A 57,671-nucleotide genomic window follows, 5' to 3' on the forward strand; every position below is an offset into this window, starting at 1 on the left:
TCATGCAATTTCAGCTGCCCATAATTTACTTTCAGCTATGTTAGATAATCATATACATCAAGGGAATGAACTTCAAATAGACCCAAGGCAAATCCTTTGGAAAAGAGCTGTAGATATGAATGATAGAGCTTTAAGGAATATCGTTGTGGGATTAGGGGGGAAATTAAATGGGATTCCAAGAGAAGATGGGTATATGATTACAGTAGCTTCAGAAGTCATGGCAATTCTCTGTTTATCAGAAGATTTAATGGATTTAAAAAGAAGGCTTGGAGAAATAATAGTTGCTTACAACTTTAATGGAGAACCTGTAAGAGCTAAAGATCTTAAAGCTAATGGAGCTATGGCAGCATTATTAAAAGATGCTATAAAGCCTAATTTAGTTCAAACTTTAGAAAACACTCCAGTTATTATGCATGGTGGCCCTTTTGCTAATATTGCCCATGGCTGTAATAGTATTAGAGCAACTAAGATGGCTTTAAAATTAGGAGATATCGTGGTTACAGAAGCAGGATTTGGAGCAGATTTAGGAGCAGAAAAGTTTTTTGATATCAAATGTAGATTTGCAAAATTAAAACCAGATGCAGTAGTGTTAGTTGCTACAATTAGAGCTTTAAAATATAATGGAGGGGTGGCAAAAGATAAATTAAATATTGAAAATTTAGAAGCTCTTAAAAAAGGTATAGCTAATCTTAAAAAACATATTGAAAATATACAACAATATAAAGTTCCTTTAGTTGTTACTTTAAATGCTTTTGTTTCTGATACAGATGCTGAAATAAATTATGTAAAAGAAGAATGTGAAGCTATGGGGTGTTCTTTTGCAATTTCTGAAGTATGGGAAAAAGGAGGCGAAGGAGGATTAGAATTAGCAAGAAAAACAATAGAAATTTTAGAAACAAAGACTTCTAATTTTGAACCCTTATATGATGTTAATTCTTCAATAGAAGAGAAAATAGAAACTATTGCAAAAAAAATATATGGAGCAAAGGGAGTAGTATTTACTCCAAAAGCAAAAAAAGATATGGAGAAAATTATATCAATGAAACTAGATAAAATACCAATATGTATAGCTAAAAATCAATACTCATTGTCAGATGACCCTAATTTACTTGGAAGACCTGAAAATTTTGATATTACAGTTCGAGAATTAAAAATATCTGCTGGAGCAGGATTTATAGTAGCTTTGACAGGAGACATTATGACTATGCCAGGATTGCCTAAAAAACCAGCAGCCATGAATATAGATATTAATGAACAAGGAAAAATAACAGGATTATTTTAGGAGGTTAAAATGAGTACAATTATAATAGATGGGAAAAAAATATCTCAGGATATAAAAGATGAATTAAAAAAAGAAGTAGAAGAATTAAATAAAAAAGAAATATATCCAGGATTAGCCGTAGTATTAGTTGGGAATAATCCAGCATCTAAAGTATATGTATCAAATAAGAAAAAAGCTTGTGAATACATAGGAATTCGTTCATTTTCTTACGAGTTGCCAGAAGAAACTTCAGAAGAAGAACTTTTAAATCTTATTGATGTATTAAATAAGGATGAAAAAGTAAATGGAATATTAGTACAGCTTCCTTTGCCAAAGCATATTAATGAAAAGAAAATACTTTTAGCAATTAATCCAAAAAAAGATGTAGATTGTTTTCATCCTTATAATGTAGGATTAATTACTATTGGAGATTTAGATGGATTTTTACCTTGTACTCCAGCAGGAATAATTGAATTAATAAAGAGAACCAATATTGATATAGAAGGAAAAAAATGTGTAGTGGTAGGAAGAAGTAATATTGTAGGTAAGCCTGTATCTTTACTTTTATTAAGTAATAATGGAACTGTAGAAATTTGTCATTCTCGTACTAAAAATTTATCGGGAATTTGTAAAGAAGCAGATATATTAGTAGCAGCCATAGGAAAGCCTAAATTTATAACTGCAGATATGATTAAAGAAGGGGCAGTTCTTATAGATGTGGGAATTAATCGTTTAGAAAATGGCAAATTATGTGGAGATATTGATTTTGAAAATTGTAAAGAAAAAGCAAAGGCAATTACTCCAGTTCCCGGAGGAGTAGGGCCTATGACTATTGCTATGTTAATGAAAAATTGTGTAAAGGCAGCATTAATGCAAAATTAGGAAGGAGCTTAAATTTTGAAAATATCGTTTGTATCCCTAGGATGTGACAAAAATTTAGTAGACAGCGAGGTAATGTTAAATTTACTTCAAAAAGCAGGATTTAAATTAATACCAAATGAAGAAGAAGCAGATATTTTAGTTGTTAATACTTGTTGTTTTATACAAGATGCCAAGGAAGAAAGTATTGAAAACATATTAGAACTAGCTCAATATAAGAAAATAGGTAATTGTAAAGTTCTTATTGTAACAGGATGTATGGCAGAAAGATATAAAGATGAAATTTTATCAGAAATTCCTGAAGTTGATGCAATAGTGGGAACTGCTAGTTATGGGAATATAGTTGAAGTAGTAAATGAAGCCATAAAAGGGAAAAAGGTTAAAAATTTTTCTGATATTAATTCAAAATTAGAAGAAAATTATGAAAGAATACTAAGTACTGCTGGGTATTTTGCTTATTTAAAGATTGCTGAAGGCTGTGATAATAGATGCACATATTGTATTATTCCTAAATTAAGAGGAAATTACAGAAGTCGTTCTATTGAAAGTATAGTAAAAGAAGCAGAATCTTTAGTAAATCAAGGGGTTAAAGAAATAATTTTAGTTGCTCAAGACACTACAAGATATGGAATTGATTTATATGGAGAAAAAAAATTACCACAACTTTTAGAGGAATTATGTAAAATAGAGGACTTGCATTGGATTAGACTTTTATATTGTTATCCAGAAGAAATAACAGACGAGCTTATAGAAGTTATTGCTAAAGAAGAAAAAATTTGCAATTATTTAGATATGCCTATACAGCATGCAAATACAAATGTATTAAAAAGAATGGGAAGAAGAAGTACTAAAGAAGAATTAGAAGCTCTTATTAAGAGGTTAAGAGATAAAATACCTGATATTTGTCTTAGGACGACTCTTATTGTAGGTTTTCCTGGAGAAACAGAAGAAGAATATAAAGATTTAGTTGAATTTGTTAAAGAGATGCAATTTAATAGGTTAGGAGTATTTACCTATTCTAAAGAAGAAGGAACTGTTGCAGCTGAAATGAAAGGTCAATTGCCAAAAAAAATAAAAGAGGATAGAAGAAACAAAATTATGGAAATACAACAGTCTATTTGTGAGAATAAATCTAAAGAATTTATAGGTAAGACTTTAGAAGTAATTGTAGATGGGAAATTGCCAGAGGAAAACGTTTATTGCGGGAGAACTTATTTGGATGCTCCTGATGTAGATGGAATGGTATTTATTAAAACTGAGAGAGAAATTCTTTCAGGAGAATTAGTTAAGGTTTTAATAAATGGTGCAAAGGAATATGATTTAATAGGGGAGATTGTAGATGAATTTGGCCAATAAGCTAACTTTTTTAAGAATTTTTATGATACCAATATTTTTGATTATACTTTTAACGAACTGGATACCAGACCCTAATAAAAGAATTTTTGCCTTAGTGATTTTTGCTTTAGCTTCTCTTACAGATATGTTAGATGGATATATTGCAAGAAGTAGAAATATGATTACAACTTTAGGAAAATTTTTAGACCCTTTAGCAGACAAATTACTAGTAACAGCAGCTTTAATTAGTTTAGTAGAATTAAGAGATTTATCAGCATGGGTAGTAATTGTAATTTTAAGTAGAGAATTTATAATTACTGGATTTAGATTAGTAGCAGCTTCTGAAGGTATTGTAATTTCTGCTAGTTGGTGGGGTAAAATAAAAACCATTACTCAAATGTTTATGATTATGCTTATACTATTAAATATTTCTGGCATTGAGATTTTAGAAAATATTTTAATATGGCTTGCAGTTATTTTTACAGTTATATCTGGAGTAGATTATATTGTAAAAAACAAATCAGTTTTAAAAGAAAATTAGATACTTAAAGTTATATAGAATAAATAAAAGAGTGTATCTATATTTAATAAGGGTCGTCTTAATTAGGAGGGGATAGTATGAAATTAACTTTTTTAGGTGCAGCACAAACAGTAACAGGGTCATGTTATTTAATGGAAGCCAATAATAAGAAAGTTCTGATTGATTGTGGGATGTTTCAAGGGCATGACAAAGAAGAAGATTTAAATTTTGAACCATTTCCATTTGATGTAGGTAGTATTGATTACTTATTTCTGACCCATGCACATATAGACCACAGTGGTAAAATTCCTAAACTTTGTAAAGAAGGATTTAAAGGAGAAATTATATGTACTAAAGCTACAGCAGATTTATGTTCTATTATGCTTCCAGATAGTGGATATATCCAAGAATCAGAAATAGAATGGAAAAATAGAAAAAGAAAAAGAGCAGGACGACCTTTATTAGAACCCTTATATACTTATCAGGATGCTTTAAATTCTCTTAAATATTTTAAGCCAGTATCATATCATGAGGTAATAAATTTAGATGGTAATATAACGATTAAATTTTCTGATGCAGGACATATTTTAGGTTCCTCTATTCTAGAAATATGGGTACGAGAAGAAAATAGTGAAATAAAAGTAGTTTTTACAGGAGATTTAGGTAATTATGATATTCCTTTGTTAAGAGATCCAGAATTTATTGAAAGTGCAGATTATTTAATTATTGAATCCACTTATGGAAATAGAATGCATAAAGAAAATGAAAATAAATTAAGAAAACTTATGAATATTATAGAAGAAACTATTCAAAATGGAGGTAATGTAGTTATTCCTTCTTTTGCAGTAGGACGTACTCAAGAAATTATATACGAAATTCATAAGTATAGGCAATTATATCAAAAAGATATGGAATTTTTAAAAACAGTTCCTGTATATGTGGATAGTCCTTTAGCTATATCAGCTACAGAAATTTTCAGAAAAAATTTAGATTGTTATGATGAAGAAGCAAGAACTTATATTGAGAATGGAGATAATCCACTAGATTTTCCTAATTTAATTTTTACAAGAACACCCGATGAATCTAAAATGCTTAATGAAAAGAAAGAGCCTTGTATTATTATTTCTGCTAGTGGAATGTGTGAAGCAGGAAGAATTAGACACCATTTAAAACATAATTTATGGAGAGAAGATAGTACAGTGTTATTTGTAGGATATCAAGCTCCAGGAACTTTAGGAAGAAGAATATTAGATGGGATTAAAAAGGTAAAAATATTAGGAGAAGAAATTTCTATTAAAGCTAGAATAGAAAGTATAGAAGGATATTCAGGACATGCTGATCAAAAAGGACTTGTAAATTGGGTAAGTCATTTAAAAAAAATGCCTAAAAAAACTTTCATTGTTCATGGTGAAATAGAAGCACAAAAAGTTTTTGCTAAGCTTTTAAAAGATAAGTTTGGTATCAAAACGGTAATTCCTCAAAGAGGAGATAGTTATGAACTTACTCCATTCGAAGCTAAATCTAAAGAGTCTATTAAACATCTTAGAGATAATTTCATTCGTTTACAGTTATTAGCTCAATTAGATATGTTAGCAGAAGAAGTTTATTTCTTAACTAATAATGTAGACCAAGAAGCTCTTAATATAAAAGAAGATGAAGAAATAAAAATACTTCAAACAAAAATAGAAGAAATAGGAGCTTCTATTAAAAGGATTAACTCCATAATTAAAGGTTCATTTTAATGAAATTGGTAGAAAACTTTATTAAATTTTCTTTATTTATTGTAGCATCTTCAATATAAATAAATTTGTCTTTTGAATTAAAAGATTTATAAAATATAGGTAAATCAATAGAAGTATCCGAAAAAATTTGCAAAAATAATCCACTTTTTTTAATATAACAATTGGAAGCTTTAGCAGGCTTCCTTTTTTCTTTTGGAAGGAATTTACCTATAGATTTATGTATGGCTTCATCTTTTTCAGGTAAATAATAGTATTCATTATAATTAGAGAAAAAATGAAAGAGTGTATCATTTATCAAAGAAATTTCAAAGTTAATTAAGTTTTCCCCTTTATATATATAACAACTCCATTTTTCTTTTTTTATTACAGAAGAAAAAGGAGATGAATTTAAAGTTTTTAGAGAAAATAAAAGAGTATTATTGCATAATTTGATATTAAATATATCAATAATATAATTAGGTTTTGTAATATTTTTAATGAAAGTAATAATATCATATATGCGTAGTATTTCCATTAATCCATATAAATCTTCTTCATTATGAAGAAGTAAGTTATCTTTAAGATTTTTATTAAAAGTTTTGCAATAATTATAATATTGTTCTATTAATTCGCCACCATTATAAATATCTTTTCTATTTATATTCAAATATTTTTCAACTGTTTTTAACTTACAATTTTCTAAACCTAAGATTTTTTTAAAAGGGCGAATATCCTTTAATATATCTATACTTTTAAGTTTATTAAGAGTATTTTCAATACTTAATAAATTAGATTTTTTTTCTAAATAAGGGATATCAAAGGTATCTCCATTAAAATGAACTATATATTTAAAAGATTTAGTAAGTTTAAAAAATTCACGCAAGACATCCTCTTCTTCTGATGGATTTTCAGCAAAAAATTGATTAAATATCCAATTATCATTTTTAAAATATATACATCCTATAAGATAAAGATGAGAATTTATAGGAGAAAACCCTGTAGTTTCAATATCAAAAAATAAAAAGTCATATATATTTTTGTTTAGAAAAAAAGAAAAGCTATCATATTTGTTTTGAATTTTTTTTAATATTTTATTCATAACATAACTCCTTTTAGTATTTATTTATCTATAATACAAAGATAAAAGATAATATGCAATAGCTTTATAAATTTAAAAAGATAAAGGATATTAAAAATTATTCTTGAAATTGAATAAGTTTAGTTATATAATTTCAATTATGATAATTCACATTAAAAATTTAAACTTTTATAATGTGAAAAAATTAAGGAGGATTATTATGAAAAAAACAAAAAAGATAATATCATTATTATTAATTGTAGGACTTATGATTTCTACATTAGTAGCATGTGGAAATAATGAAGAAAATTCTTCACAAAATTCAGGAGAAACTTCTTCAGAAAGCAGTTCAGGAGAAACTTCTTCAGAAAGTAATTCAGAAGATTCCGATGTAATAAAAATAGGAGGTATTGCACCTTTAACTGGAGGAGTAGCTGTATATGGAGTGGCAGCAGATAATGGTGTTAAATTAGCAGTAAAAGAAATTAATGCCAATGGTGGTATTTTAGGCAAACAAATAGAGTATATTAGTTATGATGATAAAGGAGATACTACAGAAGCAGTTAATGCTTATAAAAAATTAACAAGTAATGATGAAGTAGATGCAATTATAGGAGCTGTAACAAGTAAACCAACTTTAGCTGTTACTCCTTTAGCAGCAAAGGATAAAATTCCTATGATATCCCCTACTGCTACAGCTTTAGATGTTACACAAGCAGGAGATAATATTTTTAGAGCTTGTTTTATTGATCCTTATCAAGGAGAAGTTATGGCAAAGTTTGCTGTAGAAGAATTGAATGTTTCAAAGGTAGCTATTCTTTATAATACAGCTGATGATTATTCAACAGGAGTTGCAGAAGCTTTTAAAGAAGCAGTTGAAAGAAGTGGAGTAGAAGTTGTAAATTTTGAGGGGTATAATGGAGATGATAAAGATTTTAAAGCAATTCTTACAAATGTAAAAAGCCAAAATCCAGAGGCTGTATTTATACCCGATTATTACAAAAATTTAGGAACTATTCTTCCACAGGCAAAAGAATTAGGAATTACAGCAACATTCCTTGGAGCAGATGGTTGGGATGGAGTATTAACTGTTGCTCCTGAAGCTGCAGAAGGCGCATATTTCTGTAGTCATTATTCTCCAGAAGATGAGTCTGAAGAAGTACAAAATTTCTTAAAAATGTATAAAGAAGAATATGGAGAAGATCCTGTAAGTTTTGCAGCTCTTGGATATGATGCAATGAAAATTTTAGCTGCAGCTATAGAAAAGGCAGGGTCAACTGATAAAGAAGCAGTTATAGAGGCTTTAGCTGAAACTAATATTACATCTGTTACAGGTAATATAACTTTTGATGAAAATAGAAATCCAATTAAAGACGCTGCGATTATTAAAATCGAAGGTGGAAAAAATACTTTATTTACAAAAGTAAGCCTTAAAGAAGACCTTGTTCAAGAAGAGGAAGGGGAGAAGTAATTCTCCCTTTTTCTCTATTTTATATAAAGAGGAGGGAAGAAAATGGAAGGTATAATTAAATTTTTACAACAATTAATTAATGGAATTCATGTAGGAAGTATATATGCCTTAATTGCTTTAGGATATACCATGGTATATGGAATAGTACAATTAATAAATTTTGCCCATGGAGATATTATTATGATGGGAGCATTTATTGCATTTATATCTATTACCGTATTAAAATTACCTATAATTTTAGTAATTTTAATTTCAGTCATTTTTTGTATGATTTCTGGAATTTTAATTGAAAAAATAGCTTACAAACCTTTAAGAAATTCTCCTAGAATATCTGCTCTTATAACAGCCATAGGAGTGAGTTTATTTTTAGAAAATCTTTTTATGCTTATTTTTACACCAAATCCTAAACCTTTTCCAAATGTATTAAAAGTTTATCAAATAAATATTGGAAATTTACAAATTAGTAACCTTACTATTATTACAATTGTAGTATCTGTGATTTTAATGATAGGACTAGATTTTTTTGTAAAACACACAAAAACTGGGAAAGCCATGAGGGCAGTATCAGAGGATCAAGGAGCAGCTCAATTAATGGGTATTAATGTAAATACTACTATATCTGTTACTTTTGCTATTGGATCAGCTTTAGGAGCTATTGGAGGAATATTATATAGTATAGCATATCCTGTTATTGACCCTTTTATGGGAATTATGCCAGGATTAAAAGCTTTTATAGCAGCAGTTTTAGGAGGAATAGGAATAATTCCTGGAGCAATGCTTGGAGGATTTATTATGGGAATTGCAGAAAGTTTTACAAAAGGGTATATATCCAGTCAGTTAGCAGATGCAGTTGTTTTTGGTATATTAATACTCGTATTAAGTATAAAACCATCAGGAATATTTGGTAAAAATATTAAAGAGAAAGTGTAGGTGAGCAGGATGAAAAGTAAATTAAAGCCATATATAATAAACACAGTAGCAATAATTTTTACTTATGTTATTTTAATTCTGCTCATGCAGACAGGAATTATTAATAGTTATTACGAAGGAATTGTGATAAGTATTGGTATTAATATTATTTTAGCAACTAGTTTAAATTTGGCTACAGGATATTTAGGACAATTAGCTTTAGGACATGCTGGATTTATGGCTATAGGAGCTTATGCTTCGGCTATTTGTACTTCTATGATGAATTTACCAGATTTACTTCAATTAATAGTTTCAATTTTAATTGGTGGTATTTTCGCTGGAATTTTTGGTATTTTAATTGGAATACCAGCCCTTAGATTAAAAGGAGATTATCTTGCCATTATAACTTTAGGATTTGGAGAAATTATTAGGGTTGTTATATTAAATATGAAAATTACTGGCGGAGCTAGAGGATTTAGAGGAATATTGCCTCTTACTTCTTTTAACTCTGTATTTTGGATTACAGTTATAATAGTTCTTATAATTTATACTTTAATTAATTCAAGGCATGGCAGAGCCATTATTTCTATTAGAGAAGATGAAATTGCATCAGAAGCAGTAGGTATTAATACTACTTATTATAAAATTTTTGCTTTTTCCTTGGCAGCATTTTTTGCAGGAATTGGTGGAGGATTATATGCTCATTATTATACTGTATTAGACCCAGCAAGTTTTGGTTTTATGCGTTCTATAGAAATTCTCATAATTGTTGTATTAGGAGGTATGGGTAGTCTCACAGGATCAATTGTTGCTGCTATTATTCTTACTATATTACCTCAATTATTACTGGATTTTTCAGATTACCGTATGTTAATTTATTCCATTTTGCTTATTATTATGATGATATTTAGGCCACAAGGACTGTTAGGTAAAACAGAATTTTCTTTAACTAAATTGTTTAAGATTACTCCTAATAATAAGGAAAGGAGTGAATAAAATGGCATTATTAGAAACTAAAGATTTAGGAATTAATTTTGGAGGGCTAAGGGCTGTTGGAGATTTTAATATTAAAATAGAAGATAATCAATTAATAGGGCTTATTGGTCCTAATGGAGCAGGAAAAACTACAGTCTTTAATTTGCTTACAGGAGTTTATCTTCCTACAGAAGGGTCGATTTATTTAAATGGAGAAAATATTGTAGGTAAAAAACCTTATGAAATTGTGCAAAAAGGAATTTCTAGGACATTTCAAAATATAAGATTATTTAAAGATTTATCAGTTATTGATAATGTAAAAATGGCTTTTCATCATAAAATGAATTATTCTATTGGAGCAGGAATATTAAGATTACCTTATTATTGGAAAGAAGAAAAAGAAATTCATGAAAAAGCCTTAGATTTATTAAAACTTTTTAATATGGAAAAATTAGCTTATGCTACAGCTAAAAATCTTCCCTATGGAGAACAGAGAAAATTAGAAATAGCAAGAGCTTTAGCTACTAATCCTAAGTTATTATTATTAGATGAACCAGCGGCAGGGATGAATCCACAGGAAACTAATGAGTTAATGAAAACTATTCATTTTATAAGGGATAAATTTCAAATAGCTATTCTTCTTATTGAACATGATATGGGATTAGTAATGGGAATATGTGAAAAAATAGTTGTTATTGATTATGGTATAATTATTGCAACCGGGACTCCTGAAGAAATTAAAAATAATAAAAAAGTTATTGGTGCTTATTTAGGAGAATAGGAGGACTAAAAATGCTTAAAGTAAATGATATAAATGTGTATTATGGAGCTATTCACGCTATTAAAGGAATTAGCTTTGAAGTTAATGAAGGAGAAATTGTGACTTTAATAGGTGCTAATGGGGCAGGGAAAACTACTATTTTGCATACAATTTCAGGACTTATGAAAGCAAAAACTGGAGAAATTTCATTTTTAAATCAAAAAATTGATTCTATAGAAGCTCATAAACTTTTAGAAATGGGAATAGCTCACGTTCCAGAAGGAAGAAGAGTATTTGCTCAAATGACAGTTCAAGAAAATTTAGAAATGGGAGCCTTTACTAGAAAAGATAAAAAAGAAATAGAAGAAAGTTTTGAAAGTATTTTTGCAAAATTTCCAAGATTAAAGGAAAGAAGAAAGCAGTTAGCGGGCACCTTAAGTGGTGGAGAACAACAGATGCTTGCTATTGGAAGAGCATTAATGTCTAAACCTAAACTTTTATTAATGGATGAACCCTCTATGGGATTAGCACCCATTCTTGTACAAGAAATATTTAATATTATAAAAGAGATAAATGCTTCGGGAACGACTGTTTTATTAGTTGAACAAAATGCTAACATGGCATTATCCATTGCCCATAGAGCATATGTATTAGAAACAGGAAAAATTGTTTTATCAGGAAATGCAAAGGATTTGCTTGGAAATGAAAATGTAAAAAAAGCTTATTTAGGATAAAAGGAAGGTTAAACCTTCCTTTAATTTTTCTTAATTACAGATAATATATTATATCCTTTTTCCTTTAAAGAATTTAGCAAATCATCAACGTCAGTTGTATTTAGTCTGATAATAATTTCACTTTGTCCATTTTCAACATGATAATTACTTACATGTTGAATATTTATTCCATATTCTTTAATTATGTTGGATATATCTGCTAAAGTTCCCAGTTCATCTTTTACTTCTAAAGAAATTCTTGTTCCTTTATCATTAGCTCCAAGAAATTCTAAGAACGCATCAAATATATCTGTACGGGTAAGAATTCCAAGCAATGTATTATCTTCTGCAACAACAGGAAGGGAACCTATATCATTACTTCTTAATAATACAGCAGCTTCTTCAATTAACATATCAGGACTTACAGTGTATAAATTTGTAAGCATTATATCCTTTACCTTTGTTTTAGACAAAAGATAATTTATTTCATAAACACTTAAAGAAGTTGCTTTAGAAGGACTTACTTCTGTAAGTAATTTTTCAGTAACAAGACCGATTAATTTTCCATCTTTCACTACAGGAAGTTGTGAATAACCAGATTCCATCATTAAGCGAAAAGCTTTAGAAATAGAATCATCTTCTTTAATAGTAATAACATTAGTATTCATGCGATTTTTTACATACATAGTAATACCCCCAATCGTAGGATTGTAAACCTTTATTTATTAATATTATAACATAAAATAAGTAAATCTAATATAAAACTTATTAAACAAGGAATATATTTTTAAAATTTAGTTATGATAATTATTAAAAAAGGAGATGATTTTTTGCATAATAATTTTGAACAATTAAAGGAAAAATATAAAGAAGGATACCGCTGTATAAAAACAGAAAATGATGAGGATGTTATGAAGATTTATCTTAAAAATTTTTATACAGAAAAAATAGATACTTTAATTTGCAATAACAAAGAAGAAATAAATCTTATTAATAATTATATTAATTCTATTAAAGAAAATAAATATTAAAAAATATAAAAAGTTGCTTTTCCAAAATAATTTTTGGAGCAACTCTTTTTTATATTTAATTGATTATTTTTAGTTATTAATGTATTATAGATTAGAAAACTCAGTTAATGGAGGAAATATGATGGGGAATTTAAAAGTAAAAGATGAAATTTTATTACAAGTAGAAAAACCAGCAAGATATATTGGGAATGAGATTAATTCTATAAAAAAAGATATAAATAATATAGATATAAGATTTGCATTTTGTTTTCCGGATGTATATGAAGTTGGAATGTCTTATCTTGGAATGCAAATACTTTATTATTTTTTAAATAATAGAAAAGATACTTATTGTGAAAGAGTATTTGCTCCATGGATTGATATGGAGAAAAAAATGAGAGAAGAAAAAATTCCACTATTTGCTTTAGAATCTCAAGATGATGTAAAAAAATTTGATTTTTTAGGATTTACATTGCAATATGAAATGTGTTATACAAATATAATTAATATTATAGATTTAGCCGGAATACCTATTAGAAATGAAGATAGGGGAGAAAACGACCCTATTATATGTGCAGGAGGGCCTTGTTCTTATAATCCAGAACCTTTAGCTCCATTTGTAGATTTTTTCTATATTGGAGAAGGAGAAGCATCTTTAGGAAAAGTATTAGACATTTATAAAGAACATAAAAAACAGGGAGGAACAAGGAGAGAATTTTTAGAAAAGCTTTTAGATGTAGAAGGAATATATGTGCCTTGTTTTTATGATGTTAATTATAAAGAAGACGGGACTATAGAAAGCTTTGTTCCTAATCATAAAAAAGCAAAGCCGGTAATAAGAAAACAAATAGTAAAGGATTTAGAAAACACATTTTATCCATCTAAAGTAATAATCCCTTGGATTCAAACAGTTCATGATCGTGCATCTTTAGAAGTTTTTAGAGGATGTATTAGAGGATGTAGATTTTGTAGTGCAGGAATGATATATCGTCCTGTAAGGGAAAAATCAAAAGAAACTCTTTTAAAACAGGCAAAAATGATTTTAGAAAATACAGGTTATGAAGAAATATCTTTATCATCTTTAAGTACCAGTGACTATAGTCAATTAGAAGATTTTTCAAATCAATTATTAGATGTTTGTAGAGAAGGAAAAGTAAATATTTCACTTCCATCTTTAAGAATAGATAAGTTTTCCCTAGATTTAATGAGTAAAGTACAAGAAATAAGAAAAAGTAGTTTAACTTTTGCTCCAGAAGCAGGAACTCAAAGGCTTAGAGATGTAATTAATAAAGGGATTACAGAAGAAAATATTTTAAAAGGATGTAAAATGGCTTTTGAAGGAGGTTGGGATAGGGTTAAACTATATTTTATGATAGGATTACCCACAGAAACTACTAAAGATTTAGATGGCATTGTAGATTTAGCTAATGATATAGTAAATATATTTTATAATGTTAAAAAAAATAAAAAGAATAGAGGAGTTAAAGTGGTCATAGGTTCTTCTTGTTTTGTGCCAAAGCCATTTACTCCGTTTCAATGGGAGCCACAAGATACTTATAAAGATTTTATGGACAAGCAGTACTATATAAAAAAGAAAATAAAAAGAAAACAAATTCAATATAATTATCATGATGCAATGGTAAGCTCCTTAGAAGGAATGATTTCAAGAGGCGATAGAAGAGTGGGAGAAGTTATATATTGTGCATGGAAAAATGGAGCTAGGTTTGATGGCTGGAGTGAACATTTTAATATGGAATATTGGGAAAAAGCATTTAAAGAAACGGGAATAGACCCATGGTTTTATGCTAATAGAAGAAGAAATTATGATGAAATTTTGCCTTGGGACCACATAGATATAGGGGTAAAAAAATCATTTCTAAAACAAGAACACCAAAAAGCCTTAAAAGCAGAAATAACTTTTAATTGCAGACAAAAGTGCAATAATTGTGGTGCAAAAAGCTTTAACGGAGGAATTTGTTATGAGGGCTAGAATTAAATTCACAAAATTAGGAAACTTAAAATTTATAGGGCATTTAGATTTATTAAGATTATTTCAAAGATGTATTAGAAGAGCAAATATACCAATAGAGTATTCGAAAGGTTTTAATCCTCATCAAAATATATCTTTTGCCCTCCCCCTTCCTTTAGGAGCTACTAGTGAAGGGGAATATTTAGATATAAAATTAAATAAGGACAGCGATATTAATGCTTCTCAAATTAAAAACAATTTAAATAAATTTTTACCAGAAGGAATTGAAGTTAAAGAAGTTTGGTTACTTGACAATAGTATACCGGTAGGCGGTTCTATTGTTGATGCTTGTAAATATCAAATTTTTATTAATAAAAAAGATATTTTGGATGATTTTAAAACAATAGTAAATAATTTTTTTAATCAAGAAGAAATTATAGTTGAAAAGAAAAGTAAAAAAGGGATAAAGGAAGTAAACATAAAAAATATGATTTATGATTATTCTATTGATGAAGAAAAAGAAAAATGGGTTTTAAATTTATTTTTAGCTGCTGGAAGTAAAATTAATTTAAAACCTGAATTAGTTATAAAAGGTCTTTATGAAAATAACAATTTGGATTTTAAAAATTATAAAATACAAATTCATAGATTAGATATATTTTATAAAAAAGATGATAAATTTTTTCCTTTATCTTATTTTATCATGGAGTGAAAAAAATGAATACAGATATTATAGTAGAAGTTGATGTTAATAGAACTCGAATAGGAGTTGTAGAAGACCAAAAATTAGTTGAAATTTATATTGATGAAAATAATATTCAAAAAACTGTAGGGAATATATATAGGGGAGTTGTTAAAAAGATTTTACCAGGAATAGAAGCAGCTTTTATTGATATAGGACAAAAAAAGAATGGATATTTATCTTTAAAAGAACTAGGAGATACTAAATTAAAACAAGGAGATAATATTACTGTTCAAGTTGAAAAAGAAGCTATGGGAACTAAAGGCCCTAAGTTAACTTTAGATATTGGTATTCCAGGTAAATATATGGTTCTTACTCCTAAAAACAATACTATTGGTATTTCTAAAAAAATAGAAGATGAAAAAGAAAGATATAGATTAAAACAAATTTTTGAAAAATATAAGCCAGAAGATTGTGGTGTTATAATTCGTACAGATAGTATTAATAAAACAGAAGAAGAATTAATAAAAGAAATAAATTATTTAAAACAAATATGGATTAATATACACAAAAAAGAACCATATGTTATAGCTCCCACCTTATTATATAAAGAAGCTTCTTTGGCTATAAAAATTGCTAGAGATTTATTATCCTTTAAAATAAGAAATTATATAGTAAATAATAAAAAAACATATAAAGAAGTATATGATTTTGTTAATATATTTGCTCCAAATTTGAAAGATAAAATTATATATAAAGAAGAAGAACATTTATTTCAACATTTTTTTTTAGAAAGTCAAATAGAAAAAGCTTTATCTAAACATGTATGGTTAAAAAGTGGAGGAATGATTATAATAGAGCATACAGAAGCTCTAACAGTTATCGATGTAAATACTGCAAAGTATGTAGGGAAAAAAGATATAGAAAAAACAATTTTAAATACTAATATAGAAGCAGCTAAAGAAATTGCAAAACAACTTCGTCTTCGAAATATTGGTGGAATAATTATTATTGATTTCATTGATATGAAAAGCAAAGAAAATAAAAAGAAAGTTATAGAAATTTTAAAGCAAGAATTAAAAAAAGATAGAGTTAAATCTTCAGTATTGGGCATTACAAGATTAGGATTAGTAGAACTTACTCGTAAAAAAACGGGCCCTTCTCTTACTTCTCTTTTATTTAGTAAATGTAATATTTGTAATGGAAGAGGAATGATACCTTCTGTTAAATATATAGGAAGTAAAATAGAAAAAGAAATAGATTTTATATTTACACATACCATTTATAATAATATAATAATTGAGGCTAATAAAGAGATAATTAATTGGTTTAATTCAAAAGAATATTCTTATAAAAAAGCTATAGAAAAAAAATATAAAAAAAATCTAGTTTTTGTAGAAAACAATTCACTTTTAAATGAAGAATATAAAATAATAAAAAAATAAAATAGTTTTTATTAAAAATATGTAGATTTATAAGGAAACTTTGATGATATTGGATATCAATTGACAAAAGTAATGTTTAATTGTATACTATTGGTAAAACAATCCTTTTCATTGGAGGGAGATTATGAACGTGAATGGCATGGATTTTAAAGAACTTTTGAAAGAAAAGGGATGTAAACTAACAACTCAAAGAAGAGCTGTTTTAGATGTTTTAAATGAACATAGTGGAGAACACTTGAGTACAGAGGAAATTTATGGGTATGTAAAAGAGAAATGTCCAGAAATAGGGTTAGCTACTGTATATAGAACAGTTCAATTATTTGAAGAAATAAAAATAATAGATAAGTTAAATTTTGATGATGGATGCAGCAGATATGAATTGAGTTCCAATGAAGAGGATCATCATCATCATCATTTAATTTGTGAAGTTTGTAACAAAGTAATGGAAGTGGAAGAGGATCTTTTAGAAGGATTAGAAGAACAAATAGAAAATAAATATAATTTTAAAATTACTAATCATAAAGTTAAGTTTTATGGAATTTGTTCAAAATGTATGGAATCTTAATATTGGTAAAGAATATATATATATTTTAATGAAGATAAAGGTATTTTACATAAATTAATTGGAGGTGTAGCTTTGGCAATTAGAAAATCAAAACTAAAGATTATCCCTTTAGGAGGCTTGGGAGAGATAGGGAAGAATATTACTGTTTTAGAATATAACAATAGTATTATAATTATAGACTGTGGATTAGCATTTCCTGCTGATGAAATGTTAGGAATAGATTTAGTAATACCGGATATAACTTATTTAAAAAAGAATATTCAAAAGGTAAAAGCAATTATTTTAACTCATGGTCATGAAGATCATATAGGTGCATTACCATACTTTTTAAAAGAAATAAATGTTCCTTTATATGGGACTAAACTTACTATAGGTTTAGTTGAAAATAAATTAAAAGAACATAATTTGCTTAGGGAAGTAAAAAGAAATTGCGTAGAAGCTGGAGATACTATTAATATAGAACCTTTTAAAATAGAATTCATTAGAACTAATCATAGTATATCTGATGCGGTAGCTTTAGCTATATATACTCCTGTAGGGATAGTAATTCATTCTGGGGATTTTAAAGTGGATTATACTCCTATAAAAGGAGACCCTATAGATTTGCAACGTTTTGCATATTTGGGAAGCAAAGGAGTATTAGCTTTATTAGCTGATAGTACTAATGCTGAAAGAAAAGGTTATACTATGTCTGAAAAAACGGTTGGGAATGCCTTTGAAGAAATTTTTGCTGAATCTACTACTCAGAGAATTATGGTAGCTACTTTTGCTTCGAATATAGATAAAGTTCAGCAAATTATAGATGCAGCTTATAAATATAAGAGAAAAGTTACAGTTGTAGGAAGAAGTATGGTTAATGTAGTTAAAACAGCTAGTGAATTAGGATACTTAGATATCCCTAAAAATACTCTTATAGAATTATCTGAAATAAAAAAATATAATGATGATCAATTAGTTATTATAATGACAGGAAGCCAAGGAGAACCTATGGCAGCATTATCTAGAGTAGCTTCTTCTGACCATAAGCATCTTGAAGTAAAGCCAGGAGACAAGATTATTTTCAGTTCTTCTCCTATTCCAGGAAATGAAAAAACTATTTCAAAAGTAATAAATGAATTATTCCGGAAAGGAGCAGATGTAATATATGAAGATGCTCATGTTTCAGGACATGCATGTCAGGAAGAACTGAAATTACTTCATAGTCTAGTAAAACCTAAATATTTTATTCCAGTACATGGAGAATATAGACATCTAAAGCATCATGCAGAATTAGCTATGAGTTTAGGAATGCCCAAGCAAAATATTTTTATTTTATCTAATGGAGAAACCTTAGAACTTACTAGAAATTCTTGTAGAGTGGCAGGAAGTGTTCCATCTGGTCAAATATTAGTAGATGGTTTAGGGGTAGGAGATGTAGGAAATATTGTACTTAGGGATAGAAGACATTTATCGCAAGATGGTCTTTTAGTTGTAGTAGTAACTATAGAAAAGGCATCTAATATGGTTATTGCGGGACCAGACATTATTTCAAGAGGATTTGTATATGTAAGAGAATCCGAAAATCTAATAGATGAAGCGAAAAAAGTAGTTAGAAAAGCCTTAGATCAATGTGAACAAAAACAAATCACAGAATGGTCTCAAATAAAGGGATTAATAAGAGATACTTTAAAAGATTTTTTATGGCAACAAACAAAAAGAAGTCCTATGATATTACCTATAATTATGGAAGTTTAAATTTTTAGAAATATGGAAATAATAAATATAGGTAAATTATTTAATACAAAATACTAAATAATTTAGAGTGTAAAATAATTAATTAAGATTTCATACAAAATATAAAGGATACATGAAACCATGTATCCTTTTTAAAATTATTTAAGTTGAATAATGTTATAAATCCCTGTATAATTAGAATAGATTTTAAAAGAATAGGGTGAAAAAATGAAAAACCAAGCCTTAAAAATTTTAAAAATGACGATTAATATTGCTATTTTGATAGTAGTAATTTTTGTTTGCGTTTTTATAGGGAAAAAGGCTTTTAATTATGCTTATAATATTGCTAATCAATCTTCGTCTAAAAACGAAAATATTAAAGAGATAGAAATAAATATTGAAAAAGGTGCTACTACTAAAGAGATAGCAGAAATTCTTAAAGAAAAAGGACTTATAAAAAATTCATGGTGGTTTATACTTAAAAGTAAATATTTTAAATATGATGGGAAATATAGAGAAGGAAATTATACATTATCAACTGATATGACTGAAGAAGAGATAATGGATATTCTTACTACTCAAGGAGCTCAAATAGAAGTTGTAAGATTTACAATACCAGAAGGATACACAATTGAACAAATTGCTAATAGATTAGAAGAAGAAAATATAGTAGAAAAAGATGAATTTATGAAAGCACTAGAGGAAGTTAATTATGATTATGATTTTTTAAATAAAATTTCAGGAAGAGATAATTATTTAGAAGGATATCTTTTCCCAGATACTTATGAAGTTAGAAAAGATGCAGAAGCTTCTGAGATCATAAATAAAATGCTAACAAGATTTGATGAAATCGTAAAGCCAGAATATTATGATAGAGCTGAAGAATTAGGATATACTATGGATGAAATTATTACTATTGCTTCAATTATAGAACAAGAAGCTAAATTAGATGAAGAAAGACCTAAAATAGCAGGAGTTATATATAATCGTATAAATATTAATATGAAGTTGCAAATGTGTTCTACAGTAATGTATGCTTTGGATGAAAGAAAAGATAAATTGTATGATAAGGATTTAGAGATCGACTCTCCTTATAATACTTATTTATATTCAGGATTGCCTATAGGACCTATATGTAATCCTGGAGAAGTATCTATAAAAGCAGCTTTGTATCCAGAAGAACATGATTATTTATTTTTTGTTTTAAAAGATGAAGAAACAGGAGAACATATTTTTACAAAAACTTTAGAAGAACATAATGCAGCAAAAATCAAATATAATCAGAAATTTTAAAAACATGAAGACGAAAGAAATTTCTTTCGTCTTTAATGATGATAAAAAGGTGGAAGAAAATGAGTGAAATTAATTATGATTATATCAATTCGTTTATTAGAGATATGATACCTAAAGATTTAAGTATCGTAGGGAAAATAGAGGATGAAGCAAGAAAAAATAATATGCCTATTATTCAAAAGGAAGTAGCAAGATTAATTTCTGTTTTATTATCTATTAAAAAACCTAAAAAAATATTAGAAATAGGAACAGCAGTTGGATATTCGTCAATTTTAATGAGTAAATATTTACAGCCTGGAGGGAAAATTATTACTATAGAAAGATATGATATTATGCAAAAAGCAGCTAAAGAAAATATAAAAAGAGCAGGATTAGAAAATATAATAAATATAATAGAAAATGATGCAGAAGAGGTATTACCTAATTTAGAAGAATCCTTTGATGTTATATTTATAGATGCGGCTAAGGGACAATATAATACTTTTTTACCTCATTGTATCAGATTATTAAATGAAGAAGGATTAATAATTGCTGATAATGTTTTGCATAAAGGAATGATTGCAAAATCAAGATATGATATTCCTAGAAGACAGAGAACGATTCATAAAAGAATGAGAAATTTTTTATGGGAAATAATGAATAATCCTAGTTTAGAATCTTGTGTACTTCCTATGGGAGATGGAGTGGCATTATGTCATAAGATAAATAGAAAGGAAGAAATTAATGATTAATATAGAAAAAAAACCAGAATTATTAGCACCTGCAGGAAGTTTAGATGTTTTAAAGACAGCTATATTCTATGGAGCAGATGCAGTTTATATTGGAGGTAATCAATACGGACTTAGAGCAAAAGCTAAAAATTTTTCTATGGAAGAAATAAAAGAAGGAATCAAATATGCCCATGCTAATAATGTAAAAGTATATGTAACAGCAAATATAATTGCTCATAATCAAGATTTAATTGGTCTTGAAGATTACTTTAAAAAATTAGAAGATATGGGAGCAGATGCTCTTATAATAGCTGACCCAGGAGTTTTATATATTGCAAAAGAAACAGTTCCTAATATGCCAATTCATTTAAGTACACAAGCTAATAATACTAACTATAAAAGCGCACTATTTTGGCATAAACAAGGTGTAGAAAGAATTGTTGTAGCTAGGGAGCTATCTTTAAAAGAAATATCAGAAATTAGAAAAAAAACTCCACAATCTTTAACCTTAGAAGCCTTTGTTCATGGAGCAATGTGTATTTCTTATTCCGGACGTTGTCTTCTTAGTAATTATATGACTGGAAGAGATGCTAATAAAGGAGATTGTGCTCAATCTTGTAGATGGAAATATTATCTAGTAGAAGAAACAAGACCAGGGGAATATATGCCAATAGAAGAAAATGAAAGAGGAACATATATATATAATTCTAAAGATTTATGTATGATAGATCATATTCCGGATTTAATTAAATCTGGAATTGATAGTTTTAAAATAGAAGGTAGAATGAAAACTTCTTTTTATGTTGGGTCTGTTGTTAAAATTTATAGAGAAGCAATAGATGATTATTTTAAAGATTCAAGTTTATATGAAACTAAAAAAGAATATTATTTAGAAGAAGTTAAAAAAATCAGTCATAGAGATTATACTAAAGGATTTTATTTTGAAAAGCCAAAAGGAAGTGAACAAATATATACTCATAATACTTATATTAGAGGATACAGTTTTGCAGGAATAGTTAAAGATTATAATCCTGAAACTAAAATAGCTACACTAGAGCAAAGAACAAAATTTTCTGTAGGAGAAGAAATAGAATTTATTCCTTTTAAAGATTCAACTTTTAAACAGATAATAGATAAGCTTTGGGATGAAGAAGGAAACGAAATAAAATCAGCTCCCCATCCTAAACAAATTGTCAAATTAAAAGTATCTAAACCAGTTGAAAAAAATACACTTGTAAGAAAAAAAGATTTTTAAGTAAAATAATTATGAATATTAACTAAGACACGCACATCTTTGATACAAGGTTCATAAAATAGAAAAGAACCTTTTATCGGAGGTGTGTTTTTTGTTTTTAGGAATTTTACAATTCATATGTTCCTTTTCATATTTTACTGGTAATACATCTTTCCCACAGCCTTTAAGTCCTGAAGAAGAAAGATATTATTTAGAACAATATAAAAAAGGAGATATGGAAGCAAAAAATATTTTAATAGAAAGGAATTTAAGATTAGTTGCCCACATTGTAAAAAAATATACCGGTATAAATAAAGAAGTAGATGACCTTATTTCTATTGGGACAATAGGACTTATTAAAGCCATATCCTCTTATGATTTAGATAAAGGAACTAGATTGGCAACTTATGCAGCAAGATGCATTGAAAATGAAATATTAATGAGTATTAGATCGTCGAAAAAACAGAAAAATGAAGTTTCATTACAAGCGCCTATAGGAACAGATAAAGAGGGTAATGAAATAGCTCTTATAGATATTTTATATAGTGATACAGAATCTATAGTAGATCAAGTAGATTTTAAAATTCGTTTAAAAAAACTGTATCAAAGAATGAAGGGAGTTTTAAAAGCAAGGGAAAAAAATGTTATAGAAATGAGATATGGATTAGAAAATGGGAAAGAAAAAACACAAAGAGAAATTGCAAATATATTGGGTATTTCAAGATCATATGTATCAAGGATAGAAAAAAAAGCTATAAAAAAATTAAGTGAGGAATTAACAAAATAATTTATTATAAATTTTATTAATTAATGATGATAAATTGTAAATATTAAAAATAGATTAAATAGTTAATATTGCTTTATTCATTATTCTTTTTAGTAATTTTAAAATATTTTATAACAATTGATTATAGAAAAAAGGTAGTGTAAAAAATTTGTGCTTAAACGAAAATAATCACTCCTTTCTGGCAATAATTACAAAAAATAATAAAATCAGAAAGGAGCTTTTCTATGTCAACATTACTAAAAAATTCTTAAGACAAATGATTAAAGATGGGAATTTAGAAACAGCAGGAAAGCTTCATAATATATTTAAGATACTCTACAAGAAATGTTATAACTAGATATAAAATTAGAATATGAAAGTGTAGATGGGTTAACAAGATTAAAAGAGAAGTAGAATTTATTATTTAACCAACTAATGATTTTTTTCGAAGGTAGAATTAATCCTTATATTTTATAAAAATATTTTAAAAAATTTATATATTTTATAAAGTATTAAATAAAGGCTATTTTTACTACAATTATTTTACACTAAGGAAAATATATTTTAGCTTTATAATTTTTACTATATATGTTATAATATTTGTCGTAAATAAGTGCTAAACATTTACTAGATAAATCGTTTGTATCACTTCTTAGTATGGCATAATATTGCTATTATACTTAGAATAGGATATAAACGATTTTTCTATTTGAAATTAAAATATTTTCTTTAAATTAGTTTTTAAATAGTATGAGAAAGAAATTTTAAAGTAAAAATTTTTAAGTGAAAGAGGGTTAAGTTATGTATATTTAAATGAACAGAAGAATATTACATATATTAGTAAAAAATAACAATAAAACACATTTATGTTATTATATAATTATTCTAAATATTAATAATAATATAATTTTAAAATTTATATAAAAAAAAATGCTAAAAATATTTGCAAGAATATGTTAATTTATATATAATATATTACAAATAGGATAAAAATGGTGATATATATGAAGAGAAGACATAAAAAGAAACTAGGAGATTTACTTCTTCAAGCGGATATGATTACTCGTGCTCAACTTGAAGAAGCTTTAAAAGAACAAATAAAGTCAGGTAAAAAAATAGGTGAAATTTTAGTAGAAAAGGGTTATGTAACAGAGGAAGATATTATAGAAGTTTTAGAATTTCAATTAGGAATTCCTCATGTGGATTTAAATAAATATATAATAGACCCTAATGCTGCATTAAAAATTGGAGAGAACTTAGCAAAAAGATATATGTTGATTCCAATAAAAATTGAAAACAATAATCTTATAGTTGCAATGAGTGACCCTTTAAATGTATTTGCTTTAGATGATGTTCGTATCACATCTAAAATGGAAGTAATTCCCGTAATTGCAAATACAAAAGATATAAAACAAGCAATTGATAGAATGTATGGAGCAAATAAGACAGCAGACATAGCAGCAGAATTTGAAAAAGAAATACAAGAAAAGTTAAAAAAACAAGCTATACGTAATAATGATGATAAATCAGAAGAAGATGTTATGAATTCTCCGGCAGTTAAATTAGTAAATAGTATTATTGAACAAGCTATAGCAAAAAATGCCAGTGATATTCATATAGAACCTTTTGAAGATTATGTGAGAATTAGATTAAGAATTGATGGACAACTGCAGGAATTTTTAAGAACTGAAAAATCAGCTTTAAATTCCATAGTAAGTAGAATAAAAATACTTGGCAAAATGAATATTGCAGAAAAAAGAATACCACAGGATGGAAGAATAGGAGTTGATTTAGATGATAACCAGTTAGATTTAAGGGTCAGTGTATTGCCTACTATATATGGGGAAAAAGTAGTTATTCGTTTAATTTATAGAAAAGGTATGCAATTAAAGAAAGAACAATTAGGATTTTTCCCGGAAGATTTAGAAAAATTCTCTAATCTTTTAAAAATTCCTCATGGTATAATATTACTTACAGGACCAACAGGGAGTGGAAAATCTACTACTTTAGCAACAGCATTAAGAGAATTAAATAGGCCTAATGTGAATATTATAACTGTAGAAGATCCTGTGGAAAATATGATAGAGGGTATAAATCAGGTTAATGTAAATGTAAAGGCAGGATTAACTTTTGCTAATGCTTTAAGAGCTATTCTTCGTCAAGACCCAGATATAATTATGATAGGAGAAATGAGGGATAGTGAAACTTGTAGCATTGCAGTAAGAGCTGCCATAACAGGTCATCTAGTATTTAGTACTCTTCATACTAATGATGCACCAAGTTCAGTTACTCGTATGATAGATATGGGTATAGAACCATATATGGTGGCTACAGCTGTTAAAGGAATTATTGCTCAAAGATTAGTAAGAAAAATTTGTGAGCATTGTAAAACCCCAGTTACTCTTACTGAAGAAGAAGCACGAGCTTTAAAAGTTTCAAAGGATACAGTGGTATATAAAGGAGAGGGGTGTCCATTATGTTCTAATACAGGGTATAAAGGTAGGATGGCAATTCATGAAATAATGGTTCTTGATTCGACTCTTAGAGCACTAATTGCCAAAGGAACTAATGATGAAGAATTAAAAGAAGTAGCCATTAATAATGGAATGAATACTCTTTGGGATAATGCTAGAAGGAATGTATTAGAAGGTAAAACTACTGTAGAAGAGATGATTAGAGTGGCTTATAGCCAAGAATAGGGGGCATAAAATGGATATTAAAGAACTACTAGCTTTAGCAACACAACTTAAAGCATCAGATATACATATAACTGTAGGGATCCCCCCGGTATTTAGAATTAATGGAAAATTAAAACCTGCTGATATGCCAAAACTAACGCCTAAGGATACAGAAGATTTAGTAATGCAATTATTAAAGGATGAAAATAAAAAACAAGCTTTTTTAAGAGATGGGGAAATAGATTTTTCTTATGGGTTGTCGTCAATAGGAAGATTTAGGATAAATGTATATAGGCAAAGGGGAACTTGTGCTGCAGCTTTAAGATTGGTATCGTTTAATATTCCTTCTATAGAAGAATTAGGCCTCCCTGTTGCAGTCAAAGAATTAGTTAAAAATACTAGAGGTTTAGTATTAGTAACTGGACCAACAGGAAGTGGAAAATCAACCACTTTAGCGGCTATGATAGATCAGATTAATCGTGAAAGAGCATGTCATATACTTACTTTAGAAGATCCAATAGAATATTTACATAAACATAATAAAAGTATTGTAAATCAGAGGGAAATAGGACCGGACACTAAGTCTTATGGGGTAGCTCTAAGAGCAGCTCTTAGAGAAGACCCAGATGTAATTTTAGTTGGAGAAATGAGAGATTTAGAAACTATATCTATTGCTATTACTGCAGCGGAAACCGGGCATCTAGTTTTATCGACATTACATACTATAGGAGCTGCTCAAACAATTGATAGGATAATAGATGTTTTTTCTCCTTATCAACAACAGCAAATAAAAGTTCAATTATCAAATGTATTAAAAGGAGTAATATCACAGCAGCTTATAAGGTCTAAAGATGGGAAAAGGAGAGTCTTAGCTACTGAAATAATGATTACCACTCCTGCTATATCCAATTTAATTAGAGAAGGAAAAACCCATCAGATAAATTCTATGATCCAAACAGGGAATAAATATGGTATGCATTCTATGGATATGGATTTAGCTAATCTTTATAAAAGAGGGATAATAGATAAGCAAGAAGCATTAACTTATGCTCAAGATCAAGAAACAATAAAAAGACTTTTAATAAGTTTTTAAAGGGAGATGAATTATGCCAGTTTATACATATAAAGCAAGAGATTTTAGAGGAAATCTTATAAAAGGAGAATTAGAACTTGATTCAGAAATAGATATAAGACACTATTTAGTAAAAAAACAACTAATTCCCATAGAAATAAAAGAAAAAACGGCATGGAATACAGATTTAGAACAATTACCTATTTTTAAACCTAAAGTAAAAATAAAAGATATTGCTATATTTTGTCGTCAATTTGCAGTTATGATAGAATCAGGGATATCAATAGGAGGAGCCTTAGATATATTAAGAAAACAAATACAAAATAGAAGTTTAAAAGAAATTATTCAAAAAGTTTATGAAGAAGTTCAAAAGGGAAGAAGTTTATCTGAAGCAATGAAAGAATATAAAGAATTTCCTTCTATACTTATTAATATGATAGAAGCAGGAGAAGTTAGTGGTAATTTAGATTTTTCCATGAAGCAAATGGCAGAACATTTTGAAAAACAAGTTAAAATACAATCTCAAGTAAAAAAAGCTATGACATATCCTGTAATAGTTATGACATTAATGGTTGCTGTAGTTATAGGATTGATTGTTTTTGTTGTACCAAGGTATATTAGTATGTTTCAAGATGCAGAGGCACAGTTGCCCGGTATTACTTTAGCATTGATTGATATTAGTAATTTTATAAAAGAAAAATGGTACATATTAATAGGAATAATTATTTTACTAATATTTGGGTTTAAATATGCTAACCAAAATAAAAATATTAAATATGTTTTTGATAAATACGCTCTTAATATGCCGATATTTGGAAATGTAAATAGAAAAATAATAGCTGCTAATTTTTCTCAAACTCTAAATATTTTATTAAAAGCAGGGATACCTATTATACAAACTATGGAAGTAGTTAAAAAAGTAGTTCAAAATTTAATAGCACAAGAAATAATAGATGACTGTATTAATGAAATAAAGCAGGGAGGAAGTCTTGCTGTAGCATTGCAGCAAAGAGGCTTATTTCCCCTTATGATGATTAGTATGATTCGTATAGGAGAAGAATCAGGAGCATTAGATTCCATGATGGAAAAAGCAGCTCAATTTTATCAAGATGAAGTAGAAGTAGCCATAGATCAAATGACAACTATGATATCACCTATTATAACCTTAATAATGGGAGCTGCTGTAGGTTTTATAATGTTAGCTATTATGATGCCAATGTTTAGTTTGGCTACTCAAATATAATTAATAATGATATATATGTTTTTTACATATATATAATCTTACAATAAGGAGGTGAAAAAAATGGAACAAGAAAATAATCAATACTTAAAATCAAAAACAAAAAACAAAATAAATAAAAGGGGAGATGATAATATGATAAAAAAATTATTTAAACAAGAAAAAGGTTTTACAATGATAGAGTTAATCATTGTTATTGCTATAATTGCAATATTAGGAGCTATTATTGCACCTAACTTTGCAAAAGCTACAACAAAATCAAAAGTAAAATCAGATGTTGCTTCTATTAGAGAAATTAACAAACAAATCGCCTTATATATGGCAGAACATGGTGAATATCCAGGAGAGAATGAAGACATTAATTACACTACTGAGTATGCTGCAGGTAAAAATGGTGGATTAACAGTATTATATGAAAAAGAATACTTAGATTCTTTCCCTAAACCTCAAACAAACGGATTAACATTTTCCTATGATGCTACTAATGGAAAAGCTATTATTTCTGGAGGAGACAGTGTAAGTGAAAATGTAAAAGCTATTATTAGCGACTTATCAGATTCAGATAAAGAATTTATAGCTGATAGTTTAATTGAAGAAGATTAATCATTTGAATTATAATTATTGTATCAATCCTTATCAAATATCTATTTAGATATTTGATAAGGATTTGTAAAAAAGAAAGGACAAATATAATGTATCTTTTAATTTTCTTTTTAGGATTAATTATTGGTAGTTTTTTAAATGTATGTATTTTTCGTATTCCCCTGAAACAATCCATAGCTTTTCCACCATCCCACTGCTTTCATTGTAATCATAAATTAAAACCCTTAGATTTAATACCTATATTTAGTTTTTTATTTTTAAAAGGAAAGTGCAGATATTGTGGTAAAAAAATTAGCATCCAGTATCCCTTAGTAGAATTTATTAATGGAATAATTTATTTATTATTATTTTATAAATTTAGTATTAGTCATTATTTTATTTTTTATGCTATATTTTCTTCTTTATTATTAGTTATTGCAGTGATAGATTATAAAGAAAAAATTATTCCAAACTCCCTTATTATTTTCGGCTTAGTATTAGGAACACTTTATAATTTTGTCGAATTTTTTATAAAAAAGTCGACAAGCCCTATTTTAAATGGAACTTTAGGCTTAGTTTGTGGTGTTGTAATTATTCTTATTATAATACTAATTTCCCGTGGAGGAATGGGAGCTGGAGATATGAAATTAATGGGAGTTATTGGTTTGTTTTTAGAAATGAAAGGGATTTTTTTAACTTTATTTTTAGGATGCGTTATAGGGGGAGTTATAGGCATTATTCTTTTAATTACCAAAAAAAAGGATAGAAAATCTACTATTCCTTTTGGTCCTTTTTTAACGCTAGGAAGTTTTACTTATATATATTGGGGAGAACAAATTATCAATTGGTATTTATCTTTGTTGTAATTTTTGGCTCCGTGGAGGAATTATTTTATGGGAAAATATATAAAAAATCAAAAGGGTATAACTATTACAGAAATCCTTATTGTATTAGCTGTTATTGGTATAGCAGGAGCTATTATAATGCCATCTTTTGGTATTGTTCATAGACATAGACTTAAAAATATATCTTCTCAACTTTCCATGGATATTCAAAAGGTGCGTTTTTTTGCTCAAACTCATTTTAATACAAAAGATGAAAAGGGAGGATATAAATATAAAATAATATTTGAAAATGAAGAAAATATAGATGGAGAGATTTATTATAAAAATTATCAAATAGAACCTGAAGATATATTTAAAAATACCAATTCTATTGGAGATGATATTGTTAAAATTAGACCAGTTGTAAAATATGAAGATGGAGATAAGTTAATTAAAGAAATTCAGTTTGATAATAGAGGAAGAATTCAAATAGTATTAGCAGAAGATGGAACAATAATTGATTTTTCAGAACTTATTATAGAAGGAGAGCATCAAAAAGAAAAAATTAATATTATGTTACAAGCGGATGATAAATTTAAAAAGGAAGTTACTGTAAATGCGTTAACTGGCAAAATATTTATTATTGATTAGAGCAGGTGTAGGTATGAAAAAGATTAAAAGTATTTTATATAAACAAAAAGGATATACCTTAGTGGAAGTATTAATAGCTCTAACTCTATTTAGCATACTTTCTATTAGTGTTGGGAGTTTAATGTATAGTACTACTAAGAATGCAACAAAAGTTCAAAGTGATATAGAAGCTCTTAAAAATTCAAGAATTACTTTAGATTTTATGATAGAAGAAATAAGAAGATCAAAAGGAATTATTATCTTTTCTAGAACTGATGCTTTTAGAACTTTAAAATTAGATATAGATGGGGATGGTAAAGTTAGTATTGGTGAAGGAAAGTATGATGGTGATGTAATGTTTACACTTGATGAAGATAAAGTAAAATATAATATTTATCAAGTGTTAGCGGAGAATATAACAGATATTCAATTTAAAGTATCTGATGATGATATACTTAAAATAATAATTACGGCTAAAAAAAATGATAAAGAAACTTATGATATAACAGGGGAAGTTTCTATTAAATATAAAAATAAAATATATAAGGAGTAGAGGACGGGATTAATATGGGACAAACTTTTTTTAGAATGGAAAAAACTTTATTAGGAATAGAGATAGGAAATACAAATATAAAAATTGTTCAAGGGACAAAAAAGGGGAAAAATATAAGTTTATCTAATTATAAAATAATACCAACACCCAAAGATTCTGTTAGAGATGGTTTTATTGTAGATATTAATTCTATAAAAAAATCTATAGAAGAATTTATTATAACTAAAAAACTTTTAAAACAAAATACTGCAATTATAGTTCAAGGGACAGGTATTATAACTAGAGACGTATTAATGCCTGCTCTTCCAGAAAAAGAGTTAAAAACAGTTTTGGAATACCAAAAAGATGAATATTTCCCCATAGATGTATCAGATTATCAAACTGATTTTAAGATATTAGATGAAGTAGAAACAGAAGAAGGGAAAAGATTAAATGTATTATTAGTAGCAGCTCCTAATTCTATAATAAATAGTTCTATAGATTTAGTTCAAAAACTTAATTTAAAACCTAAATTTATAGATATTATTCCTAATTGCATTTCAAGAGTATTTAAAACAAAATCTATGATTTCTCAAGAGGAAGAACCTAATTCTATTATGATATTAGACCTAGGTGGACAGACTACGACTGCTACTATTCTTTCGGAAGGGAATATTTTATTTAGTCGTTCTATACTTTATGGTTTAGATTATATAAATTCATTGATTGAAGAAGAATTAGGAGTAAAAGATATAGTAAAAATTGAAGAATTTAAAAGAAAAATTTCTTTAGATTATGATTATAAAGAAGATTCTATGACCGATGATTTGTATCAAAATAATATTAATGATTCTGTTAGAGAAGATATTGAAAATAATATTATTCAAGAAATCATGCGCTTTTTAGAATTTTATAATTCAAGAAAAAATGCAAAAAAAATTAATAAAATTTATCTGATAGGAGGAGGAGCTTATTTAAAAAATATTGATAAATATATACAAAGAATTCTTAATATTGATACTTCTATAGCAAATTATTCAGATTTAGATGGTATTGATATAGAAAATTCAGTCGATTTTAAAAAAGACTTTTTATATTTAGTTAATGCTTTAGGCCTAATTAGTCGTATGTAATGGAGGGATAATTTTGAAAGATATAAACTTAATGCCAAAGGAGCATGTTGTAAAAGAAAAGAAAAAAATACTTCGAAACGTATATATGGGCATAGGCTTCTTTATTATATTAGGAATAATTATAGGAATTTCAACTCCTTATGGTATGATAAAAAATAGAAAAGAAAAGTTAACTCAGCTAAATATGCAATTAACTGATGCTAAATATAAAGTTATCGATGAGGTAAAAGAAGAATTAATGCAAAAACAAAAACAGCTTAATTCTTTAAATCAATTATTAAATGAAATAGAAGAAGAATCAATAGTTAGTGGAGCTAATTTAGATTTACTTATAGGCTTTCTTCCTACAGATATGTATATAGAAAATTTAAATATGGATGATGAAATAAAATCAATACAAATGGAAGGCAGTACTACTGAAGAAGAAAAAGTTTCAGAATATGTAGTTCAACTTACTAATTTACCTTTTGTAGAAAAAGTAGATATGGAAACTAATAGGGAAGTATTAAATAATAAAACAATAGTAAAATACCAATTAACTCTGCAAATGGAAGGTGCAGAAGTGGAAGGGGCAGAAGAAAACGATGAAATTGAAGAAGAGTAATAAAGAATTATTTATTTTAATATTTTTACTTATTATAGGAAGTGGAATTCTTTATTATAAGTTTATATTATCTAGCCAAATAGAACAGATAAAACAATTAGATGAAGATATAAAAGCAGTAAGTGAAGAAATAGAAATAAAAGAAAAAGAACTTGAAAATATAGATGTTATAAAAGAAAGAATAGAACAGACAGAAGCAGAATTAAATAAATCTAGAATAAAGATACTACCATATTCTGAAACAGCTAAAAAATTAATTTCTATTCAAGACTATATAAAATTAAATGCATTAGGTTTAGAAAAAATTGAATTGAACGAACCAGTAGAAAAAATTATAGAAGAAGAAAGTCAATATAAATATGGGGAAGTTGCTATTACTTTAGAAGTTTTTGGAAACTATGAAGATTTAAAAACTTTTGTTGAACAACTTAAAAGTTCTATAAAATTCTTTACAATTAGGAAAATAGAAATAAGTCCTAAAGAAGATAGTGAATATGTTCAAGCTAATATAGATTTATATACTTATACTGTATTAAATAATGATAACAAAGAAAATAATATTTCAAACTATAATTTTATGGAATATGATTATGAATATAAAAATCCTTTTAAAACTATATCATCTTTAGGAGAAGAACAAGAAAATGTATCATATGTAGAAGGAATTTTAGAAAAAGATATATATGCAGAAAATTCAGATAATACAGAAGAGAATAATTTGATAGAGGCTAGTTTTAAAATAGCTATTAAAGATGCTTATGCTTCAGGAGATAATTTTTATATAGTAGGTCCAGGAGATGTAGGTGAATATACTACGGTTCAAACGAAGACTACAAAGCCTGTAGATTTTTATTTAAAAGTAAATCCTACAGGTTATGAATATGCTATAGAAGCAGAAGATGAAGCCCGGAAAAGTTATAAAAAAGAAATGTTTATAGATAAAGGTAGATTAGTAGTAGATTCTACAGTTGTGTCTATTAAGAAAAATCAAGAATTAAAGACAAATATTTACATACAAAATAATACAGAAAACATTTTGCCTGTTGAGATTAAAGGAAATTTCAAAGACAGAATATATATATATACTTATAATGGCTCTCCTATAAAGCCTGGGGAGACTAAAGAAAATATTAAAGTAATGATATCTTAAATTTAGGAGTTTGGATATGAATAAAATAAGCCAGTTTTTAAAAAAAGAAAATCAATCTGGTTTTTCATATATAGAAGTATTAATAGCGATGGCTATTTTCGCTATATGTATTATCCCTATTTTATCAATAGCGTTTAGTTCAACTAAAAATTCCATAAAAGGAAAAAAATATTATGAAGCAGTTATAATGGCACAAAATTTATCAGAAAGGATAAAAAAAGAAGTAGGAGAAAAGTTAAAAAACGGAGAAAATTTAGGAAAAAAAAGAGAAATAAAACAATTATACGATTTTTTAAATGAAGAAAAGGAGACATTTAATAGAGAGTTTAAAGGTGATGACTATAATTATGAAGTTTATATCAAAGAAACAGAAGAAGGAATTGATAAGTATGAATTAAAAAAAGATATAGATGAGTTGTATAAATTTATATATATTGATGGTGGAGATACAAATACCCTCCCTGAATCTTTAAATATAGAGCAGATAATTGAATTAAATTTAAGTAATATAGATTCTAAATATTTTGGAAATGAATTTGAGTCTTTGTCAGCATTAAAAATAGAATATGATGAAGAAGAGTGGGTTGATGATATTAGTGAGAAATATGAAGAAAATATAACTTTCTATAAAAAAAGTAACAAGATAGTAGTTGATAATAAACCAGAATTAGAAGATGAAAATATAAAAATAGAAGTAGATGTTTCAAAATTAAACAAAAGTGAAAGCATCACTATTGAAAATAACACTAGTTCTACCATAATTTTAACTATTTATCCTGCCAATAAAAATATAGAAATATTTCCTATACAGACAGAAGCAGAAGGTAATATTTTTATAGAAAGACAGAATAAATTAACTGCTAAAAAGAATTATGTAATAAGAATTATTGTTAGAGATAGAAAAACTTCAGATATTCTTAAAGAAATGATAGATATTTATTCCTATAGTATGGGAGGGAGTGAAGGTTGAAAAAAAGTATAAAAAGATTGTATAAGAACCAGGGAGGAAATGCTCTTATACTAGTTATTCTTTTAACATTATGTATGTTTTTAATAGTAGGAGCAATTATGGCGGTATCATTCTCCCATTTTGAAATAAGTCAGGCTTATAAAAATACGTCTAATCTTTATTATGCTGCACAATCAGGAGCAGAAAAAATGGTAGATAATCTAAATAAAATTCTTATAGAAAAAAGGTTTGAAATAATAAAGGAAGTAGCTGATGAATACAAAGAAAAGATAGAGTCTGGAGAATATGGTGTCTTAGATTATGAATTAGATTATGAAAATGGTTTTAATTCATATGATGGAGAATTTTTATTAAAAGATGTATATGAGAGTATAAAAGAAGAAGCATTTGATAAAATAGAAGAAAATATGGAAGATGATAAGATAGAGTTTCAATATGAATTAACAGATGAAAAAAACAAATCAGAAGTTACAGTAGTATTAACTTCTAAAAAAGATGAAGAAAATAAAACAGTTGGATTTGAAGTTCTTTCAACAGCTGTTTTAAAAAATAAAGAAGAAGAAGAGATATCCAAAATAACTTTAGAAGGGAATATAGATCTTTCTAATATTGATTATAAAGGACTTTTATTAGAAGAATATAATTGGAAAGATGGTAATATCCCGAATACCTTTAGAAGTCCTATATTAACCTTTGGAGATTTAGTTGTAACAAATGAAGCAAAGGTTGCAATTAATGGAGATGTAAGGGCTAGAGGTTATCTACCTCCAGATAAAAATGACGATGGTTCATATCCAGAGTTAGAAGAGTATGGAGGTATATATGCATCCCATGGAGGTGATTTAACCATTGATGGAAATGCTATAACTTTAGCAAACCTTCATACTATAAAAGAATATAATGATGATAGAGAGACTAAGATTGAGGTAAAAAATGATGTTTTTGCTAATTCTGTAGTTATAGAAGATGACTATCCTTATTTTAATCAATATGGGACTCCTAATAATAGAAGTATATCTGCTAGGGTTACAGGACAGAAGATATTAATTGACGGAGATGTATATGTGGACAATGATATAGCTATTGATAGATATGTTAAAAATGATCAAATATATATTAAAGGAAATGTGTTTGGGATAACTAATATAGATGTAAAAGAAATAGAAGATCCAAATCCTAATAAAGCTAGTGGGATTTATGCCATGGGAGAAAATACAAAAATCAAAATAGATGGTAATGCTTTTGTCCATGGCCAAGCTTTTATAAGTTTTGATGGAGGTAAAAATTTTAGTAAATTATATGAAAGTATGGGAGAACCTTTTGAGGATGTAAGTTTTTTAGATGCATACTCTCCAGAAAATTATAAAGCTGAAGGAGATTCAAGATATTTAGATTTAAGAAAAGATGCTATTAATAAGGATAAAATAAAATTAAATATAAATAATTATTTTTATGCTCCAGCTAAAATTAGTGCCAATGGAATATTATATGATGGATATCCATATGAAAGTGCTAAAAATCCAATAAAAACCCATGATGAATTTGATGAAAGTGAAGAATTATCAGCATTATTTAATATGGGGAATGATAATAAAAATAATAGTAAATCTCTAACAGAAGAAGGTCTTTATACTATTAATTCTAATTGGAATGCTAAAATTATTGATAAAAGTGATTATAATATAATAGACATTATTAAAGATGCTTATGATTATTTAAATGGAGAAGAAGAAAATATTAATCCTTTTAAAAGAAATTATTTTATATCTGGAGAAGATAAGTATGATTCAGCTTATAATTATAGAGGAATAGAAGGTTATATGTTTATTAAAAGAGATATCTTTTATAAAGGTTTAAAAGGAGGTCCCACATTTGAACCAGAGGAAATGGAATTTGATAAAGATATTATTAATTCAGATATAACCATTGATAATACAGAATGGGATAAGGATAATCCCTTATATGTATTAGAGACCTCATTGGGAAATAATATTCCAATAAATGTTAGTGAATTTTATGATGAAGAGGGACCTATAAATACAATAATAATAGATAAAGGTAATGGAAGTATAACTCTTTATGCAAGCGATGAAAGTAAAGCTACTTTTAACGGTATAGTTGTATCCAGTGGTAAAGTTGTAATAGATGGAGTAGAAAATTTTAATGGAATTATTATTTCTAAAGGACAGCAAGAAGAAAAAGGGAAGATTTACACTCAAGACTTAGCAGAAGGTAAATATGCAGGAGTACTTATAGAAAGTGATGTAACTATTAATTATGATAAAGATATACTTTTTAACACTATATTTAAGGATAAATCTTTAAAAAGATTAGTTTTTGATTATTTAGGGCTTACAAGTTATTATGTAGCAAATGATGATGATATAGAAAAAAACATTGTAGAAGAAATTTTAAAGCCTAGCATAGATTTTGAACAAGTACAAAAAGTAGGCTTTGATTCTAAATCAGTTATAGAAATTAATCAAACTAGTGATGATAATAAATTACTTCAGTTTGAATTAACCAGTTTATATCAGACAGATTAATAAAATAAAATGGAGTGATAACATTGATAAAAATACAGTATAAGATATGTGTAAGTATAATTGTAATGATATTATTTTTTGTAGGATGTTCTACAGAAGTTAGTAATCTAACTGATTTTGAGAGTTCTAATAATCTTCAACAAAATGTTCAAGAACAAAAAGAAGATACTTTAAAAGTTGAATTAACTAGATTTTTTAGGCAGTATTTTACTCCTGATGAAAAGACTATTTTAACTCTTAATACTTATCCGATAAAAGTAGATGAAAGTTATTGGGAAGAATATGAAGATTTTAAAGAGGCTTCTCTAGAACTTTTACAAGGATTTATATCTCCTAATTTGGAGGAAAAGATTCAAAAACAATTTTTAACAACTAATGTTCATTTTCCTCGTTTTGTAGAAATCAATGGAAATGTTATAATAGGATATGGAGATGTAGAAGATGTAAGTTATGATCTTATAGAAAAAAATGAAAATAATATTATTTTAACTGCTTATGTAAATGTAAAAGGCACAGTAATAACGAAAGAAAGATTTAATCAAATATATAGTTATGATAGTAGCAAAAACTACTATACTATAAAAAATAATGATATAATAGAAGATGAAAAAGATGAAATCAAAGTACAATGTTCTTACATTGTAGAATTAGAACAAATTAATGATAATAAAATATATATATCTAGTATAAAGGAAAATAGTGAATTATCTGTGCCAGAAAAGAACAGAAGGAGTATAATAAATAATGAATTTGTAAAAAGAATAGATTATTTAGATGCTCCTAATACTTCAGACGAACAATTAATAAAATTATTTTTTAATCAATTTATGAATCAGGATAAAGATGCTTATAATTATTATCAATATGCTTATGATATGAATTATAATACATATGTTGAAATGTTAAATGATTTAGGGTTAAAAGATTATATGTTATTAGAAAAAGCAGATTATAAAAATCAATTCCCTAAAACGATAATTCCAACTAAGGATGATATTTTATCTTTAAATATATCAAAAGAAGATATAAATATTTTTGTTCACATTGATACATCTAAAAAATTAAGAAAATATATTGTAGAAATTCCTGCTGAGGTCGAATTATCAGATTATAATATGGATAATATGATGTATCAATATTTAGTAACAATAAAAAATAATGGAGAACAAGGACCGAAAATTAAAAATATAAAATATGTTTTTATAAAGTCTATAGAAGATGAAGAAAAACAAGAAAATAGTTAGTATGTTATTAGCTATATATAGAGGTGCAGCATGTTAAGACGATTATTTCCTACGGATTATATTGATTCAGTATTTGATTTAGACATTAAAGATTTAAAAGAAAAAAAAATAAAAGGATTAATTTTTGATATTGATAATACTCTAGCTCCTTTTGATATAGAATATCCAAATAAAAAATTAATAAATTTTTTTAAAAAATTAAAAGAAGAAGGGTTTAAAATTTGTCTGATGTCCAATAATACAGAAGAAAGGGTTATCAAATTCAATGAAAAATTAAAAGTATATACTATTCATAAAGCTGCAAAGCCAAGAAGAAGAAGTTTTAAAAAGGCTATGCAGCTTATGAATACAAACAAAGATAGTACCGTTATTATTGGAGACCAGATATTTACTGATGTATGGGGAGGAAATAGAGTAGGGATTATGACTATTCTAGTTGTTCCTATTAGTGAAAGAGATGAATGGATTACTAAAATCAAAAGGGGACTAGAGAAAATCATAATAAATATATATTTGGCAACAAGGAAGGTAGAAAGATGAGCATTATTAATATTGTTAATGGAAAAACTAAAGTTTATGGTTTAATAGGATATCCTATAAGTCATACCTTATCTCCAATCATTCATAATAGTATAGGAAATTTAATGAAAAATAATATGGTTTATCTCCCTTTTGAAGTTTCCCCTGAGGGACTAAAAAAAGCCATACAAGGAGCTTATGAGTTAAACATTAAAGGATTAAATGTTACTGTCCCTCATAAACAAAAAGTAATTCCTTTTCTTTCTAAGGTAGAAGGATATGCAAAACAAATTGGAGCTGTTAATACATTAAAATGGTCAAAAGATGGTTATATAGGATATAACACAGATGCCGAAGGACTGCTTATATCTCTTAAAGAAAATAATATTTCTATAAAAGATAAAAGTATACTTATTATAGGAGCAGGAGGAGCAGCTAGAGCTACTTCTATGATGATAGCTTCCCAATCTCCAAAAGAAATAGTAATTGCTAATCGTACATTAGAAAAAGCGGAAAAATTAGCTAAAGATGTTTCTTTATTTTACAATATACCTGTTAAATCTATTTCCTTAGATACTATTGATAAAAATATGTATTTTGATTTATGTTTTCAAACAACTTCTGTGGGAATGACTCCTAAAGAAGATGAGTCTCCAATAAAAAACGATGACTTTTTTAATCAAATAAAAATTGCAGTGGATTTGATATATACCCCTTCAGAAACTTTATTTTTAAAAAAAGCAAGAAAAGCAGGATGTAAAACTTTAAATGGATTTGGTATGTTGTTTTATCAAGCCGCAAGAGCTTATGAAATTTGGAATGAAACAGTCATTCCTAAAGAAGCTTTAGAGCAATTATTTAGAAAGATCAAAAATGAATTAGAGTTTTAATCTTGCTTTTGCTATAATAAGGAAGGATATTATTGAAAAGAGAAAATGGATTCACTGTAATAGAATTATTAGTTGTACTTACTATTGTTGCGATTGTAGGTTGTATAGTAGCACCTTCTTTTGATATATTAGAAAAGATCTCTCTTAAAAACGCTGCTAATGAACTAAAAATGAATATAATTCATACTCAACATCAAGCAATTAAAAATAATAAAAGATATTTTATTAAATTTTTAAATGAAAATAATGTATATACTATTTCCCATGGATTACTTGATTCTATTGATAAAAAGATACAATTACATTCAGATATAAAAATGGGGCAAATGGCTTTTACATATCCTAAACAAATTATATTTACACCTAAGGGGACAGTAGCTTCTTCAGGACATATTTGGCTAGAAACCGAAAAGTTTAAAGTTAAAATAACAGTAGCTGTAGGCACAGGAAAAGTTAATATTTATCCGATTGAGACTATAAAAGAGTAATATTTTATTAATTTAAGGGGGTTTTTATGTTAGAAATTAAAAATTATATGGAAGATTTAGTATTTCTTCAAATAGATAATGTAATAAAAGAACTAAAAGTTTGTGATTGTCATAAATGTAAAATGGATATTGCAGCCATAGCTTTAAATTCGTTAAAGCCTCATTATATTGTAACTCAAAAAGGAAGATTATATACTAAACTTAATACTCTTCAACAGCAATTTGATGTAGATATACTTTCGGCACTCATAAAGGCAGCAATTATAGTAAAAAGGAATCCGAGACATGAGGAATATGAAAAATAAATCAAATATTGTTTTAATAGGATTTATGGGATGTGGTAAATCTACCATTGGAAAAGAACTTGCAAAAAAAATTAAATATTCTTTTATTGATTCTGATGAAGAAATAGAAAAATCCATTGGGATTAGTATATCAGATTTTTTTGCAAAATATGGAGAGGTTAAGTTTAGAAAGTTAGAAGAAAAAGTAATTTCTCAAATTGCTGCGAAAAATAATCTAGTAATTGCTACAGGAGGAGGAGTCATAAAAAATTTTAATAATATTTTTTCTTTAAAAAGTGGAGGAATTATAATTTATTTAAAAGCAGCTCCTATGACTATTTTTAAAAATGTAAAAAATGATAATACTAGACCACTTCTTAATACAAATAATAAATTAGAAACCATAAAATCCTTATTAAATGAAAGAGCTCCTTTATATGAAAGAGCGGCTGATTTTATTGTTAATACAGATAATAAATCTATTAATGAAATTATATCTAATATTTTAGATTACATAAGGGGATAATATATTATGAAAAAAATTCTTGTTATTAATGGACCAAACATAAATTTTTTAGGTATAAGAGAAAAAGGGATTTATGGAGAAATTTCATATAAAACTTTAAACGAATTAATAACTAAAGAAGCTTCTAATATAGGATTTGAGGTAGAAATATTTCAGTCTAATTATGAAGGAGATTTAATTGATAAATTACAGCAAGCTTATTTTGAAAAAGTCGATGGCATTATTATAAATCCTGGAGCTTACACCCATTATAGTTATGCTATAAGAGATGCTATTGCTTCTATTAATATTCCTACTATAGAAGTGCATCTTTCTAATATTCATAAAAGAGAAGAATTTAGGCATAAATCTGTTACAGCTCCTGTATGTGTAGGTCAGATTGCGGGTTTTGGAATATATAGTTATATATTAGGATTATATGCTTTAAAAGAAAAACTTAATAAATAAACAATTATATAAAATAAATTATATAAGGAGAAAAGACATGAGTGAAAGACTAAAAAAAATAAAGGACCAATTTGAAGATTTAAAAATAGATGCTATTTTAATACAAAATCCTATTAATAGGAAATATATAAGTGGATTTACTGGATCTTCAGGGATTTTATATATATCTAAAAACTCATCTATTTTATTTACAGATTTTCGTTATATTGAGCAAGCAACAAAACAAGCTCCCGATTTTAAAATAATAAATTATATGAGCAAGGGATTATATGAAGAAATCAATGAACTGATTAAAAAAGAAAACATAAAAATTCTTGGTTTTGAAGGGGAGCATGTTAGTTTTAGTCAATATAAGCAGTATACAGATAAATTAAATACTTCAATAATTCCTATTTATAATGTAGTAGAAAAGTTAAGAATGATAAAGAATGATATAGAGATAAATTATATAAAAGAAGCTGCTAAAATAGCAGATAAAGCTTTTAATCATATACTTTCGTTTTTAAAGCCAGGAATAACAGAAAAAGAAATAGCTTTAGAATTGGAATATTTTATGAAAAAAAATGGAGCTTCAGATTTATCTTTTAGTACTATAGTTGCTTCAGGAGCATTTTCTTCTCTTCCCCATGCCGTTCCTAGAGATAAAAAATTAGAAAATGGAGATTTTGTTGTAATGGATTTCGGATGTATATATAAAGAGTATTGTTCAGATATGACAAGAACTGTAGTTATAGGGAAAGCTAGTGATAAACATAAAAAAATATATGAAACAGTTTTAACTGCTCAGATGTTATCTCTTGATGGGATAAGACCTTTTAAACAGGGAAAAGAAATCGATAAAATTGCAAGAGATTATATTTCAAGTAAAGGATATGGGGAATATTTTGGCCATGGTTTAGGGCATGCTGTAGGTATGGAAGTACATGAAAGTCCTAGATTTTCTATAAATGAAGAAGAATTAATTAAGCCAGGAATGGTTATGACAGTAGAACCAGGAATTTATATTCCAGAATTTGGAGGAGTAAGAATTGAAGATTTAGTCGTAATAACTCAAGAAGGAATAGACAATCTTACGACTTCTCCAAAAGAACTTATAGAGATTTAAATAAAATAATTGAAAAAAGTTTAATTTTAGTTTAAACTATACAAGATGAGCATATAGTTTGCATAGTAACATGATTAAGGAGGAAAATGAATGATTTCAGCAGGAGATTTTAGAAATGGTGTAACTATTGAATATGAAGGAGAAATTTACTCCATTGTAGAATTTCAACATGTAAAACCAGGAAAAGGAGCTGCTTTTGTAAGAACTAAATTAAAAAATTTAAAAACAGGAGCAGTAGTAGAAAAAACTTTTAGACCTACTGAAAAAGTAGCTAAAGCTCATATTGAAAGAAAAGATATGCAATACTTATATAATGATGGAGAATTATATCATTTTATGGATGTTGAGACTTATGACCAAATTGCCTTAAATAAAGATCAATTAGGAGATGCTTTGAAATTTGTGAAAGAAAATGATATGGTAAAAATATTATCCCATAATGGATTAGTGTTTGGTGTAGAACCACCATTATTTGTTGAGTTAGAAATAACTGAAACAGAACCAGGATTTAAAGGAGATACAGCAACAGGAGCAACTAAACCAGCTGTTGTAGAAACAGGAGCAACTGTTAATGTTCCTTTATTTGTAGAAATAGGAGATAAAATTAAAATAGATACTCGTACAGGAGAATATTTAAGTAGAGTTTAATTAATAAAAATTTAATAAGTTACTAAAAACAGTTCAAATATTTGAACTGTTTTTTTAATATTCAAAAAAAAGATTGTAATGTGAAAATACAATTAAATTTCTTGTACTATATAAAATAAAATGCTATAATTTCCATATTAAAAAAAGATTTTATAAAATAATTAATTTTATTTATTTTCAATGTTCAATATATAAAGGGGGATATAATAATGATGTGGAAGGATAAATATAAGATAGGAATAGAAAGAATTGATGAACAGCACAAAGAACTTTTTAGCAGAGTTTCAGATTTTATTAAAAGCATAAGAAGCAGTAAAAATTGGGAAGGAGATATGGATAAAGTAAAAGAAATTATGGAATTTATGAAAGAATATGTAGATATACATTTTTCAGATGAAGAAGCATATCAAGAAAAAATTAATTATCCAGAAATAGAAAACCATAAGCAGGAACATATTAAATTTAAAGAAATAATTAATAAATATTTAAAAATATTTGAGGAAGAAGGATTTACAGAAGAAAAAGTACAAGAATTTGGAGGAAAATTAATGACATGGTTAATTATGCATGTATGCAAAACAGATCAAAAAATAGGAGAGTATGTAAAAAATGAAGGAGGTAAAGTATAGTGAAAGCTGAATATGTAAATTCTTTTTATAAAGCAACAAAAGATGTGTTTAACTTAATGATGGATTTAGATCCCCAAATAGGAGAATTAAAGGCATTAGAAAGTATGAAAAGTGATAAGGAAACAAATATTCTACTTGGAGTAATAGGAGATTTAAAGGGAGAAATTCTTTTTAGCTTCCCTTTAGATATGACTTTAGAAATGATTAAAATAATGTCTGGAATGGAAATGGATAAAATAGATAGTTTTGCTTCTTCTGCTTTAGGAGAAATTGCAAATATTATTGGAGGAAATGCAACAACTAATTTAACAGAACATAATTATACATGTGATATTTTACCACCAAAAGTTTTTATAGGTAAATATAAAGGTAGCTCTACAAATAATAAAGTTTTACAGATACCTCTTATGACTTCTATAGGAGAATTTGATATTAATGTATTTTTAACAGAAAATAAGTAAGAATGGGAATAAAATCATATATAATAAAACATAATTTTAAAGCACTTATTAATAAATTTCCTTTTTATTTAACTTAGTTTGGGATATTTATTTAATAAGTGCTTTTATTATGTAAAAATACAATTAAATAAAATTTTCTGAATTAAGTTGACTTTTTGGATAATATATGATAAATTTATGAAAACTGATTTAATTCCTTAAATTCATACTTGAATACTTTGAATTAATATTAATCTAGAATTTTATGGCACATTAAAAATAGTGCTAAATTTTTTTGAATATTAATCCAAGTAAACAGATAAAAAAACAATGTTTAATTAAATAAGGAGGTAGTAATGTGATACAAATACCAGATTCAATTATTAAGGATGAAAAGGAATACAAAAACAAAGTTAAATTATATCTTAAAGGTAAAATAGAATATGAAAAATTTAAACCTTATAGTTCAGCTATGGGAGTTTATGAACAGAGGGAAAAAGGAAAGTATATGGTTCGTGCTAGAATTCCAGGAGGAGTTATAACTTTAAATCAGTTGAAAAGAATTGTAAAGATAGCAAATCAATATTCAGAAGGGCGTATTCATTTTACATCTCGTCAAGATATTCAATTTCATAATGTAAGTTTAGAAAATACAGTTAATATCATAGAGGAACTTTTAGAAGAAAATATTATGACAAGGGGAACAGGAGGAAATACTCCTAGAAATATAGGGTGTTCACCATTGTCTGGAGTGGATAAAGAAGAAGTATTTGATGTAACTCCTTATATGGAAGCTGTTACTAGTTATTTATTAAAAGATCAAACAGTTTTTAACTTGCCTAGAAAATACAAAATTGCTTTTTCAAATTCGTCTAAAGATACTGGAAATGCAAGAATTTCTGATTTAGGCTTTATAGCCAAGATACATGAAGGTAAAAAAGGATTTGTGGTATACGGAGCAGGTGGATTAGGAAATGCTCCAAAAGCTTCGATTAAATTAAAGGATTTTATTGAGGACCATGAGGTTTTATATTATGTTCAGGCTATGAAAGAACTTTTTGAAAATGAAGGAGACCGTGTAAATAGAAACAAAGCTCGTATAAGACATATACTTTATCGTTTAGGAGAAGAAAAGTTTAAAAATTTATTTTTTGATTTTCTTAAAAAAGTAAAAGAGAAAAAAAACTTAGATTTATATATAGAAGATACAAAAGAAGAAAAAGAAAAAGGTAAAGAAATTTCTGTAGATGATTTAAATATTATTCATCAAAAAGAAAAAGGATTATATTCAATATATATTCATCCAGAAAACGGAAATATAAACATTAAAAACCTTAATAAAGTTATAGAGTATATAGATAATTTGAGATATATTCCAAGTATTAGATTAACAAATACTCAAGGATTTTATATTAGGGATATAAAAGGAGAAGATGTTACCAAGTTACTTTATATTGTAGAAAAGTTTAGTAGAAAATTTCCTATAGAGCAGTCTGTTGCATGTGCAGGAGCCAAAACTTGCAAATTAGGATTATGTTTATCACAAAATTTACTTTCTGCAATTATAAAGAGATTTGAAAAAGTAGAAAAAGAAATAAAAAAAGAATTTCCACGTATGTTTATTTCTGGATGTCCTAATTCTTGTGGCCAACATCAAAAAGGGCTAATTGGTTTTTCTGGAAAAGCAAAACGTAATGAATACGGGTTAATTCCAATGTATACAGTATTTTTTGGAGGGAATTTAGAATATGGGATTTTAGGTAAAGCTTATGGGGATATTCCTGCAAAAAAAATACCAGACTTTTTGGTAAAGTTAGCAGAAATAAAATTTGAATCTAACATAATAGATTTTATGGAATTTATACAAAGTAAAGAGAAAACTATAAAAGGATTAATTAAAAAATATGAAGATATAGAAAGTATAGAAGATAATCCTAGTCTTTATTACGATTTCGGAAGTAATACACCTTTTTCATTAAAATAAGTATTTAATTTATTAAAATAAATGCAGAATTTTTTATAAATATTCAAAAAATATGTTTCTGAATATAAGTTAGGGTAAAAGTCGGGAGGTTAATATGGCCCCTAAGAGTTATGTTGATAAAAAGCCAATAATATTTTTATTTAAAGAATATAAAAATGTATTTTTAACTATAGCTATATTTCTTTTATTTTATTTATTTATGACTAATAAAAATATACCAAAAGATATGTCAATTGAAGCATATCATACTCTAGGAATATTTTTGCTTGCAGTTTTTCTTTGGATAACAGATATTATTCCTTTAGCTATTACAAGTTTAATGGTTATGGGACTTCTTTCTTTATTCAATGTACTTGAAGCTAAAAAAATATATTCATTTTTTGGTAATGAATCTGTATTTTTTATTATTGGTTCCTTTATAATGGCAGCTTCTATTTCTACTTCACGATTAAGTGAAAGATGTACTTATTTTGTGATGTATAAGTTTGGTAAAACCCCTACAAAACTTGTATTGGGCATATTTTATTTAACTGCATTTTTATCCCATTGGATTCCTGAGCATGCAGTAGCAGCTTTTGTTTTTCCTATTCTTATATCAATTTCTGAGAAACTTGATTTAAAACCGGGGTCAATATTAGGGAAATATATGTTTTTAGCTTTAGCTTGGGGATGTGTAATAGGAGGAGTTGTTACATTTTTAGGAGGAGCTAGAAATCCTTTAGCTATAGGAATTTTACAAGAAACTACAGGTCAAAATATAAGATTTATAGAATGGATAATAGCTGTAGCACCACCATCTTATATTCTGATTTTTTTAATATCAATATATTTAAAGAAAAAAGTTAAAGCTTCTCTAGAAGATATAAAAAGCTTACAAGATTTTATTAAATCGAATCATAAACCAATTGGTAAGATTGGTTTTAAAGAAATAAAGACAATTATAATCTTTACAGGAACGATTTTTATGTGGATTTTTTATAGTGAACGTTTTGGGATTGCTAATATTTCATTGATTAGTGCAACGTTGCTTTTTGTTTTTCATGTTATTAAATGGGAAGATGTAAAAAAAGAGATAAATTGGAGTGCTATTTTAATGTATGGTGGAGCTATAGCTATGGGAAAATGTATGGAAGAAACAGGGCTTTTAAATTATATTTCTAATAAATATTTATTGAATTTTCAAAATGATTTATTTCTACTTATGATAGTTATAGCAATAATAAGTATTTTTTTAACAGAAGGAATTTCAAATGTAGCCGTTATAGTTATTTTACTTCCTATAGTTATTGGAATTATGATGAATATTGGCTTAAATCCCAAATTAGGGGTATACCTTGTAGCAGTACCTGCGGGATTAGCTTTTATGTTTCCAATTAGTTCTCCTCCTAACGCTATTGCATATTCTTCAGGTTTTATTCCTTTTAAAGAACAGTTAAAAATAGGATTTATTTTAAATATAATCTCTGTAATAGTTTATATAATATTTGCTTTGTTATATTGGCCTTTATTAGGGATATATTAAAAAATATTAAAAAAAGGAGATAGAATTTATGGATTTTAAATTAGAGGAATTAAATACAGATATTCTTATTATAGGTGGAGGAACAGCAGGATGTTTTAGTGCAATAACAGCTGCAGAGCAATCTAACTTTAAGATTTTAATCGTTGAAAAAGCTAATATAATGCGTAGTGGTTGTTTAGCTGCAGGAGTTAACGCAATAAACGCATATATAGGAAAAGGAGAGACTCCAGAATCTTTTGTAGAATATGTAAAAAAAGATAGTGAAGAAGTTGTACGAGAGGACCTTGTATATTCCATAGCGAAAGAATTAAATACAGTTATCAAGAAAATAGAAGATTTAGGATTACCTATATTAAAAGATAAAGATGGAAAATATATCCAAAGAGGAAAAAGAAGTATTAAAATTAATGGAGAAAATATTAAACCTATATTAGCTAATGCAGTGTATAAACATTCTAATATAAAAGTTTTAAATAAAATTAATATTATAGATTATATAGTAAAAAATGGAGAAGTTATAGGAGCTATTGGATTCTCTTTAGAAGAACCTAAAATTATAGGCATTTATGCCAAAGTAGTAATTTGTACTACGGGAGGAGCAGCGGGATTATATAAGCCTAATAACCCAGGTTTTTCAAGGCATAAAATGTGGTACTGTCCCTTTAATACTGGAGCAGGATATGCTATGGGAATAAGAGCTGGTGCTGAGATGACCAGTTTTGAAATGAGATTTATTGCTCTTCGGTGCAAGGATACTATTGCTCCAACAGGAACAGTGGCTCAGGGAATAGGAGCTAAGCAAATAAATGGAAAAGGAGAAGCTTATATACATAAATATGGTAAACCCACTACTCCCATACGTTTATATGCTACTCTTATGGAAAATAAAAATGGAAATGGACCATGTTATTTAAAAACAAAAGGTATTACAAAAGAACAAGAGGAAGAATTGTTTAAAGCATATCTTAATATGGCTCCTGCCCAAACTTTAAAGTGGCTAGAACATAATAGAGGGCCATCTATAGAAAATATAGAAATAGAAGGAACTGAACCTTATATTGTAGGAGGACATACAGCAAGTGGATATTGGGTGGATATAAATCGTAGAACAACTTTAAAAGGATTATATGCTGCAGGTGATGTAGCAGGCGGAAGCCCTAAAAAATATGTCAGTGGATGTTTTGTTGAAGGGAAAATAGCAGCTTTATCAGCCATAAAGGAAATTGCTCATAAAAAGACTCCTAAAAAAGATAATAAAATTTTAAAAAAATACCTTAAAAAAATACAGCAATTTTTTAGAAATGAAAATTCTTTAATATCTATTGAAGAATTAGAAGAATCTATGCAAAAAGTTATGGACGAATATGCTGGAGGTATTTCACAAGGATATGTAATAAATAAAAATAAATTAAATATTGCTGAAAAAAGAATAGATGAACTTATAGATTTGGCATATACATTACAAGCTAAAGATTTGCATGATTTGTTATTTATACATGAAATAATTGATAGATTGTATGTTTGTAAAGTTCTTGTGCAACATCTTAAGGCAAGAAAAGAAACCAGATGGAAATGTTATCAAGAAAATTATGATTATCCTAAAAAAGATGATAAAAATTGGAAAAAATATGTTAATTCTGTATATAAAAGTGGAGTTGTAAAAATTATTTTTAGGGACCTTATAGGAAGGGATGAATTTTATGAGCATTCATATAGATAAAGAAAAATGTATTGGATGTGGGAAATGTATCATAGTTTGTCCTGGAAGTTTAATTTATCAAGATAATAATGGAAAAGCTTTTATAAAATATCCTAAAGATTGTTGGGGCTGCACAGCTTGTTTAAAACAATGTTCCGTTCAAGCTATCAAATATTATTTAGGCTTAGATATGGGAGGGGGAGGAGGATATTTAACTATAAAAAAAGAAGCAGAATATTTAGATTGGTATATAACAACTAAAGAAGGTAAAACAAAAAAGATTCGCATTAATTCTAAAGAAGCAAATAAATATTAATTTAAAATATATGATTTAAAAAATAAAGCAATTTATATAAATTACAGTTTATAAGGGGGATAGATAAAAAATGAGTAAGATGAATCATTTAGATCAGTTAGAAGCTGAAGCAATATATATAATGAGAGAAGTTGCTGCAGAATGTGAAAATCCAGTAATGCTTTATTCTATAGGAAAAGATAGTTCTGTAATGTTACATCTTGCAATAAAGGCTTTTTATCCTGAAAAACCTCCTTTTCCTTTTTTACATATAGATACAACATGGAAATTTAGAGAGATGATAGAATTTAGAGATAGAAAAGCGAAAGAATTGGGAATAGAAATGATATCTTATACTAATATGGAAGGAGTTAAAAAAGGGATAAATCCCTTTGATCATGGAGCAGCATATACGGATATTATGAAGACACAAGCTTTAAAAGATGCTTTAAATAAATATGGTTTTACAGCAGCCTTTGGAGGAGGAAGACGGGACGAAGAAAAATCTAGAGCCAAGGAAAGAATTTTTTCTTTTCGTAATGAATTTCATGCTTGGGATCCTAAAAATCAAAGACCTGAAATGTGGAGATTATATAATACAAAAATTAATAAAGGAGAAAGCATAAGAGTTTTTCCTCTTTCTAATTGGACTGAAAAAGATATATGGCAATATATAAAAAGAGAAAATATTGAAATTGTCCCCTTATATTTTGCAAAAGAAAGACCAGTAGTATATAGAGATAATAATATTATCATGGTAGATGATGATAGAATGAGATTATTACCTGGAGAAAAGATTCAAATGAAAAAAATTCGTTTTAGAACCTTAGGATGTTATCCTCTTACAGGAGGGATTGAATCTAATGCTGATACTTTAGATGCTATTATAGATGAAACTTTAGGAGCTATATCTTCTGAAAGAACAAGTCGTGTCATTGATCAAGAATCCTCTTATAGTATGGAAAGACGAAAAAGGGAGGGGTATTTCTAGTGAAAAGCTTATTAAAGTTTATTACATGTGGTTCTGTGGATGATGGAAAATCAACATTAATTGGACATATGTTATATGATGCAAAACTATTGTTTGCAGATCAAAAAAAGGCTTTAGAGTTAGATAGTAAAATAGGAAGTAGAGAAGGGAAAATAGATTATTCTCTTTTACTAGATGGATTAAAAGATGAAAGAGAGCAAGGGATTACTATAGATGTAGCTTATAGATATTTTACTACTAATAATAGATCTTTTATTGTTGCAGATACCCCTGGACATGAAGAATATACAAGAAATATGGCTGTAGGAGCTTCTTTTGCTGATCTTGCAGTGATATTAGTAGATGCTACAAAAGGTATTCTAACACAAACTAAAAGACATATAAGAATTTGTGCGTTAATGGGAATAAAATATATTGTTTTGGCTATCAATAAGATGGACTTAATTAATTATGACCAATATATCTTTGAAAAAATAAAGCAATCTTTTATGAATTTTTGCTCTGATTTTAACTTTATAAGTATTCAAGTTATACCTGTATCTGCTACAGAAGGAGATAATATTACAAAAAAATCCCCATATACTCCATGGTATGATGGTTTACCATTACTTACTTATCTTGAACAAATAGATATAAATGAAGATGTAAATAAAAATGAGTTTGTTATGCCTATTCAGAGAGTAAGTAGACCAAATCATAAATTTAGAGGATTTCAAGGGGAAATTATTTCAGGGAAAATTTCTTTAAATGAAGAAATTATCATACTACCTAGTTATGAAAAAGCTAAAGTAAAAAATATTCTAGTTACTAATAAAGAAGTTAATGAGGCTGTAGCTGGGCAACCTGCTACAATTCAATTAGATAGAGAAGTGGATGTATCTAGGGGATGTGTTTTAGCAAAGGATGCAAATTTAAAGTTAGATAATTTATTTACAGCTACTATTTTATGGATGGATGATGAAAAACTTATAACAGGAAGAAATTATCTTATTAAATTAGGAACAAAAATTATTCCGGCAGTGGTTATGGATATTAAACATAAAATAGATATAAATACTGGAAAATATATTTCTACTGATACATTATCTAAAAATGAAATAGCTCAATGTAACATAGCTTTATCTGAAAAAATAGTTATGGATACTTTTGATAATAATAAAACGTTAGGTAGTTTTATATTAATAGATAGAATTACAAATATGACTTCTGCTTGTGGAGTTATTGAACATTTTTTAAGAAGATCTCAAAATATTGTATGGCAGGATACATATGTAAATAAAGAAATGCGTTCTAAACAAAAGGGACAAAAACCAGTGACTCTTTGGTTTACAGGTTTATCGGGTTCAGGAAAATCAACCCTTGCTAATGAGGTAGAAAAACGTCTTTTTGCTATGGGAAAGCATACTATGTTGCTTGATGGGGATAATATTAGACATGGATTAAATAAAGATTTAGGGTTTAAAGAAGCAAATCGTGTTGAGAATATTAGAAGAATTGCAGAGGTATCGAAATTAATGAATGATGCAGGAATTATTACTCTTGTTTCATTTATATCTCCTTTTAGAAAAGATAGGGAAAATGCAAAAAGAATTATTGGAAATGAATTTATTGAAATTTTTTTAAGTACTCCCCTTGAAGAATGTGAAAAAAGAGATGTTAAAGGACTTTATAAAAAAGCTAGAGAAGGAGAAATACCCAATTTTACAGGGATTACTAGTCCCTATGAAAAGCCTCTTAACCCTGACATAGAAATAGATACAAGTAAGTGTTCAGTAGAAGAAGCTACAGATATAATTATTAAAAAAATTATTAATTACATTAATTGATTTTAAAAATTAATTATATTTTTCTTGATTTTAATAAAAACATATAAAAGACTATGGTTTTTAAAACTATAGTCTTTTTATTATGTCATATTTGTGGACAGCCCTTCATAAAATTAAATATAGATTAAACAAAGGAGGAATTTAGATGAAAACAAAAGAGATAATTTTAGGATATTTGGGTATTAGATTAAAAAATATTCTTTCTAAGTTGTCAGATTCGGCTTTTGAAAAAATAGAAGAAATTCGATTTAGGGTTAATAGACCTTTGATAATTTTAAAAGGTGGAGAAAGTTTTTTTATAAGAGGAGATGGGCATTTTTCTAGAAATATAAAACAAGCTTTTATAATTAATCAAAAAGATTTAGTAGATACCTTACAAATGATGGGTGAATATTCTTTATATGCTTTCGAGGAAGAAATACGTAATGGATATATTACATTACCAGGAGGGCATAGAGTAGGACTTGTGGGAAAGGTTGTTATGGAAAATGGAAATTTAAAAACTATGAGATATATAGGAGGAATGAATATTCGTATTTCTCACGAAGTGATTGGATGTGCTAATAAAATTATTCCTTATATAATCAATGGAAAAAATATTTATCATACTTTGATTATTTCGCCACCTAAATGTGGGAAAACAACATTACTTAGAGACTTAATAAGGCAAATTAGTAATGGAATTTCTGATAATTTTATAGGACTTGCTGTAGGAGTAGTTGATGAACGTTCAGAAATAGCTGGATGTTATCAAGGAATTCCTCAAAATGATGTGGGAATACGTACTGATGTATTAGATTGCTGTCCAAAAGTAGAAGGAATGAGAATGCTTCTTCGTTCAATGTCTCCAGATGTAATTGCTGTAGATGAAATTGGAAAAGTAGAAGATATTTATGCTATAGAAGATGTTATTAATGGAGGAGTAAAGCTTATTTGTACAGTTCATGGTAGTTCCATATTAGATATACAAAGAAAACCTGTTTTGAAAGAATTAATACAAAAAAAGATATTTGAGAGAATGATTTTGCTAAATTATAAAAATGGTCCTGGAAGTATAGAAGATATCATAGATGGAACTACATTAAAATCTTTAATATAGGAGGATCAAATTAATATGATAAAGCTAATAGGTGCTTTATTGATTATAGGAGGAAGTACTTTTATTGGTTTTTTAATAGATAAATTAGAGAGATATAGAATGAATGATTTAAAAAATTTACAACGAGCACTCATATTTTTAAAAGGTGAAATAGATTATATGATTACACCTTTGCCTGTAGCAATGGAACAAGTAGGAAATAGAATAGGAGATAATATTGGACAGATATTTATTTATGCAGGTAAACAGATGATGAAAAAAACAGGATATACAGTTACTGAAATATGGAAAGAATCAGTAAATTCACATATAGATAATACATATTTATCCAAGGAAGATAAAAATATACTTTTATCTCTTGGAAATGCTTTAGGATATTTAGATAAAGAAATGCAAAAAAATAATATTGATTTAAGCATCTTATATTTAAAAGAAGAAATAAAAAGATTAGATATGCATCATCAAAAAAATGGACGACTATATAGAAGTTTAGGAATTTTAGGTGGGCTATTAATAGTAATACTATTATATTGATGGAGGGAAATTTATGGATATTACAATAGTATTTAGAATTGCTGCTGTGGGGATTTTGGTTTCGGTTTTAAATCAAGTATTAATCCGTTCTGGGAGAGAAGAACAAGCAATGCTTACCACTTTAGCCGGATTAGTTGTAGTGCTTTTTTGGATTATTCAATACATAAGTGATTTATTTAATACAGTTCAAGCTTTATTTCAATTATAGGAGATGAAAGAATGGAAATAGGGAAAATTGTTATTATTGGATTAATCTCTGTTATGTTGGGATTAATATTAAAAAAGCAAAATCCTGAATGGGGTATGTATATAAGAGTTATAACAGGAATCCTTATTTTTTTTATTATCGCAGAAAAGTTAGGTGTAGTAATAGATATTATAAAAAAAATGAGTGACAAAATAGATATAGATTTGGTATACATAGGAATCATTTTTAAAGTTTTAGGGATTACATATATTTCTGAATTTGGAGCACAACTTTGTAAAGATGCCGGAGAATCGTCTATAGCATCTAAAATTGAATTTGCAGGTAAAGTATTTATTATTACTGTATCTGCACCAATTATGCTAGCGTTAATGGATATAATAACAAGAATTATTCCATAGGAGTTGTTGATATGGGGATACAAAAGATATTTATTATATTTTTTATAATTTTGATAATGCCTCAATGTATTTATGGAGAACAGGTAGAAGAATTATTGGACAAACAGTTAGAAAATATTAATTTTTCATCTATTGAAGATACTATAACTAAAATAAAAAACCAAACGGAAAATCCATATTTAGAAAAATTTAGTTTTAAAGAAATAGTAACGAAAGCTGTTAAGGGAGAGATAGATTTTTCTATACATAATATTATAAAAGGGATTATAGCACTATTTACTTATGAAGTAAAAAGTTACATAGGGTTTATTGGAAAGCTCTTAATTATTTCTATGTTTTGTGCTTTGCTTAGTAATTTAGCAGAATCTTTTCAAAGCAAATCCACATCTCAAGTAGGCTTTTATGTATGCTACATGGTCATTATTATTCTTCTTTTGCAATCTTTTCAAATTGCTCTTCAAGTGTCAAGTTCTGCAATTGAAAATATGGTACTTATTATGCAATCAGCGATGCCTATGTTATTAAGTTTAATGATGACATCAGGAGCAGTAACTACGGGAACTATTTTTGAACCGGTTATTTTACTTTCTATCCAAACAATTGCTATGTTTATAAGTGAGCTTTTATTGCCAATTATTTTTTTAACTGTTGTATTAGCAATTATAAATTCTCTCTCTAAAAAAGAAGTTTTAAAAAAAATGTTAGAGTTGTTTTGGGAAATTATAGATTGGATACTTAAAGGACTTACTACTTTGTTTATTGGTATTATGGCTATACATGGGCTCACAACACCTATTTTAGATGGAGTTGTAAATAATACAGCAAAGCAAGCGGTAGAAACTTTTATACCAATAGTAGGAAAAACTTTAACAGGAGCTGTAGATATCGTAATGAATTGTTCAATGCTCATAAAGAATGCTGTAGGAGTAGGGGCTATTATATTACTTTGTATTTATTGTGTCATTCCGTTAATAAAAATGACAATATTTTTATTTATTTATAAAATAATAGCAGCTCTTATACAGCCTATATCTGAAAAAAGAATTGTAGAATGTATATCTAATATGGGGGAAGCTTGTACAAGATTATTTACGTCTATAATAACAGTTAATATTTTATTTATTATATCAATTACTATATTAGTTGGAGTAGGTAATATGGTTTCTATGATAAGGTAGGTGATAATATGATTTATTTATTTGGAGATTGGATAAAAAATATTGCTTTTTTTGTAATTTTTTCGGAGTTTATTCAAATGTTAATGCCAGAAGGGCATTTTAGAAAATATATTAAAATGATATTAAGTCTTATTTTAATATTGATATTGATTAGACCTATAATGTCTATATTTTTTAAGAGTGAAGATGAATTTTATAATTTAATTAAACTAAATCAATTAGAAATAGAGAAACAAAGCATATTAAATGAAAGTAGTTATATTACTAATAAACAAGATGAACTTATCATGGAAACATATAAATTAAAACTTAAAAATCAAATAGATAAATTAATAGAAGGAAATATAGATGCCCAAGCAGATGTTGTGGAAATTATTGTAAACGAAAATAAAAAAGATGAAAATTTTGGGAATATTGAGGAAGTATATATTGTTATTAAGGAAGAAGAGGAATCAAATGGTATTAAAATAAATGAAATTGAGCCTATAAAAATTAATATAAAAAAAGAAAAAGTGAAAGAAGAAATAGGAATTAAAAATACAGAGTTAGAAAAAAATATAAAAAATTTATTAATTAACTTCTATAATTTGTCCAGTGATAATATATATATTACTGTACAAAAGAAATAATAGAGGTGAACTATATGGAAAAATTAAAAGAATGGTTAAAATTATTTCATAAAGGGAATAATAAACTGTTATCAAACATATTATTTATAATTGGAATAGGAATTTTATTTATATTCTTAGGGAATACAGCTTTTGATAATATACCATATTCAACAAAAGATGAACAAATAAATAATAGTAATATTGGTAATAATAATGTGATAGTAGAAGACACAACGAAATCTTTTGAAGAAGAGATGGAAGAAAGAGTTAAAAGAATCTTATCTAAGATGGAAGGAGTAGGTACAGTTGAAGTGATGATTACTACTTCTTATGGGAAAGAAGTTTTTATAGCAGAAGATAATAATTCTACTTATTCCTTAACAAAAGAAGAAGATAATGAAGGAGGGCAAAGGGTAATACAAAATGAAGATGTACAGACTAAAATCGTTATGAAAAGTCAAGAGTCAGGGTCTACTGAACCAGTTATATTAAAAGAAAAACAACCAGAGGTAAAAGGAGTATTAATTTTAGCAGAGGGGGGAGAAGATCCAAGAATAAAACAGAAATTAACAACAGCAGTTCAAACATTATTAGATGTTCCTGCACATAAAGTACAGGTATTTAAAATTAATAATAAATAAGGGGGATGGGTTTATGTTTGTAATAAAAAGAAATCAAATTATTGTTACAGCTTTAGTAGCTATGATTGCTATTGCTTCATATTTAAATTATACAGATAAGAGCCAAATGGATGATGTAGGAGTTATTTATGATGATGAATTAGATATATCCTCAATTATACCAGATGATGCTTCCATTATGGAAACTATGGAGCCAGTAGAAACTTCAGATCAATCACAAGGAATTATAGGAGAGGCATTAACAAATGATCCAGATATATTAATATCAGAGGATATTGAAGATAATGAAAATAATGATGAAGAATCTTTAGAAACTTCTAATATAGAAGAAGATACAACTCAAGTTTCTAAAGAAGAAGATCCAGGAGCAGCAGTTTTTGTAAATAGTAATTTAGATACACCTTATTTTGCACAAGCTAAATTAGATAGAGAACAAGCAAGAGCGAAAGAAAAAGAACTTTTAACACAAATTTTAAATAACGAAGATATCGAAAA

Annotated in this window: 59 protein-coding genes (2 of these 59 running past the window's edge); 57 read left to right on the plus strand and 2 right to left on the minus strand. The window is 27.2% G+C overall.

All coding sequences use genetic code 11. The features are described 5' to 3' along the window. The 5 genes from OM90_RS02020 to OM90_RS02040 form a co-directional block, all read left to right on the plus strand. A protein-coding gene (locus tag OM90_RS02020) for a formate--tetrahydrofolate ligase (protein WP_058485211.1) crosses the window boundary here: on the plus strand, positions 1-1,282 show its 3' portion. 389 nt of this gene lie to the left of the window's left edge; 1,282 of the gene's 1,671 nt are visible here — the last part of the coding sequence; the start codon falls outside the window, past its left edge; its stop codon occupies positions 1,280-1,282. Positions 1,283-1,291: 9 nt separating this feature from the next. Further along, a complete protein-coding gene (folD, locus tag OM90_RS02025) occupies positions 1,292-2,143 on the plus strand; it encodes a bifunctional methylenetetrahydrofolate dehydrogenase/methenyltetrahydrofolate cyclohydrolase FolD (protein ID WP_058485212.1) in 852 nt (283 codons plus the stop codon). Positions 2,144-2,158: 15 nt separating this feature from the next. Continuing rightward, on the plus strand, positions 2,159-3,496 hold the full coding sequence (rimO, locus tag OM90_RS02030; RefSeq protein WP_058485213.1) for a 30S ribosomal protein S12 methylthiotransferase RimO: 1,338 nt from the start codon (positions 2,159-2,161) through the stop codon (positions 3,494-3,496). Then, positions 3,480-4,016: a CDP-diacylglycerol--glycerol-3-phosphate 3-phosphatidyltransferase gene (pgsA, locus tag OM90_RS02035; RefSeq protein WP_058485214.1), complete on the plus strand. Its 537-nt coding sequence runs from the start codon at positions 3,480-3,482 to the stop codon at positions 4,014-4,016. The genes rimO and pgsA overlap by 17 nt, the downstream gene beginning before the upstream one ends. A 77-nt stretch (positions 4,017-4,093) precedes the next feature. Beyond that, positions 4,094-5,737 carry an MBL fold metallo-hydrolase RNA specificity domain-containing protein gene (locus OM90_RS02040; RefSeq protein ID WP_058485215.1) on the plus strand — a complete coding sequence of 548 codons (1,644 nt, stop codon included), beginning with the start codon at positions 4,094-4,096 and terminating at the stop codon, positions 5,735-5,737. Here OM90_RS02040 and OM90_RS02045 read toward each other — a convergent pair. Beyond that, positions 5,721-6,815 (minus strand): ribonuclease H-like domain-containing protein, encoded by a 1,095-nt coding sequence (locus OM90_RS02045; RefSeq protein ID WP_058485216.1) that lies wholly within the window; start codon positions 6,813-6,815, stop codon positions 5,721-5,723. The two genes, OM90_RS02040 and OM90_RS02045, sit on opposite strands and share 17 nt — an antisense overlap. A gap of 199 nt (positions 6,816-7,014) precedes the next feature. Here OM90_RS02045 and OM90_RS02050 point away from each other — a divergent pair, with 199 nt between their 5' ends. Genes OM90_RS02050 through OM90_RS02070 form a run of 5 tightly spaced genes read left to right on the plus strand, consistent with a single transcriptional unit; the run spans position 7,015 to position 11,643 of the window. Next, entirely contained in the window at positions 7,015-8,265 is a 1,251-nt protein-coding gene (locus OM90_RS02050; RefSeq protein WP_058485217.1) for an ABC transporter substrate-binding protein, read from the plus strand. 54 nt (positions 8,266-8,319) lie between these two features. After that, positions 8,320-9,195: a branched-chain amino acid ABC transporter permease gene (locus tag OM90_RS02055; RefSeq protein WP_058485342.1), complete on the plus strand. Its 876-nt coding sequence runs from the start codon at positions 8,320-8,322 to the stop codon at positions 9,193-9,195. 9 nt (positions 9,196-9,204) lie between these two features. Next, positions 9,205-10,170: a branched-chain amino acid ABC transporter permease gene (locus OM90_RS02060; protein ID WP_058485218.1), complete on the plus strand. Its 966-nt coding sequence runs from the start codon at positions 9,205-9,207 to the stop codon at positions 10,168-10,170. Position 10,171: 1 nt separating this feature from the next. After that, positions 10,172-10,930 (plus strand): ABC transporter ATP-binding protein, encoded by a 759-nt coding sequence (locus tag OM90_RS02065; protein ID WP_058485219.1) that lies wholly within the window; start codon positions 10,172-10,174, stop codon positions 10,928-10,930. A gap of 11 nt (positions 10,931-10,941) precedes the next feature. Then, positions 10,942-11,643 carry an ABC transporter ATP-binding protein gene (locus OM90_RS02070; protein ID WP_058485220.1) on the plus strand — a complete coding sequence of 234 codons (702 nt, stop codon included), beginning with the start codon at positions 10,942-10,944 and terminating at the stop codon, positions 11,641-11,643. Between the two features lie 20 nt (positions 11,644-11,663). Here the strand turns inward: OM90_RS02070 and OM90_RS02075 are convergent, their stop codons facing one another. Next, a complete protein-coding gene (locus OM90_RS02075; protein ID WP_058485221.1) occupies positions 11,664-12,308 on the minus strand; it encodes a CBS domain-containing protein in 645 nt (214 codons plus the stop codon). Between the two features lie 144 nt (positions 12,309-12,452). On the opposite strand from OM90_RS02075, the gene OM90_RS02080 reads away from it, so the two are divergent. The 47 genes from OM90_RS02080 to OM90_RS02310 all read left to right on the plus strand — a co-directional run. Continuing rightward, complete coding sequence (locus OM90_RS02080) at positions 12,453-12,653, plus strand: hypothetical protein (protein WP_058485222.1); 201 nt, start codon at positions 12,453-12,455, stop codon at positions 12,651-12,653. Between the two features lie 121 nt (positions 12,654-12,774). After that, a complete protein-coding gene (locus OM90_RS02085) occupies positions 12,775-14,622 on the plus strand; it encodes a TIGR03960 family B12-binding radical SAM protein (protein WP_058485223.1) in 1,848 nt (615 codons plus the stop codon). Continuing rightward, positions 14,612-15,313, plus strand: a complete 702-nt coding sequence (locus OM90_RS02090) for a TIGR03936 family radical SAM-associated protein (protein ID WP_058485224.1) — start codon at positions 14,612-14,614, stop codon at positions 15,311-15,313. Before OM90_RS02085 ends, OM90_RS02090 begins: the two co-directional genes overlap by 11 nt. 5 nt (positions 15,314-15,318) lie before the next feature. After that, positions 15,319-16,728 (plus strand): Rne/Rng family ribonuclease, encoded by a 1,410-nt coding sequence (locus OM90_RS02095; protein WP_058485225.1) that lies wholly within the window; start codon positions 15,319-15,321, stop codon positions 16,726-16,728. 124 nt (positions 16,729-16,852) lie between these two features. Next, entirely contained in the window at positions 16,853-17,293 is a 441-nt protein-coding gene (locus OM90_RS02100) for a Fur family transcriptional regulator (RefSeq protein WP_058485226.1), read from the plus strand. A gap of 72 nt (positions 17,294-17,365) precedes the next feature. Beyond that, complete coding sequence (locus tag OM90_RS02105; protein WP_330381809.1) at positions 17,366-19,027, plus strand: ribonuclease J; 1,662 nt, start codon at positions 17,366-17,368, stop codon at positions 19,025-19,027. Between the two features lie 207 nt (positions 19,028-19,234). Next, on the plus strand, positions 19,235-20,299 hold the full coding sequence (mltG, locus tag OM90_RS02110; RefSeq protein ID WP_084757932.1) for an endolytic transglycosylase MltG: 1,065 nt from the start codon (positions 19,235-19,237) through the stop codon (positions 20,297-20,299). A gap of 59 nt (positions 20,300-20,358) precedes the next feature. After that, on the plus strand, positions 20,359-21,030 hold the full coding sequence (locus OM90_RS02115; RefSeq protein WP_058485227.1) for an O-methyltransferase: 672 nt from the start codon (positions 20,359-20,361) through the stop codon (positions 21,028-21,030). Further along, complete coding sequence (locus OM90_RS02120; protein ID WP_058485228.1) at positions 21,023-22,264, plus strand: peptidase U32 family protein; 1,242 nt, start codon at positions 21,023-21,025, stop codon at positions 22,262-22,264. The genes OM90_RS02115 and OM90_RS02120 overlap by 8 nt, the downstream gene beginning before the upstream one ends. Before the next feature lie 91 nt (positions 22,265-22,355). Next, positions 22,356-23,030: an RNA polymerase sporulation sigma factor SigK gene (gene sigK, locus OM90_RS02125; RefSeq protein WP_242860844.1), complete on the plus strand. Its 675-nt coding sequence runs from the start codon at positions 22,356-22,358 to the stop codon at positions 23,028-23,030. A gap of 983 nt (positions 23,031-24,013) precedes the next feature. Then, positions 24,014-25,708 carry a GspE/PulE family protein gene (locus tag OM90_RS02130; RefSeq protein ID WP_058485230.1) on the plus strand — a complete coding sequence of 565 codons (1,695 nt, stop codon included), beginning with the start codon at positions 24,014-24,016 and terminating at the stop codon, positions 25,706-25,708. 10 nt (positions 25,709-25,718) lie between these two features. Then, entirely contained in the window at positions 25,719-26,780 is a 1,062-nt protein-coding gene (locus tag OM90_RS02135; protein WP_058485231.1) for a type IV pilus twitching motility protein PilT, read from the plus strand. Positions 26,781-26,793: 13 nt separating this feature from the next. Further along, on the plus strand, positions 26,794-28,002 hold the full coding sequence (locus tag OM90_RS02140; RefSeq protein WP_058485232.1) for a type II secretion system F family protein: 1,209 nt from the start codon (positions 26,794-26,796) through the stop codon (positions 28,000-28,002). A gap of 60 nt (positions 28,003-28,062) precedes the next feature. Continuing rightward, positions 28,063-28,602: a prepilin-type N-terminal cleavage/methylation domain-containing protein gene (locus OM90_RS02145; RefSeq protein WP_058485233.1), complete on the plus strand. Its 540-nt coding sequence runs from the start codon at positions 28,063-28,065 to the stop codon at positions 28,600-28,602. A gap of 89 nt (positions 28,603-28,691) precedes the next feature. After that, positions 28,692-29,447: a prepilin peptidase gene (locus OM90_RS02150; protein WP_058485234.1), complete on the plus strand. Its 756-nt coding sequence runs from the start codon at positions 28,692-28,694 to the stop codon at positions 29,445-29,447. Between the two features lie 27 nt (positions 29,448-29,474). Beyond that, positions 29,475-30,056 (plus strand): pilus assembly FimT family protein, encoded by a 582-nt coding sequence (locus tag OM90_RS02155; RefSeq protein WP_058485235.1) that lies wholly within the window; start codon positions 29,475-29,477, stop codon positions 30,054-30,056. 13 nt (positions 30,057-30,069) lie between these two features. After that, on the plus strand, positions 30,070-30,588 hold the full coding sequence (locus OM90_RS02160; protein WP_058485236.1) for a type II secretion system protein: 519 nt from the start codon (positions 30,070-30,072) through the stop codon (positions 30,586-30,588). A 14-nt stretch (positions 30,589-30,602) separates the two neighbouring features. Then, positions 30,603-31,700: a type IV pilus assembly protein PilM gene (pilM, locus tag OM90_RS02165; RefSeq protein ID WP_058485237.1), complete on the plus strand. Its 1,098-nt coding sequence runs from the start codon at positions 30,603-30,605 to the stop codon at positions 31,698-31,700. A gap of 13 nt (positions 31,701-31,713) precedes the next feature. Then, positions 31,714-32,304: a PilN domain-containing protein gene (locus OM90_RS02170; RefSeq protein WP_058485238.1), complete on the plus strand. Its 591-nt coding sequence runs from the start codon at positions 31,714-31,716 to the stop codon at positions 32,302-32,304. Then, positions 32,285-33,454, plus strand: coding sequence for a type 4a pilus biogenesis protein PilO (gene pilO, locus OM90_RS02175; protein WP_058485239.1), 1,170 nt, complete (start codon positions 32,285-32,287; stop codon positions 33,452-33,454). The genes OM90_RS02170 and pilO overlap by 20 nt, the downstream gene beginning before the upstream one ends. A gap of 16 nt (positions 33,455-33,470) precedes the next feature. Continuing rightward, positions 33,471-34,424, plus strand: coding sequence for a type IV pilus modification PilV family protein (locus OM90_RS02180; protein WP_058485240.1), 954 nt, complete (start codon positions 33,471-33,473; stop codon positions 34,422-34,424). Continuing rightward, complete coding sequence (locus tag OM90_RS02185) at positions 34,421-36,970, plus strand: TadE/TadG family type IV pilus assembly protein (RefSeq protein WP_058485241.1); 2,550 nt, start codon at positions 34,421-34,423, stop codon at positions 36,968-36,970. The genes OM90_RS02180 and OM90_RS02185 overlap by 4 nt, the downstream gene beginning before the upstream one ends. A 23-nt stretch (positions 36,971-36,993) precedes the next feature. Next, positions 36,994-38,214, plus strand: a complete 1,221-nt coding sequence (locus tag OM90_RS02190) for a hypothetical protein (protein ID WP_058485242.1) — start codon at positions 36,994-36,996, stop codon at positions 38,212-38,214. A 30-nt stretch (positions 38,215-38,244) separates the two neighbouring features. Further along, complete coding sequence (locus OM90_RS02195; RefSeq protein WP_058485243.1) at positions 38,245-38,754, plus strand: YqeG family HAD IIIA-type phosphatase; 510 nt, start codon at positions 38,245-38,247, stop codon at positions 38,752-38,754. After that, positions 38,751-39,623: a shikimate dehydrogenase gene (gene aroE, locus OM90_RS02200; protein ID WP_058485244.1), complete on the plus strand. Its 873-nt coding sequence runs from the start codon at positions 38,751-38,753 to the stop codon at positions 39,621-39,623. The genes OM90_RS02195 and aroE overlap by 4 nt, the downstream gene beginning before the upstream one ends. Before the next feature lie 32 nt (positions 39,624-39,655). Further along, positions 39,656-40,111, plus strand: a complete 456-nt coding sequence (locus OM90_RS02205; RefSeq protein ID WP_058485245.1) for a prepilin-type N-terminal cleavage/methylation domain-containing protein — start codon at positions 39,656-39,658, stop codon at positions 40,109-40,111. 26 nt (positions 40,112-40,137) lie between these two features. After that, positions 40,138-40,416, plus strand: a complete 279-nt coding sequence (locus OM90_RS02210) for a late competence development ComFB family protein (RefSeq protein WP_058485246.1) — start codon at positions 40,138-40,140, stop codon at positions 40,414-40,416. Further along, positions 40,406-40,921, plus strand: coding sequence for a shikimate kinase (locus tag OM90_RS02215; protein ID WP_058485345.1), 516 nt, complete (start codon positions 40,406-40,408; stop codon positions 40,919-40,921). The genes OM90_RS02210 and OM90_RS02215 overlap by 11 nt, the downstream gene beginning before the upstream one ends. Positions 40,922-40,927: 6 nt before the next feature. Next, a complete protein-coding gene (gene aroQ / locus OM90_RS02220) occupies positions 40,928-41,368 on the plus strand; it encodes a type II 3-dehydroquinate dehydratase (protein WP_058485247.1) in 441 nt (146 codons plus the stop codon). A gap of 37 nt (positions 41,369-41,405) precedes the next feature. Beyond that, positions 41,406-42,473 (plus strand): M24 family metallopeptidase, encoded by a 1,068-nt coding sequence (locus OM90_RS02225; RefSeq protein WP_058485248.1) that lies wholly within the window; start codon positions 41,406-41,408, stop codon positions 42,471-42,473. Positions 42,474-42,563: 90 nt separating this feature from the next. Continuing rightward, positions 42,564-43,121: an elongation factor P gene (efp, locus tag OM90_RS02230; protein ID WP_058485249.1), complete on the plus strand. Its 558-nt coding sequence runs from the start codon at positions 42,564-42,566 to the stop codon at positions 43,119-43,121. Positions 43,122-43,330: 209 nt separating this feature from the next. Further along, complete coding sequence (locus OM90_RS02235) at positions 43,331-43,750, plus strand: bacteriohemerythrin (RefSeq protein ID WP_058485250.1); 420 nt, start codon at positions 43,331-43,333, stop codon at positions 43,748-43,750. Further along, positions 43,750-44,211, plus strand: a complete 462-nt coding sequence (locus OM90_RS02240) for a chemotaxis protein CheX (RefSeq protein ID WP_058485251.1) — start codon at positions 43,750-43,752, stop codon at positions 44,209-44,211. Before OM90_RS02235 ends, OM90_RS02240 begins: the two co-directional genes overlap by 1 nt. Before the next feature lie 337 nt (positions 44,212-44,548). After that, positions 44,549-46,174 (plus strand): nitrite/sulfite reductase, encoded by a 1,626-nt coding sequence (locus OM90_RS02245; RefSeq protein ID WP_144428520.1) that lies wholly within the window; start codon positions 44,549-44,551, stop codon positions 46,172-46,174. Positions 46,175-46,268: 94 nt separating this feature from the next. Next, positions 46,269-47,696 carry an SLC13 family permease gene (locus OM90_RS02250; RefSeq protein WP_058485252.1) on the plus strand — a complete coding sequence of 476 codons (1,428 nt, stop codon included), beginning with the start codon at positions 46,269-46,271 and terminating at the stop codon, positions 47,694-47,696. Between the two features lie 28 nt (positions 47,697-47,724). After that, positions 47,725-49,416, plus strand: a complete 1,692-nt coding sequence (locus OM90_RS02255) for an adenylyl-sulfate reductase subunit alpha (protein ID WP_058485253.1) — start codon at positions 47,725-47,727, stop codon at positions 49,414-49,416. Continuing rightward, positions 49,397-49,711 carry a 4Fe-4S dicluster domain-containing protein gene (locus OM90_RS02260; protein ID WP_058485254.1) on the plus strand — a complete coding sequence of 105 codons (315 nt, stop codon included), beginning with the start codon at positions 49,397-49,399 and terminating at the stop codon, positions 49,709-49,711. Before OM90_RS02255 ends, OM90_RS02260 begins: the two co-directional genes overlap by 20 nt. 70 nt (positions 49,712-49,781) lie before the next feature. After that, positions 49,782-50,681, plus strand: a complete 900-nt coding sequence (cysD, locus tag OM90_RS02265; protein ID WP_058485255.1) for a sulfate adenylyltransferase subunit CysD — start codon at positions 49,782-49,784, stop codon at positions 50,679-50,681. Further along, positions 50,681-52,507 carry an adenylyl-sulfate kinase gene (cysC, locus tag OM90_RS02270; RefSeq protein ID WP_058485256.1) on the plus strand — a complete coding sequence of 609 codons (1,827 nt, stop codon included), beginning with the start codon at positions 50,681-50,683 and terminating at the stop codon, positions 52,505-52,507. Before cysD ends, cysC begins: the two co-directional genes overlap by 1 nt. Before the next feature lie 145 nt (positions 52,508-52,652). Beyond that, positions 52,653-53,606 carry a stage III sporulation protein AA gene (gene spoIIIAA / locus OM90_RS02275; RefSeq protein ID WP_058485257.1) on the plus strand — a complete coding sequence of 318 codons (954 nt, stop codon included), beginning with the start codon at positions 52,653-52,655 and terminating at the stop codon, positions 53,604-53,606. 15 nt (positions 53,607-53,621) lie between these two features. Further along, the gene (gene spoIIIAB / locus OM90_RS02280) at positions 53,622-54,140 is read left to right on the plus strand and encodes a stage III sporulation protein SpoIIIAB (RefSeq protein WP_058485258.1); all 519 of its coding nucleotides are present in this window, start codon (positions 53,622-53,624) and stop codon (positions 54,138-54,140) included. 13 nt (positions 54,141-54,153) lie between these two features. Continuing rightward, positions 54,154-54,348 carry a stage III sporulation protein AC gene (gene spoIIIAC / locus OM90_RS02285; RefSeq protein WP_058485259.1) on the plus strand — a complete coding sequence of 65 codons (195 nt, stop codon included), beginning with the start codon at positions 54,154-54,156 and terminating at the stop codon, positions 54,346-54,348. 11 nt (positions 54,349-54,359) lie between these two features. Beyond that, the gene (gene spoIIIAD, locus OM90_RS02290; protein ID WP_058485260.1) at positions 54,360-54,746 is read left to right on the plus strand and encodes a stage III sporulation protein AD; all 387 of its coding nucleotides are present in this window, start codon (positions 54,360-54,362) and stop codon (positions 54,744-54,746) included. A gap of 11 nt (positions 54,747-54,757) precedes the next feature. Then, the gene (gene spoIIIAE, locus OM90_RS02295; protein ID WP_058485261.1) at positions 54,758-55,924 is read left to right on the plus strand and encodes a stage III sporulation protein AE; all 1,167 of its coding nucleotides are present in this window, start codon (positions 54,758-54,760) and stop codon (positions 55,922-55,924) included. An 8-nt stretch (positions 55,925-55,932) separates the two neighbouring features. Next, the gene (gene spoIIIAF, locus OM90_RS02300; protein WP_058485262.1) at positions 55,933-56,553 is read left to right on the plus strand and encodes a stage III sporulation protein AF; all 621 of its coding nucleotides are present in this window, start codon (positions 55,933-55,935) and stop codon (positions 56,551-56,553) included. A 14-nt stretch (positions 56,554-56,567) separates the two neighbouring features. Then, complete coding sequence (gene spoIIIAG, locus OM90_RS02305; protein ID WP_058485263.1) at positions 56,568-57,176, plus strand: stage III sporulation protein AG; 609 nt, start codon at positions 56,568-56,570, stop codon at positions 57,174-57,176. A gap of 13 nt (positions 57,177-57,189) precedes the next feature. After that, positions 57,190-57,671: the 5' portion of a SpoIIIAH-like family protein gene (locus OM90_RS02310; protein WP_058485264.1), read on the plus strand. 256 nt of this gene lie beyond the right edge of the window; 482 of the gene's 738 nt are visible here — the first part of the coding sequence; its start codon is at positions 57,190-57,192; its stop codon lies beyond the right edge, outside the window.

The organism is Defluviitalea phaphyphila, assembly GCF_001466305.1.
GTDB classification, from domain to species: Bacteria; Bacillota; Clostridia; order Lachnospirales; family Defluviitaleaceae; genus Defluviitalea_A; species Defluviitalea_A phaphyphila.

Coding starts and splice junctions, on each gene's coding strand:
- OM90_RS02065 (WP_058485219.1), top strand. CDS start 10,172: ATGGCATTATTAGAAACTAAAGATTTAGGAATTAATTTTGGAGGGCTA.
- spoIIIAE (WP_058485261.1), top strand. CDS start 54,758: ATGGGGATACAAAAGATATTTATTATATTTTTTATAATTTTGATAATG.
- OM90_RS02145 (WP_058485233.1), top strand. CDS start 28,063: ATGGAACAAGAAAATAATCAATACTTAAAATCAAAAACAAAAAACAAA.
- OM90_RS02090 (WP_058485224.1), top strand. CDS start 14,612: ATGAGGGCTAGAATTAAATTCACAAAATTAGGAAACTTAAAATTTATA.
- OM90_RS02120 (WP_058485228.1), top strand. CDS start 21,023: ATGATTAATATAGAAAAAAAACCAGAATTATTAGCACCTGCAGGAAGT.
- spoIIIAA (WP_058485257.1), top strand. CDS start 52,653: ATGAAAACAAAAGAGATAATTTTAGGATATTTGGGTATTAGATTAAAA.
- OM90_RS02095 (WP_058485225.1), top strand. CDS start 15,319: ATGAATACAGATATTATAGTAGAAGTTGATGTTAATAGAACTCGAATA.
- spoIIIAB (WP_058485258.1), top strand. CDS start 53,622: ATGATAAAGCTAATAGGTGCTTTATTGATTATAGGAGGAAGTACTTTT.
- OM90_RS02250 (WP_058485252.1), top strand. CDS start 46,269: ATGGCCCCTAAGAGTTATGTTGATAAAAAGCCAATAATATTTTTATTT.
- spoIIIAC (WP_058485259.1), top strand. CDS start 54,154: ATGGATATTACAATAGTATTTAGAATTGCTGCTGTGGGGATTTTGGTT.
- folD (WP_058485212.1), top strand. CDS start 1,292: ATGAGTACAATTATAATAGATGGGAAAAAAATATCTCAGGATATAAAA.
- OM90_RS02215 (WP_058485345.1), top strand. CDS start 40,406: ATGAAAAATAAATCAAATATTGTTTTAATAGGATTTATGGGATGTGGT.
- OM90_RS02235 (WP_058485250.1), top strand. CDS start 43,331: ATGATGTGGAAGGATAAATATAAGATAGGAATAGAAAGAATTGATGAA.
- OM90_RS02135 (WP_058485231.1), top strand. CDS start 25,719: ATGGATATTAAAGAACTACTAGCTTTAGCAACACAACTTAAAGCATCA.
- spoIIIAG (WP_058485263.1), top strand. CDS start 56,568: ATGGAAAAATTAAAAGAATGGTTAAAATTATTTCATAAAGGGAATAAT.
- efp (WP_058485249.1), top strand. CDS start 42,564: ATGATTTCAGCAGGAGATTTTAGAAATGGTGTAACTATTGAATATGAA.
- OM90_RS02260 (WP_058485254.1), top strand. CDS start 49,397: ATGAGCATTCATATAGATAAAGAAAAATGTATTGGATGTGGGAAATGT.
- cysD (WP_058485255.1), top strand. CDS start 49,782: ATGAGTAAGATGAATCATTTAGATCAGTTAGAAGCTGAAGCAATATAT.
- OM90_RS02050 (WP_058485217.1), top strand. CDS start 7,015: ATGAAAAAAACAAAAAAGATAATATCATTATTATTAATTGTAGGACTT.
- pgsA (WP_058485214.1), top strand. CDS start 3,480: ATGAATTTGGCCAATAAGCTAACTTTTTTAAGAATTTTTATGATACCA.
- OM90_RS02180 (WP_058485240.1), top strand. CDS start 33,471: ATGAATAAAATAAGCCAGTTTTTAAAAAAAGAAAATCAATCTGGTTTT.
- OM90_RS02140 (WP_058485232.1), top strand. CDS start 26,794: ATGCCAGTTTATACATATAAAGCAAGAGATTTTAGAGGAAATCTTATA.
- OM90_RS02225 (WP_058485248.1), top strand. CDS start 41,406: ATGAGTGAAAGACTAAAAAAAATAAAGGACCAATTTGAAGATTTAAAA.
- aroE (WP_058485244.1), top strand. CDS start 38,751: ATGAGCATTATTAATATTGTTAATGGAAAAACTAAAGTTTATGGTTTA.
- OM90_RS02160 (WP_058485236.1), top strand. CDS start 30,070: ATGAAAAAGATTAAAAGTATTTTATATAAACAAAAAGGATATACCTTA.
- OM90_RS02150 (WP_058485234.1), top strand. CDS start 28,692: ATGTATCTTTTAATTTTCTTTTTAGGATTAATTATTGGTAGTTTTTTA.
- OM90_RS02155 (WP_058485235.1), top strand. CDS start 29,475: ATGGGAAAATATATAAAAAATCAAAAGGGTATAACTATTACAGAAATC.
- OM90_RS02045 (WP_058485216.1), bottom strand. CDS start 6,815: ATGAATAAAATATTAAAAAAAATTCAAAACAAATATGATAGCTTTTCT.
- OM90_RS02060 (WP_058485218.1), top strand. CDS start 9,205: ATGAAAAGTAAATTAAAGCCATATATAATAAACACAGTAGCAATAATT.
- mltG (WP_084757932.1), top strand. CDS start 19,235: ATGAAAAACCAAGCCTTAAAAATTTTAAAAATGACGATTAATATTGCT.
- pilO (WP_058485239.1), top strand. CDS start 32,285: ATGAAATTGAAGAAGAGTAATAAAGAATTATTTATTTTAATATTTTTA.
- aroQ (WP_058485247.1), top strand. CDS start 40,928: ATGAAAAAAATTCTTGTTATTAATGGACCAAACATAAATTTTTTAGGT.
- OM90_RS02195 (WP_058485243.1), top strand. CDS start 38,245: ATGTTAAGACGATTATTTCCTACGGATTATATTGATTCAGTATTTGAT.
- pilM (WP_058485237.1), top strand. CDS start 30,603: ATGGGACAAACTTTTTTTAGAATGGAAAAAACTTTATTAGGAATAGAG.
- OM90_RS02040 (WP_058485215.1), top strand. CDS start 4,094: ATGAAATTAACTTTTTTAGGTGCAGCACAAACAGTAACAGGGTCATGT.
- OM90_RS02085 (WP_058485223.1), top strand. CDS start 12,775: ATGGGGAATTTAAAAGTAAAAGATGAAATTTTATTACAAGTAGAAAAA.
- OM90_RS02255 (WP_058485253.1), top strand. CDS start 47,725: ATGGATTTTAAATTAGAGGAATTAAATACAGATATTCTTATTATAGGT.
- spoIIIAD (WP_058485260.1), top strand. CDS start 54,360: ATGGAAATAGGGAAAATTGTTATTATTGGATTAATCTCTGTTATGTTG.
- spoIIIAF (WP_058485262.1), top strand. CDS start 55,933: ATGATTTATTTATTTGGAGATTGGATAAAAAATATTGCTTTTTTTGTA.
- OM90_RS02210 (WP_058485246.1), top strand. CDS start 40,138: ATGTTAGAAATTAAAAATTATATGGAAGATTTAGTATTTCTTCAAATA.
- OM90_RS02075 (WP_058485221.1), bottom strand. CDS start 12,308: ATGTATGTAAAAAATCGCATGAATACTAATGTTATTACTATTAAAGAA.
- OM90_RS02115 (WP_058485227.1), top strand. CDS start 20,359: ATGAGTGAAATTAATTATGATTATATCAATTCGTTTATTAGAGATATG.
- OM90_RS02070 (WP_058485220.1), top strand. CDS start 10,942: ATGCTTAAAGTAAATGATATAAATGTGTATTATGGAGCTATTCACGCT.
- OM90_RS02100 (WP_058485226.1), top strand. CDS start 16,853: ATGAACGTGAATGGCATGGATTTTAAAGAACTTTTGAAAGAAAAGGGA.
- OM90_RS02130 (WP_058485230.1), top strand. CDS start 24,014: ATGAAGAGAAGACATAAAAAGAAACTAGGAGATTTACTTCTTCAAGCG.